Raw genomic sequence first — 54,203 nt, forward strand, 5'->3', positions numbered from 1 at the left:
TTTACCGTTACGCACCACCCCGTCTGTAGCTGAACAGGAGGGACAACTGATAGAAACAGAAGCCACTGGAGCACCTCAAAAACACCATCATACACTAAATCAGTAAGTTGGCAGCATCACCATCGCTGCGTATGAAATAATATTCGAAACGCATTGTGATAAATGCGCAACCTTTGACTTTAGGCGGCAAACAGCCTTCAACGTCTGCATCGGGAATGCGCATTTAGTTTTTAAAATATTTTTCCCGTTTTTTTCTCGCCCAGATAGGGTAGGCGGCTTTAACATCATTGTGAACAGACAAGTTATTTCTTCACAGATATAATCTCGGCTTTCTGACTCTGTTTTTTGTCGGCCATTAACGCTTTTCAGTAATAGCTTGCTAAATGAGGGGGGGATCTGCCTGCATAGGTTTATTCCTGTATGGAATATAAATAAAGTGGTATTTGAGTATGTGACCTTTTTTCAAAAAATGGCGGCTAAAATTTTTATTAAGTTCTTCTTCAGCACTTTTTTAACAGAGGCAAGATTTTCGTATAAGGGGCGGGTGAGTGCCGCCACAAACATACTACATTTGACACTTAATCAAACAACCAATAACCCGCTTTAGCGGAGTCAATCAGCATCTGAATTGTTAGCGGCTTGGGAGACACCGAATGGATCTTCTGGGAATTTGGGCGAAGGAAGTTTGGTAGCATGCCTTTTTCGTAGGGCCAGTATGAAAGGAAATTGAAATTACTATAATCAACGTTAAATCGCTTGAAGTAGTCCTTCATAATTTCATCACCGGTCTCTCTGGACCAGGGATATTTCCCCGTATTTAAACTCGTCTCTGGCGTTAATACAGGTTTAGCTTTGGCAAATAGCGGTTTGCTGTTGTAGCTTCTTTCATACCATTCAGTAACGCATTTACCGATATCATTTACCATATGCGATCGCTCCCTCTTGCAATTCGGTTATAAGTGTTCAGAGCATTAAACCCTATTCGTAAAACATCATTCATTATAAAAATAACCCCAAGGATCGGTATCCAGCGGCCCGCAAAAGCGCCCAGGTTAGTCACATAGCTAAAACGTAAATGCCGAATACTTTGATTTGTTAGCGTAGGCCAGCGATTAACACGGAATTTTAACCAGCGCCGAAGGTTTTCACTAAGAATTGATGTTCCGGGCGTTGCTTGTGCTGGCTTTCCCCTTGTGCTTTGCGTTGGTTGTCCCAGAATGATAAGAGCCAGTGCCGCTATATCATCCGTACCAAGCTGCTTTTGAGCCTCCTCAAGAAAAACAAAGAAGAACAATTCACCGGCGGTGAGGTTGGTTAGTCCCTTGAAAAAGTATGTTCCATTAAATTCTTCAGTTGTGTCCATTTGCAAGACTCCTGTGTTAAGCAATTTTATCCTAACGTCTGTTTTTCACTCAGTCTACACTCAGTCCATGTTGCTAGTACTACTCCGACAGTAGCTCTAACGTCAGGTAAAAAAGGGACATTAAAAAGGCCCTGGTCGGGATGAAAGAAAAGTAGGATTTGGATAATATTTTTATATTTATTTGATTATTATAAACATTTGCCTGTTCAGGCTATCTTATCGGTCAGTTTCGACTCTTCAGGTGAAAACCCCGCGCAAGCGGGGTTTTTGCTTTCTGGAGTAAGCTGCCGCCGGCGTTTGCGCCACGTTCGCCGCCGTTGGGGCTTCCCCGTTGCCTCACGACCTCGCCATGTTAAACTGCGCAGCGGCAACGAAAGGAGCAGCCCGTGGCGAAATACCAGCAACTGACGGATGAGATTCAGCAGCAGATTGAGGCGGGTATCTGGCTGCCAGGCGCGAAGCTGCCGTCGCTTCGTCAGCAGGTGGCGCAGCACGGGCTAAGCCTGATGACGGTGATGCACGCCTACGAGGTGCTGGAAAGCCAGGGCTGGATCGTCTCGCGTCCGCAGTCCGGCTACTACGTCGCGCCGCGCGCGCTGCAAACCGCGCCGGCGCAGGTGGCGCTCAGCGAGCAGGTCGATATTAACGATTTTGTCTTCGACGTGCTGCAGGCGATCCGCGATCCGGATATCGTGCCTTTTGGCTCCGCCTTCCCCGATCCCGAACTCTTTCCTCAGCGTCAGCTGATGCGCTCGCTGACCAACGTCTCACATCAGCTGACGCCGCTCGACGCGCTCAATAATCTTCCGCCCGGTAACGCGGCGCTGCGGCAGATGCTGGCGCAGCGCTATGCACGACAGGGCATTACGCTGTCGCCAGATGAAATCGTGATTACCAACGGCGCGCTGGAAGCGCTCAATCTCAGCCTGCAGGCGCTTACCGAACCAGGCGACTATGTGGTTATCGAGCAGCCGACCTTTTATGGCGCGCTGCAGGCGATCGAGCGCCTGAAGCTGAAAGCGCTGGCGGTGCCGAGCGACGCGCAGCAGGGCATTGATATGCAGCAGCTGGAAGAGACGCTGCAGCGCTGGCCGGTGAAAGCGTGCTGGCTGATGACCACGCTGCAAAATCCGCCTGGCGTTACCCTTTCGCCCGCGCGCAAGGCGCAGCTGGTGGCGCTGCTGGCACGCTATCAGGTGCCGCTGATAGAAGATGATGTCTACGCCGAACTCTGGACAGGCGATGAACCGCCGCATCCGGCGAAATACTGGGATCGCGGCGGCGACGTGCTGCACTGCGGCTCCTTTTCCAAATGTCTGGTCGCCGGGTTCCGCGTCGGCTGGGTCGCGGCGGGACAGCACGCGCAGCGCATCCAGCGCCTGCAGTTGATGAGCACGCTCTCTACCAGCGCGCCGATGCAGCTGGCGCTGGCAGATTTTCTCGCTACGCGCCGCTACGATAGCCATTTGAAAAAACTGCGGCAGACGCTGGCGCGGCGTAAAGAGTGGGTGCGTCAGGCGCTGCGCCGCGTGCTGCCGGACGGCGCCAGCGTGAGCGATTCGCCGGGCGGCTTCTTTTTGTGGGTAACGCTGCCGCGCGGCTATGATACGACACAGCTTTATCAGCAGGCATTACAGCAGGGGATCAGCATCGCGCCGGGGCGGCTGTTTTCAGCGGGCGAGGAGTTTACCCACTGTTTTCGCATTAACGCCGCCTGGCCGTGGGATACACGCGCCGAAGCGGCGGTCGAGACGCTGGGAAGGCTGATTGCCGAACAGCGTAAGGTTTAAACCTGCGCTGCCTGCTGGTGGCCCCAGGTCAGATAGTAGATGTCATAGAAATCGACTTCGCCTTTCTGCTGTAGCAGACGATGAATGCCACTTTTCACCTGCTCCGGCGCATCCGGCAGATTCAAAATCTTCTTCACGCCGCCTTCAGAAACCGGCTGCACGTAGTACCACTCGCCGTTATAGCAGACGCGCAGATCCAGCGCGTCGATATCCTCGAAGCGGTATTTCGGGTTGATATCCAGCAGCATCAGAAAGCTCATTACCAGTACGAAAATGGTAGCGAACCAGAAGGCGGGCCAGCCCAGCATTTCGGTAGAAAAAATCAGCGCCACGCACAGGGCATAGCAGAGATACATGACTGCCCAAAGCCCGGGATGGGTTTTCAGAAAAGAGAAGCTAAAACGCGGCCGGTTGTCGCGGCGCTCCTCACGATTAAGCGTAGCGATCTCATCGATTAAAATTTGTTTAATGGCGTCCATTGTTCACCTCACCGTCACTTTTCTGCTCAGTAGAACAGATAACAGTGAGCCGGAGGAGACACAGAAACGCGCAGAATTTTTATAACAGTTCAGACGCGCGCCGTCCCAATAAGAGGACGGCGCGAACGACTAACCGCGGCCGTGTGGCTCATCCCAGTCAAACGCCGGACCCAGCGAAATAACGCCGTTCGGGTTGATGGTTTTATGGCTGACGTAATAGTGATGGCGGATATGGGGCAGATTCACGGTATCGGCGATGCCCGGCATCTGATAGATATCGCGCAGAAAGCCGCTCAGGTTGAGGTAGTCGCCGATGCGATGACGGTCGCACTTAAAGTGGGTGACGTAAACCGGATCGAAACGCACCAGCGTAGTCCAGAGGCGCAGATCCGCTTCGGTCAGCTGATCGCCGGTCAGGTAGCGATGCTGTCCCAGAATCTGCTCCAGCCGCGACAGCGAGTGAAACAGCGCCGTCACCGACTCGTCATAGGCCGCCTGCGAAGTCGCGAAGCCCGACTTGTAGACGCCGTTGTTAACCGTGTCGTAAATCCAGCCGTTCAGCTCGTCTATCTTCTCGCGCAGGACAGGCGGATAGTAATCGCCCGCGCGGGCGCCAACGGCGTCAAAAGCGCTGTTGAACATGCGGATGATATCCGCCGATTCGTTGCTGACGATGGTGCCCTGCTGCTTATCCCACAGAACTGGTACGGTAACGCGTCCGGTGTAGTGAGGATCGGCATGCAGATAGAGCTGATAGAGAAATTCATTCTGATAGAGCTTGTCGCCGGTGGCGTCAGGAAAATCGTCGTCGAATGTCCAGCCGTTTTCCAGCATCAAAGGATGCACCACGGAGACGTCGATCATCGACTCCAGCCCTTTCAGCTTACGCATCAGCAGCGTGCGGTGCGCCCAGGGGCAGGCGAGAGAAACATACAGATGATAGCGATCGCGTTCAGCTTTAAAGCCCGCCTCGCCCGTGGGGCCGGCGCTGCCATCCGCCGTTACCCAGTTGCGCCAGACTGCTTCAGTACGCTTGAAGCGTCCGCCGGTTGATTTGGTATCGTACCATGTGTCGTGCCAGACACCTTCGATCAGTTGGCCCATATCGCCTCCAGTGCAAACAGGGCGAGGAGTCTCCTCGCCCTGCTAAGTATATGCGGCATTACGCCAGATGTGTGCTTAGCGAAGTGCGCCCACCGGCTGCGCTTTTTTACGCAGCAGACGGTCAAGGCTGTACGCGCCCGGACCCACCAGGCCCAGCACCAGGAAACCGCCCGCGATAGAGAGGTTTTTCATAAACATTATCTGGTTAACGCCTTCCGCGAAGTTGCTGTGAAACAGGAACGCCGTCAGGATGGTGAAAGCCGCGGTAAAGAGCGCGGTAAAGCGGGTCAGGAAGCCGAACAGAATCGCCAGGCCGCCGCCGAACTCCAGCAGGATAACCAGCGGCAGGAAGAAGGCGGGTACGCCCATCGCTTCCATATACTGCTGCGTGCCCGCATAGCCAGTGATCTTGCCCCAGCCGGCAGTGATAAACAGGATCGGCATTAAAATGCGCGCCAGCAGCAGGCCAGTATCTTCGAATTTTTTCATCATTTACTCCAGGCTAATTTTACGGCAGGACAGCAGCGCCTGCGTTGTGTCGTTCCCAGCATAAGGCGCTTTAGCCGTTTGCTGAGCTGATAGCTGGAGATAATAGTCGCGGAGTGAAAAGGTTGTAAGCGAGATATTCTGTAGGTGTTATTCAGGAAATCTGATAAAGAAAAGCCGGCGTTTTCGCACCGGCTACAGAGAGAGAAAGATTAGCGCTGCGGCAGGGCCGCTTTCAGCATGCGCCAGGTGCTCCAGACGCCAAAGCCGCGCTTGAGCAGGCGCATAAATTTATTCGGGCTGCGCACCGACCAGATAGCCAGCGCGCTGCTGCCGATAGCCAGATAGCGCCGCATGCTGAGGAACGTCAGCCAGCCGCGGTCATACTGCGCGGTGCTTTGCAGAAAATCACGGCGGCTTGCGCTCAGGTCGAGCCGCTGCTGTTGTATATCGCTCAACAGCGCATGAATGCGCGCTTCACGTTCCTGTTTGCTGCTCATGCGCGGTTATCCTCCAGCAGCTGACGATCGGTCTCCAGCTCTTTGCGCGTATGGTGCAATAGCGTGGACTGACGCGATTTGCGCAGGCTCCACAGGCCGAAAATAATCGCCAGAAGAAAGAGTACGCCGGTCGTAATGCCGATCGCCATCAGGCGATACTGCGCGTCGACGGCCCAGATAATCAACACCATCAGGCTCATCAGTCCGAAGGCGGTAAACAACATAGTCAGACCAACCATCAGCAGCAGCTGAATCAGGTTGGCCTTTTCCGCTTCCAGCTCGACCACCGCCAGACGTACACGGGTCTCGACCATGCTGACCAGCGTAGTGACGATGCGCTGACCAATATTGATGACCCCTTTGCCGGGGCCGTGGCTCTGCTGAGAATCCGCCATAATTAACGCCGTGAAATCAGGATGCCGATCGCCACGCCAATTGCCGCACCGATACCAACGCCATGCCAGGGGTTTTCACGCACGTAGCCGTCTGCTTTCTGCGCGGCTTCACGCGTGGTTTGCGCCAGATATTCGCCAGAATCGCCCAGCTTCTCACGTGAGCTGTCGAGCGCTACGCGCGCTTTCTGACGCAGCTTATCCAGTTCGCCTTTAGACTTATCCGTGGTGCTGCTCAGCACCTCTTCCAGCGTATCCGCCAGATTTTTTAACTCAGCACGCAAATGTTCTGATGAAGTGTCTTTTGACATGTAATGTTCCTTTTAGCTTCAGTGATTGAGTCCGGATTAATAAGGCTCCGCCTGTAACTTTTTCAGATCCTGGCGGGCTTCTTCCAATTTATGTTCACGTCTGGCAATTTTTTCCCTGTCGTCGCCCTCCTGACGCTCTTCTTTTAGCTCGCGTTCGCGCTCTGCGACTTTTTCTCGCTGCGCCTTGATGCGCGCCTGATGAGAGGCTTTCAGTTTATTGTCGCTACAGCTGGCGCGTACTTCGGTTAAGGCGCGCTCCAGTCCATTGACGCGACGCTGATTGTTATGCTGTTTCGCCATCGCAATTTCATGCTGAATGTCCTGCTCTTTCTGCTGACAAAGCGATTCCGCCGCCATCAGCGAACCCGAGAGAGAAAACAGCGCGAGGCCAAGAAGTAATTGATGTTTCATCAGGCTTGTTACCTTCCATTGTTACTGACCTGCCGTGACCAGACAGCGTCATCTCCTGGCGTGTCAGATAGCTGAGCCATCCACTAAGCATAGACAGCGCCTGTAAAAAGTTCAAAAAAGACGGGGGGATACAGATTATTCTGTTGCCGTCCTGCCAACGCAGGACGGCAACGGTAGGTCAGGAAATATTCAGCATGGTTGAGGAGGCGGAAGCCGAATCGGGGTGCCTGGCGACGACAAAGCCGTCCGGCAGCAAACGACGCAGCACTTTTTGCGCGGCAAGGCTCTGCTCTTCGTTTTCGAAATGAATAATCAGTGCATCACCTGAAGGGGTAATGCTTTTGATGCGAATACCCTGCGCCGTCAGCTGTTGATAGAGATAAAACCCGTCAGGCAGCGGGCCGCCCGCGTGGGATACGCGGATCTGCACCACGCTTTCATGCTGCAGCAGCATCGGCGTCAGGCCGATGGTCAGCAGCAGCAGCGCGGCGATCGCCAGCCAGGGCAGCATGCGGCGGGGAATGGGGCGATGAATTTTCATGACTCGCCCTTACCATTCTGATTCGCCTGGCGCTTGCGCCACAGCACCACCAGCGAGCCAACCAGGCCGACAATCAGCAGCACCAGCGGCAGCAGCATCAGGCAGAACATCATTTCATCTTCATAGCGACGGAAGATTGGCGTTTTGCCCAGCGCAAAGCCGAGTACGGTAAGGATGACTACCCAGAGCAGCGCGCTGACCCAGTTAAAAAACTGAAAGCGGGCGTTATCCAGGCCGGAAAGACCGGCAATGGTCGGCAACAGGGTGCGCACGAAGGCGATAAAGCGGCCAATCAGCAGTGCTGACAGGCCGTGGCGATGAAACAGGCTGTGCGCGCGAGCGTGATACTGCGCGGGAAGGTGAGAGAGCCACTTCTGTACCGTCGGCGTATTGCCGAGCCAGCGGCCCTGGATATAGCTGACCCAGCAGCCGAGGCTGGCGCCGGTCGTCAGCACCAGAATAGTCAGCGGGAAGCTCATGGTGCCTTTGGCGATCAGCACGCCTACCAGAATCAACAGGCTATCGCCCGGTAAAAACGCGGCGGGCAACAGGCCATTCTCCAGAAAGAGGATCATGAACAGCACGCCGTAAATGGCCCATACCAGCGTCGGATCGGAAAGGGTTTCGTAATCCTGTTGCCACAAGGCCTGCAGCAACGCATGCAAAATATCCATCAATCATTCCTGAACATCATTGTTTAACGCGTCTCAAAGGACATAAGCGCAGACCGGCGTTTGGTTATCTGTTTTAGGAGCACAGTCTGGGCAGAGTTTTCCGGATCCTTCCAGAACAGATTGTTTAACCAGCGAATTTTTAAACCCTGTCGCAAAGGGTAAAAAAGGGGCGCTAACTGTAACAAAAACTACAGGGCTGAGACAGGGGGATGTGTCCGTCGCACAGGAGTTTTACCTTTTGACAAGGCCCGTCAAAAGGAGCTTTACACGACCTGACACTATTGCAGATTAACTGACTTTCCTGCGCGAAAACGCAGCAGAATCAATGTGAATGGCTAGAACCATCCGGCAGGATGACGGGATTCTCGGCAAACATATAACGATCCACATTAAATTCAAAATCATCGGCGGTCGCGTTGAACAGCATCTGTTTAGTATTTTCCAGATGTTGCCACATCGCCAGTTTGCTGGCGGCGGGATCTTTGCGCATCAGCGCCTTGAGGATCTGATCGTGGTCGTCGCACCAGCTGAGAATGCTGCGCTGGTCGATATGCTCGTGGAGTTTAAGCCAGTAGGGATTGTGCAGGCGATGCAGCCACATCTTTTCGACAATGGCCGCCAGCGCGCTGTTTTGGGTGGATTGCGCAATGCGCACGTGAAACTGCATGTCCCACTGCGAGTCGCGGAAGTGATCTTCCTGACGCGCTTTTTCCTGAATGGCCATCAGCTCGATAATGTCCTGGCGCGTCACCTGCGTCGCCGCGAACTCGGCGACGTTGCTCTCAATCAGCTGGCGCGCCTGCAGCAGTTCGAAGGGGCCAAAGGTGGCGAATTCGAGCTGGCTTGAGGTCATCACGCGGTTTTGCTGCTGGCTGGCTATAACGTGAATACCGGAACCTTTGCGCACCTCGACGTACCCTTCCACCTCCAGCATGATAATCGCCTCGCGCACCACAGTGCGGCTGACGTTCATCTCTTCCGCGATCAGGCGTTCGGCGGGCAGCTTATCGCCTACAGGATAAATGCCTGTTTCGATACGGCTTTTCAGATCGCTGGCGAGCTGTTGGTAAAGTCGACGAGGTTCGGTCAGTTCCATAGCGTATTCCCGTGTCGCAAATAAAGTTGTTATACCACTTTGCGGCCGCTAAATAAAAGGTCCCGCGCCATTATGACGCGGGACGCTTGTTTTCCCGCCTGGCGGGCGGGTCAGCAACTGGCAGCCTCAGCCGCGTACGGTTGCTCCCTGCGGCGGCACGACCTCGTTCTCCAGCTCAGAGACAGGCTTATTGCGCAATACCGTCCAGATCACCACGGCGCCTAACAGATCGAACACCGCCAGCGCGGCGAACAGCGGGCTGAAGCCCAGCGTATCGGCCAGCGCGCCGACCACCAGCGCAAACATGGTGCTGGCTGTCCATGCCGCCATGCCGGTCAGGCCGTTGGCGGTGGCTACTTCGTTACGGCCGAAGACGTCGGAAGAGAGCGTAATCAGCGCGCCGGAGAGCGCCTGATGGGCAAAGCCGCCGACGCAGAGCAGCGCGATAGCGACATAGGGGCTGGTGAAGAGGCCGATAGTGCCGGGGCCAATCATCAGCACCGCGCCCATGGTCACCACCAGCTTGCGCGAAACGATCAGGTTAACGCCGAACCAGCGCTGAAACAGCGGCGGCAGATAACCGCCAAGGATGCAGCCGAGATCGGCGAACAGCATCGGCATCCAGGCGAACAGCGCAATCTCTTTCAGGTTGAAGCCATACACCTTGAACATAAACAGCGGGATCCAGGCGTTAAAGGTGCCCCAGGCGGGTTCCGCCAGGAAGCGCGGCAGCGCGATGCCCCAGAACTGGCGGTTGCGCAGGATCTGACGCGCCGACATTTTTTTGGTGTTGCCGGTCTGATGCTGCGCTTCCTGGCCGGAAATAATGTACTGACGCTCTTCGTCGCTGAGTTTGGTTTGCTGTTTGGGATGCTTATAGAAAATCAGCCAGCAGAGCGCCCAGACCAGGCTCAGCACGCCAGTGATGATAAACGCCATCTGCCAGCTGTGCGCCACAATCGCCCAGACCACCAGCGGCGGCGCCAGCATAGCGCCAATCGAGGAGCCAACGTTGAAGTAGCCCACGGCGACGGAGCGCTCTTTAGCCGGGAACCACTCGCTGCTCGCTTTCAGGCCCGCCGGGATCATCGCCGCTTCCGCCGCGCCCACTGCGCCGCGCGCCAGCGCAAAACCGCCCCAGCTGCCTGCCATCGCCGTTGCGGCGCAGAAAATCGCCCAGAGTACGGCAAACACGGCGTAGCCGACTTTAGTGCCGAGCAAATCGAGCACGTAGCCCGCGACCGGCTGCATAACGGTATAGCAGGCGGAGTAGGCCGCCACGATGTAGGAGTACTGTTGAGTGGTGATATGTAAATCGGTTTGGAGCGTCGGCGCGGCGACGGCGATGGTATTACGGGTGAGATAACCCAACACGGTGCCCAGCGTCACCAGCCCGATCATATACCAGCGTAGCCCTTTAATCTTACGCATCATTTACCTCTTCCAGTGTTCTGTCTGCGGTCTTGCCGCTGTTGTTATCTGGAGCGGGACAACCGTGATTCGACTGATCTCACGCCCGCAGGCCACGCGAATGCGGCCCTGTGTTTACCTTGCCTTTACGGGTCGAGAGCGTAACTTGTTATACAACTTTAAAAGTTGAGAGCCATCACAAAAGCCCCTTTTGCAATATGGGATACTTTAAATCTGCGTCAGGACAGCCATTTAGCACGCTACAGAGAGCAAAAACGTCCATGAGGGCAGGGCATTGCTGCTATTTATGTGAGCGAGATCTCAAAGAATTCTGTAGCTGACCAAAATTGGTATGATAACTTTGAGCGCATTAAGGCTCTATCAAGAGGAAGCAAGTATGTCGCGTTTTATGACCGAGGATTTTTTGCTGGATACCGAATTTGCTCGTCGCCTTTACCATGACTATGCAAAGGATCAGCCGATTTTCGACTATCACTGCCATCTTCCGCCGCAGCAGATTGCCGAAAATTACCGCTTTGCCAACCTCTATGACATCTGGCTGAAGGGCGATCACTACAAGTGGCGCGCTATGCGCGCTAACGGCGTACCGGAAGCCTTCTGCACCGGCGACGCCAGCGACCGCGAAAAATTCGACGCCTGGGCGCGCACCGTACCGCACACTATCGGCAATCCGCTCTATCACTGGACGCACCTTGAACTGCGTCGTCCTTTCGGCATTACCGATACCTTGCTCTCTGAAAAAACCGCTGACGACATCTGGGAGCGCTGCAACGCGCTGCTGGCGCAGGATGACTTTACCGCGCGCGGCATTATGCAGCAGATGAACGTGAAGATGGTCGGCACCACCGACGATCCGCTGGATGACCTGCAGCACCATCGCGCGCTGGCGCAGGATGACAGCTTCAGCGTCAAGGTGCTGCCGAGCTGGCGTCCCGACAAAGCCTTTAACATTGAGGCGGAAGGCTTCCTGGCATGGATCGAGAAGCTGGAGTCGCTGACCGACATCAGCGTGCGCCGCTTTGACGATCTGCGCAGCGCGCTGAGCAAACGCCTCGACTATTTCGCCGATCACGGCTGTAAGGTTTCAGACCACGCGCTTGACGTCGTGCTCTACGCCGAAGCGGACGACGCGACGCTGGACGCCATTCTGGCCGCTCGTCGTGCGGGCAACGCGCCGGACGCGCAGGCGATCGCGCAGTTTAAAACCGCGGTACTGGTGTGGCTGGGCGGCGAATATGCGCGTCGCGGCTGGGTGCAGCAGTACCATATCGGCGCGCTGCGCAACACCAACCGCCGCCAGTTTGAACTGCTGGGCCCGGACGTCGGCTTCGACTCAATTAACGACCGGCCGCTGGCGGAACCGCTGGCGAAGCTGCTGGGCGCGCAGAACCTGCATAACGCGCTGCCGAAAACCATTCTCTACTGCCTGAACCCGCGCGACAACGAGGTGCTGGCGACCATGGCGGGCAATTTCCAGGGAGAGGGCGAAGCAGGCAAAATGCAGTTCGGCTCCGCCTGGTGGTTCAACGATCAGCTCGACGGCATGCAGCGTCAGATGACGCAGCTGGCGCAGATTGGCCTGCTCAGCCGCTTTGTCGGTATGCTGACCGACAGCCGCAGCTTCCTTTCCTATACCCGTCACGAATATTTCCGCCGCCTGCTGTGCCAGATGATTGGTCGCTGGGTAGAAAACGGCGAAGCGCCGGGCGACGAGGCGCTGCTGGGCCAGATGGTGCAAAACATCTGCTTTAACAACGCGCGCGACTACTTTGGCATAGAGCTGGGAGCCTGATAATGCAGCGGCTAAATCGCCACGATTTTCCCGGCGCGATCTACAGCGAGCGCGTCATCCAGTTCGGCGAGGGCAACTTTCTGCGCGCCTTTATCGACTGGCAGCTCGACTGGCTGAACCAGCATCAGGGCACCGATGCGGGCGTCGTGGTGGTACGGCCGCGCAACCGCGCCGTCAGCGACAGCCTGAACCAGCAGGATGGCCTTTATACCACGCTGATCCGCGGTCTGAACGAGCAGGGCGAGCGCGTCAGCGAAACGCGCCTGATCCGCAGTCTGAATCGCGAGATCCAGCCTTATCTCCAGCATGACGACTTTCTGGCGCTGGCGCGCGCGCCGCAGATGCGGTTCGTCTTCTCTAACACCACCGAAGCGGGCATCGCCTTTGCCGAGAGCGATCGCCTGACGGATGCGCCCGCCTCCAGCTTTCCCGGCAAGCTGACGCAGCTGCTATGGGCGCGCTTCGAGCACTTCAGTGGGGCCAGTGACAAAGGCTGGCTGATTGTACCCTGCGAGCTAATCGACCATAACGGCGATGCCCTGCGCGAACTGGTGCTGCGCTATGCGCGACACTGGCAGCTGCCGGAAAGTTTTACCGCCTGGGTAACGCAGCACTGCATGTTCTACAACACGCTGGTGGACCGCATCGTGACCGGTTTCCCGCAGGAGAGCGAGGCGCTCGCCGCTCAGCTGGGCTACGAGGATCGTTTTCTGGTGGCGGGCGAGGTGTATTACCAGTTCATTCTGCAGGGGCCGCGCGCGCTGTTCGACGAGTTGAAGCTGGATGCGCTGGCGCCGCAGGTGCGACTGGTCGAGGATATCGCGCCGTGGAAGGCGCAGAAAGTAGCGATCCTCAACGGCGCACATACCGCCATGGTGCCGGTGGCTTTCCAGGCTGGACTGGAGAGCGTTGGCGAAGCAATGGCGGATCCGGCTATCTCAGGTTTTGTCGATCGTCTGCTGCGTGAGGAGATCATTCCTACGCTGGATCTGCCGCGCAGCGAGCTGCTCGCCTTCGCCGATGCGGTAGAGCGGCGCTTCCGCAATCCCTTTATCCGTCATGCGCTGCTCTCCATCGCGCTGAACGGCATGACCAAGTTCCGCACCCGGCTGCTGACGCCGCTGCTGGCGTCACACGCGCAAAGCGGCGTCTGGCCGACGCGTCTGACCTTTGCGCTGGCGGCGCTGATCGCCTTTTATCGCGGCGCGTCGGCGGAGAAAAGCTGGCCGCTACAGGATGACGCGCACTGGCTGGCGCGCTTTGAAAAAAACTGGCAGGCACTCAATAACGACCAGATTTCCCCGGAACAGCTGGTGCGCGAGGTGTTAAGCGACGCGCAGCACTGGGGCGAAGATTTGACCCGGCAGCCACAGCTGGCGGCCGAGGTCAGCCGACACCTGCAAAATATCATCGTCCACGGCATGCGTGAGGCGTTGAGCACACTGGGATAATGCTATGCAAGACGCGATTAAGATTCACTCTCAGGATAACGTCGCGGTAGCGCTGCGCGACTTAGAGGCGGGGCAGACTATCGACCTGCATCAGACGGCAGTGCAGCTACAGCAGGCCGTTACGCGCGGCCATAAGTTCGCGCTGCGGCCCATCGCCGAGGGCGAACTGGTGGTTAAGTACGGGTTGCCGATTGCCCACGCCACGCAGCCGATCGCCGCCGGCGAGGTGATCCACTCCAGTAACGCGCGCACTAACCTGAGCGATCTGGATGAGTACGACTATCAGCCGGAGTTTGTTGAGGTGCCGCCGCAGCCTGGGGATCGCGAGGTGCAGATCTATCGCCGCGCCAACGGCGACGTCGGGATCCGCAATGAGCTGTGGATCCTGCCGACCGTCGGCTGCGTCAACGGCATTGCGCGTCAGATCCTGCAGCGCTTTCTTAAAGAGACCGACAACGCGGCGGGTACCGACGGCGCGTTTCTGTTTAGCCACACCTTCGGCTGCTCGCAGCTGGGGCAGGACCATGAGAATACCCGCACCATGCTGCAAAATATGGTGCGCCATCCTAACGCTGGCGCGGTGCTGGTTATCGGCCTCGGCTGTGAGAACAACCAGGTCGATGCCTTCCGCGAGACGCTGGGCCTGCCGGAGAGCGACCGCATTCAGTTTATGGTGTGCCAGCAGCACGATGATGAAGTAGAGGCGGGTCTGGAGCGTCTGCATGCCCTGTATGAGGTGATGTGTCACGACATACGCCAGCCGGGCAAGCTAAGCGAGCTGAAGTTCGGCCTGGAGTGCGGCGGCTCCGACGGTTTTTCCGGCATTACCGCCAATCCGCTGCTGGGGCGCTTCTCCGATCAGATGATCGCTAACGGCGGCACCACGGTGCTGACCGAGGTGCCGGAGATGTTCGGTGCGGAGCGTATTCTGATGAGCCGCTGTCGCGACGAATCGACCTTCGAGAAAACCGTGGCGATGATTAACGATTTCAAGCGCTATTTTATCGACCACCAGCAGCCGATTTACGAGAATCCCTCGCCGGGCAACAAGGCGGGCGGTATTACCACGCTGGAGGAGAAATCGCTGGGCTGCACCCAGAAAGCGGGCTCCAGCCAGGTGGTGGACGTGCTGAAGTATGGCGAGCGGCTGAAAACGCCCGGGCTGAATCTGCTGAGCGCCCCTGGCAACGATGCGGTCGCCACCAGCGCGCTGGCGGGGGCGGGCTGTCATATGGTGCTGTTCAGCACCGGACGCGGCACCCCTTACGGCGGCTTTGTGCCGACGGTGAAGCTGGCGACCAACTCGCCGCTGGCGGAGAAGAAGCCGCACTGGATCGACTTTAACGCTGGCCGTTTGCTGGAAGGGATGAGCATGGATGCGCTGCTGGAGGATTTCGTCGATACCATCGTGGCGATCGCCAGCGGCAAGCTGACCAACAACGAGAAGAACGATTTTCGCGAGCTGGCGATTTTTAAAAGCGGCGTGACGCTGTAAATCGGCTAATCGACAGAGAGGCTAATGTCGCTGTTTCAGACGGCGCGAAAGTACGGGGAGCGGGTGGCATGGAACGCTTTGCTCCTCGTACCCTGCCACCCGCTCTTCAAGCTACTGAGCTATCTGCAAGATCAAGCCCGGCTGGCTTCGCGCTCGGCTTCAGCCTGACAAACCGCGGCGGTAAACAGAATATCGGTAGAGGAGTTCAGCGCCGTTTCGGCGGAGTCCTGCAGTACGCTGATAATAAAACCGGCTGCCACCACCTGCATCGCCAGCTCATTGGGGATGCCGAACATATTACAGGCTACCGGGATCAGCAGCAGCGAACCGCCCGCTACGCCCGACGCGCCGCAGGCGCACAGCGATGCCACCAGGCTCAGCAGAATCGCGGTCGACACGTCAACCTGAATACCCAGCGTATGCACCGCCGCCAGCGTCAACACGGTAATGGTGATGGATGCGCCCGCCATACTGATAGTCGCCCCCAGCGGAATAGAGACCGAATAGGTATCCTCATCCAGATTCAGGCGTTTCGCCAGCGCCATATTCACCGGAATATTGGCTGCCGAACTGCGGGTAAAGAAGGCGGTCACGCCGCTTTCGCGCAGGCAGGTAAAGACCAGCGGATAGGGGTTGCGGCGGATCTTGCTGTAGACCAGCAGCGGGTTGACCACCAGCGCCATTAACGCCATACAGCCCAGCAGCAGCCCCAGCAGATGTGCATACTGCCACAGCGCGCCAAAGCCGGTAGAGGCCAGAATCGACGCCACCAGACCGAAAATGCCGACCGGCGCGCAGCGAATTACGCAGCGCACCAGCCAGGTCACTGCATGTGAGACATCGTTAAGCAGGGCGCGGGTGCCGGGCGAGCTGTGACGGAACGCCAGGCCAAGGCCGATCGCCCACACCAGAATACCGATGTAGTTTGCTTCCATCAGCGCGGTAATCGGGTTTGCCACCATATTCATCAGCAGGCCGCGCAGCACCTCGGTTATGCCCGACGGCGGCGTAATTTCAGTTTTGCCGACCGCCAGCGTCAGCGTCTGCGGCATCAGATGGCTCAACATCACCGCGATCGCCGCGGCGAAAAAGGTGCTTAACAGATAGAGCGCGATAATAGGTTTGATATTGGTCTTCTGGCCCTGTTGATGGCTGGCGATAGAAGCGATCACCAGCACCAGTACCAGCAGCGGCGCAACGGCTTTCAGCCCGCTGACGAAGAGTTCGCCCAGCAGGCCGACGGCCAGCGCGGCATCCTTCGAGACCCAGGCCAGCGCCACGCCGGCCACCAGCCCTACCATGATTTGTTTTACCAGGCTTCCTGCGAGTAACGCGCCCAGACGACCGGAAAGAGAGTTCTGCATAATTGTTCTTTAGGTTGTAGCGGGATGTGGCTTCAGAGGGCGTCGATTAACGCGCCTGAAGCGGTTTGCCCGGCGGAGTATAAGGAAAAGAGCGGGCGAGGAAAGAGATAATTCTGTCTGTGCGAGGGGGATCGGATTTCTATTATGCTGGATGAAGGAAGTGTGACAGAGCGATGAAATGTCGCACCAGTGACTGGCAAAATAAAACAGGGGCATTACCTGCCCCTGTAGCGGATTATTGCGAGCGCTGTTTTTGGTCGCTTTTGCGATTCACCCAGGCGTTAATCAACAGGGTTGAACCGAGGATGGCGCCGACCACGCCCAGCGAGATCGCCACCGGAATATGGTAGAACTCGACGATGAGCATCTTGATACCGATAAAGACCAGCACGATCGCCAGGCCATACTTAAGCATGGAGAAGCGCTCGGCGACGTTAGCCAGCAGAAAGTACATGGCGCGCAGGCCGAGAATGGCGAACAGGTTAGAGGTCAGCACGATAAAGGGATCGGTGGTTACGGCGAAAATCGCCGGAATGCTGTCGACCGCGAAGATTACGTCGCTCAGCTCCACCATAATCAGCACCAGCAGCAGCGGCGTCGCAAACAGCACGCCATTCTTACGGGTAAAAAATTTCTCCCCCTCCAGCGCGTCAGTCATGCGCAGATGTTTACGCAGCCAGCGTACCACCGGCTTGTCGCCCACCGCGTTTTCATCTTCTTCTCTGGAGAAGGCCATCTTCAGTCCGGTCAGCAGCAGGAAGGCGCCGAACAGATAGAGGATCCAGCTAAACTGCGTTACCAGCCAGCTGCCCGCAAAGATCATAATCGTGCGCAGCACAATCGCGCCCAGCACGCCGTAAATCAGCACGCGGCGCTGCAGCGCGGCGGGGATCGAGAAGTAGCTGAAGAGCATCAGCCAGACAAAGACATTATCGACCGCCAGCGCCTTCTCCAGCACATAGCCGGTTAAAAACGCCAGCGTCTGCGTCGTGGCGACTTCCCGACCGGCGCTGCCCTCGAGATACCACCAGAAGGCGGCGCTGAACAGCAGCGACACCGATACCCAAATCAGCGACCAGACCGCCGCCTGTTTAAAACTCATGGTCTGCGCGCCGCGCCGTCCCTGTAAAAAGAGATCGATCGCCAGCATGATGAGCACCACCACCGCAAAGCTGCCCCAGAGAAGAGGCGTTCCTACCGTCTGCATAACTTTTCCTGCCCTGAAATAAAAAACGGCTGAGGTCAGAAGACATCAGCCGCTTTACAGGGATGTAAGCAAACCTTGCCTTCCGGCAAGGTCTCACTTACAACGCAGAATCAGATTCCGGGTTGCCTGACGACCGGATGCTTGCGCATCGTAATGACGATCGTTCAGCTTACAAGTTACTCCCCTTTGCTGGCAGTTAAGATAGGCGCTGACCCTGCAAGAGGCAATAGCGAGCCATTAATATTTAGACATATTTACACAGCGTGGTCGTCAGCGGGAAAAACCACGCCGGTCTGGCGGCGTATCTCGGTCAGCAGCGCGGCGGTGATGCGCGATGTTTCCAGCCCAGGATGATCGACGCGGCGCTGCCGCACCAGCTGCACAAAGGTCTGGGCTTCATAGAGCATGGTATTGATATGCTGCGGCTGGCTCAGATCCTGCGGCTGCGCGGCGGTCTGGCGCGGCACCAGGCTAACCGACTGCATCTCCGATAGCTTTTCGATCAGCAGCGAGCCCGCTTCGCCCTGAATTTCACTGGGAATACGCGAGTCGCTGACTTTGGAGTGCAGCAGCGTGACGTCAAAGTCGCCATAGTCGAGCAGCACGCTGCCGTGGCCGTCAACGCCGCTGGCCAGCAGCGCGGCGCTGGCTTTTACCGCCTGCGGCGCGCCCCACAGCGCCACCGCTGTCGCCAGGCAGTAGTAGCCGATATCCATTATCGAGCCGTTCGACCAGCGCGGATTAAAGGTATTGGGATTTTCACCGTCGAGGTAGCGCTGATAGCGCGACGAGTACTGGCAGTAGCTGAACAGCGCCTTGCGCAGCGGGCCGATAGCGGGCAGCGCCTGCTGTAGCTGCGCGAAATTGGGCAGGCTGGCGGTTTTAAACGCTTCAAACAAAACCACCTGATGCTGCCGGGCGCAGGCGATCATCTGCTCCGCTTCGCGCAGGTTAGAGGCGAGCGGCTTTTCGCAGATAACATGTTTGCCATGAGCCATAAACAGCAGCGCCTGCTCGCAGTGCAGGGCGTTCGGGCTAGCCAGGTAAACCGCGTCGATAAGATCGCTGGCGGCCAGCGCCTCCAGCGAGGTAAAGAGATGCGAGCAGGGACAGGCTTCGGCGAAGCGTTCCGCCTGCTGCTGCGTACGCGAAAAGATGGCGTTCAGGCGCATCTGGCCGGTTTCGTGCGCGGCATCGATAAACTGGCGCGTTATCCAGTTGGTTCCCACAATAGCAAAACGGATCACGTTGGCTCTCCTGCGGCAAATAGCGGCAGAGTAGCACGCCGCAGACCGGGCGCAAGCGCCGGAAAGAAAGGGAATTTGATCCTGCGATCCGCCTTCCAATATAGTGATGACGCAACGGCGACGGGCTGAAAAAAGTGGAGAAAGCGCTTGAAAGGAAGTAAACACGCACTGAACTGGACCACGCTGATGGTCGCGATCCCGGTAGGCCTGGCGGCGTCGCTGGTGACGCTGGCGTTTCGCGGCATCATTGAACTGATTAACCGTCTGCTGTTCGGCAGCAGCAATGAGATCACCGTGGCGATGCACGTCTGGCCGTGGATCTTCTGGCCGCTGCTGGTGGGGGCGGGCGGCGTGCTGGCGGGGTTTTTCCTGCGTTATGCGGTGAGCATCGAACAGCAGCAGACGGTAAAGACTGACTACCTTGAGGTGATTAACGCGCGGCTCGACGCGGTGCCGACCCGCACCTCGCTGTTCCGCGCGCTCTCTTCGATAGCCAGCATCGGCTCAGGCGCCTCGATCGGTAAAGAGGGGCCGATGGTGCAGCTCTCCGCGCTGTGCGGCAGCGTGCTGGGGCGCTGGATGCCCGCCTCGCTGAATCTGAAAAACAGCGATGTGGTGGCGATGGCCGCCGCCGCCGGACTCTCGTCGGTCTACCATGCGCCGCTGGCGTCGGCAATCTTCGTCGCCGAGATCGCCTTCGGCATTTCGGCGCTGCAGCGCCTGATCCCGCTGGTGATCGCCTCGTCTGTTGCCGTAATGACCATGTGGTCGCTGGGATTCCGCAACGCGCTCTATCCGCTAGCGGACGCCAGCTTTCAGATGGACGTCAGCAGCCTGATGGTAACAGTGGTGATTGGCCTGATCGCCGGGCTGGCGGGCTGGCTGCTGATTAAGCTTATCGCACGCAGCAAGGCGCTGTTCAGCCATATTCGTTCGCTGCCGCTACGGCTGGGCGCGGGCGGGCTGGCGGTGGGCGTGCTGGCGCTTATCTCTACCGATATTCTCGGCAACGGCTACGAAGTGATCGTTAAAATTATGGCGGGCGACTATCTGCTGCCGGGGTTGCTGCTGCTGCTGGTGCTGAAGACGCTGGCGACTACGCTGTCGGTCGGCTCCAATGCAGTGGGCGGGCTCTTTACGCCATCGCTGTTGATCGGCGCGCTGCTCGGCGTGGCGCTGGCGACGCTGGGCGCAGCGCTCCATCTGCCGCTCGGTAACGTGCTGCTCTATGCCGCCATCGGCATGGCCGCGGTGCTGGCTGCCGTCAGCCAGGCACCGCTGATGGCGATCCTGATGGTGCTGGAAATGACCCTTAACAGCACGCTGCTCTTTCCAGTGATGATAGCCGCCGTACTCGCCTCGATGGTGGTTTATCGCCTGCAGTCCACCAGCACCTATCCGGTGGTCGGCAACCACTTTAACCGCTCAGAAGCCAAATATGACTTCGACAATATGCGCGTGGCGGAGCTGATTATTCCCGGCGCGGCGCTGCAGCCGCAGGAGTCGGTCGGCCAGGCGCTGGCGGTCAGCTCGCTGAAGCGCGAGCGCTACGTCTACGTCATCAACGCGGCGGGCGCTTTTCTCGGCGTGGTCTCGATTCACGACATCGCGCGTAAGGTGCTGGCGCAGGAGATCACGCTGAATTCGCCGGTCGCCACGGTTATGGACGATAACTTTCCCGTCGTCTACCAGAATCAAAGCATGCGCGAGGGATGGGAAGCGTTTGCCCGCGTAACGCTGGAGCGACTGCCGGTGCTCAACAATCCGCAGGAGAGGCGCTTTCTCGGCGCGCTGACCAAAACCAGTCTGATCCAGAAAGCGCAGGAGTTTCTCTAGGCTGCGTTGCCGCGCATCGCCTGATCCGTCATCCAGAGCCGGGCGTCGAACTCCAGCTGATGGTAGTTCGGCTCCATATGGCAACAGAGCTGATAGAAAGCCTTGTCGTGATCCTTCTCTTTCAGGTGCGCCAGCTCGTGCACCACGATCATGCGCAAAAAAGGCTCCGGCGCGAGGCGGAAAAAGGTGGAGACGCGGATCTCCGCCTTGGCTTTGAGGTTGCCGCCCTGGACGCGCGACACCGCCGTATGCAGGCCCAGCGCATGTTTCATGACCTTGATTTTATTATCCCAGATCACTTTACTGATCGGCGGAGCGTTACGCATAAAGCGATTCTTCAGCGCCTGGGTATAGTCATATAACGCTTTATCGCTGACGATATCGTGCGTGTCGGGATAGCGCTGCTGCAAAAAAGCGCCAAGCTTTTCATGGTCGATCAGCGTCTGAACCTGCTGAAGGATGTTCTCAGGATAACCCTGCAGATAGATAAGTGAGGACATTAGGGATTCCCGGCGAAAGACAGTATACTGCGCCCCCCTTTTGGGGCGTAAAACAGCCAGATTGTACCAGCCGGAGAATTCATGAGCCAACTTGAACTAGTCGATCGCACCCTGATCCTGCATCGTTTCCCGCAAATGCGTGAAGAGAGTCCGCTTCAGGCGTGGGACGCGGCGGATGAATATCTGCTGCAGCAGTCGCTGCCGGAAGGGCCGATCCTGGTGTTCAATGACAGCTTCGGCGCGCTCACCTGCGCGCTTAACCCGCGTCCGGTCTGGCACGTCAGCGACTCCTGGCTCAGCCAGCAGGCGACGCGGCAAAACCTGCGCCTTAACGCGCTTGACGACGGCGAGGTGCATTTTCTCAGCAGCCTCGATGCGCTGCCCGCTGCGCCTGCCGCTGTGCTGATTAAGGTGCCGAAAACCCTGGCGCTGCTGGAGCAGCAGCTGCGCGCTCTGCGAGAGGTGGTGACCGCCGATACGGTGATCCTGGCGGCGGCGCGCGCTAAAGAGATCCATAACTCCACGCTGCAGCTGTTCGAGAAGATCCTCGGCGAAACCCGCACCTCGCTGGCGTGGAAAAAGGCGCGTCTGATCTATACCCACTTCAGCGCGCCCGCGCTGGCACCGCAGGCGGCGACCACCGTCTGGCCGCTGGATGAGACGCCCTATCAGATCCACAACCACGCCAACGTCTTCTCCCGCACGTCGCTGGATATCGGCGCGCGCTTCTTTATGCAGCACCTGCCGGAAAATATCGAGGGCGAGATTGTCGATCTCGGCTGCGGCAACGGCGTGATCGGCCTGATGGCGCTGGAAAGCAATCCGCAGGCTGAAGTGCATTTTCTCGACGAGTCCTATATGGCGGTGGCGTCGAGCCAGCTTAACGTTGAGGTGAACCGTCCGCAGGACCTGACGCGCTGCGTGTTTCGCGTCAACAACGTGCTGAGCGGCTACCCTTCAGACCGCCTGCACGCGGTGCTCTGCAATCCGCCTTTCCACCAGCAGCACGCCGTAACCGATCATCTGGCATGGCAGATGTTCCGCGACGCCAAACGCTGCCTGCAGTATGGCGGCGAGCTGCGCATCGTCGGCAACCGCCACCTCGACTATCATCACAAGCTGAAAAAGCTGTTTGGCAACTGCACGCTGGTGGCGTCGAACCAGAAGTTTGTGGTGCTGCGCGCGGTAAAGATGCGCTGATCAGATAGTCAGCGCCAGCTGTACGGCCTGGGCGATTGCCCGGCGCGCGTCCAGCTCCAGCGCCACGTCGGCGCCGCCGATAAGGTGAACGGCTTTGCCGCGCGCGCGCAGCGCGGCTTCCAGCTCGCGCTGCGGCTCCTGCCCAGCGCAGATAACGACGTTATCCACCGGCACGCACGTCACCGCGCCGTCGCGGCGCAGGTGTAATCCCTCATCATCAATCGCCAGATACTCTACGCCGCCCCACATGTGCACACCGCGCGCCTGCAGCGTGGCGCGATGGATCCAGCCAGTGGTTTTACCCAGCCCCGCGCCCGGTTTGCCCGGTTTGCGCTGCAGCAGCCAGATAGCGCGCGCAGCGGGCAGGGGCTGCGCAGGCTGCAGGCCGCCGCGCTGCGTCAGCGTCAGGTCGATGCCCCATTCGCGGCAAAAGCTTTCAGTCGTCTGCTGCTCCGCCGGCTGAGAGAGATACATGGCGGTATCGAAGCCGATGCCGCCCGCGCCAATAATGGCGACGCGTTGGCCTACCGGTTTTTTGTCGCGCAGCACCTCAAGGTAGCTGAGTACGCTGGAATGATCGATACCCGGAATGTCAGGCGTGCGCGGCTGGATGCCGGTCGCCAGCACTATTTCATCGGCATCCTGCAGGCTCTCCGCCGTCGCGCGATAGCCGGTACGCACCTCGACGCCAGCGGCGGCGAGCTGGTGGGCGAAATAGCGCAGGGTTTCGCTGAACTCAGCTTTGCCGGGGATCTGGCGCGCGATATTAAACTGGCCGCCAATCTCTGCTGCGGCCTCATAGAGACGCACGCGATGACCGCGCTGCGCCGCCTGCAGCGCGAAGGCCATCCCCGCAGGGCCCGCACCCACCACGGCGATCTGCTTCGCCGTGGCGCAGGGCGTAACCGGCATCAGCGTTTCATGGCAGGCGCGCGGGTTCACCAGGCAGGAGGTAATCTTGCCGACAAAAATCTGGTCGAGACAGGCCTGGTTGCAGGCGATACAGGTATTGATGCTCTCCGCCGCGCCGCGCGCGGACTTACTGACGAAGGCGGCATCGGCGAGAAACGGACGCGCCAGCGACACCATATCGGCACAGCCGCTCTGCAACAGCTGCTCGGCGACCTGCGGGTGGTTGATGCGGTTGGTGGCGATTACTGGCGTTGAGACATGCTGGCGCAAACGCTGTGCCGCCGAGGCGAAGGCCGCGCGCGGCACCGAGGTGGCAATAGTGGGAACGCGCGCTTCGTGCCAGCCGATGCCGGTATTGAACAGGGTAACGCCGCACTTCTCCAGCTCCTCGGCTAGCGCCAGCGTCTCTGCCAGCGAGCTGCCATCTTCAACCAGATCCAGCATCGACAGGCGAAAAATGACAATAAAGTCGCGGCCCACGGCGTCGCGTATCGCCCGGGTAACGGAGAGGGCAAAGGCCTGACGGCGCTGTGCGTCGCCGCCCCAGCGGTCGCTACGCTGGTTGGTGCGCGGCGCTAAAAACTGGTTAATCAGATAGCCTTCAGAGCCCATGATCTCCACGCCGTCATAGCCTGAGAGCTGGGCCAGCTGCGCGCAGCGGGCGAAGTCGCTGATGGTTTGCAGGATCGCCTGCTCATCCATCTCCTGCGGCAGAAAAGGGTTAATAGGCGCCTGGATCCCTGAGGGCGCGACCAGATCTTTTTGATAGCTGTAGCGGCCGGTATGCAGGATCTGCAGGGCGATTTTGCCGCCTTGCGCATGTACGGCGTCAGTAATCTGGCGGTGCCAGCCGCACTGGTCAGGCGAGGTGAGCATCGCGCCATGCTTCATGGTAACGCCCTGCGCATTGGGCGCTACGCCGCCAGTGACGATCAGCGCAACCCCTTCACGCGCGCGTTCGCCATAAAAAGCGGCGAGACGCTGCGCGCCGTCGGGATGCTCTTCCAGCCCGGTATGCATCGATCCCATCAGGAAGCGGTTGCGCAGCTGGGTAAATCCCAAATCGAGCGGGGCGAACAGGGCAGGACAGGCGTGACTCTTCACGGCGGCATCACTCAGGTAAGTGGTCGGATGAGTGTAATGTAGCTGCCGTGATGTTAAAAAAAAGTGAAAGTTTACTGCGCTGTGAGGCGCATCAAAAAAGCGGGCCTTAGCTGCCCCGACGGCGTATCCATGAAAAGCGCGACTGATAGCCGCTGTTAAAGTGGGTGTTGCGGCGATAGCTGGAGCCGTTTTCCGCCATGCAGTAGGTGCAAAAACCGACGTTTTCGATATTTTCCGCAGGTACGCCAGTTTTCAGGAGGATCTCCGTCGCCAGCTGCGGCAGATCGAACCAGACGCCATTTTGCGTAGCCTTCGCCTGCGGCCTGACGGCGAACGGATTATGTGGCTGCTCGCGGTGCCAGCAGTGCGACAGCGAGCCAGAGAAGCGTTGCGCGATCGATGACAGCATCTCCTCGCCCAGTTCGTAGCAGCAGGGCGCAATGGCCGGGCCGATGGCGATATACAGGCCATCCGGCGAGGCGCCATCTTCGCACAGCCGCGCCACGGCACGATCCAGTACGCCCGCCAGCGTGCCTTTCAGGCCAGCGTGCACCGCCGCCACGCGCCGTTGCTGCGTATCAGCGATGAGCACCGGCAGGCAGTCGGCGGTGTAGACCGCCACCGGCCGCTCGCCAAAGCCGATAATGCCATCCGATTCGCAGCTTTTCGGCGGCACGTTGTCCGCGTCATCTACCACCGTCGCGCTGTGGCGCTGATGGCCGTAAGCGACATCGTCAGGCGGCGCTTCGCCTGCGGGCTGGAAGGCATATTCAACCCACTCCAGCGCATCAAGAAGGGTAGAGCGTACGCGGATTCCCATATGAATCTCCTGTGAGGCGTTTGGCTGCATTCAGCTTAGGTTAACTGCTACATTTTGAAAGCGTTACCTACTTCTACTTTTCCGGCTTAAGGATAACAAGATGAAAATGACCGCAACGCTGCTGACCAGCGGCCTGATGGCGCTGATGCTGTCGGGCTGCGCCTCGCAGTCGGCGCAAAATGCGCAGCAACAGCTCGGCCAGCAGTCAGTAATGGCGCTTAACTGGTTTCAGCAGTCCGGCGAGTACCAGGCCCTGACGTGGCAGGCCTTCAACGGCGCGCGTCTCGCCTTTGACGCCGCGCCTTCGCTGACCGGCAAGCCTAAGGCGGTGATTGTCGATCTGGATGAGACCATGATCGACAACAGCGCCTACAGCGCCTGGCAGGCGAAAAACGGGCAGCCGTTCAGCGCGCAAAGCTGGTCGGAATGGACCCGAGCGAAGCAGGCGCTGGCAGTGCCTGGCGCGGTCGATTTCGCCCACTACGTTACTTCACACGGCGGCACGCTATTCTACGTGTCGAACCGCGACCAGAAGGATTATGACGCCACGGTCGCTAACCTGACGAAGCTCGGATTTCCGCAGGTTAACCCGCAGACCGTACGTCTCAGCACCGGCAGTTCAAACAAGCAGGCGCGTTTTGACGCTATCAAAGCGGCGGGCTATAACGTGGTGCTCTACGTCGGCGATAACCTGAATGATTTCGGCGAGGCGACATGGCACCAGGGCAACGCGCAGCGTCGCGCCTTTGTCAGCCAGAATCACCCGCTTTTCGGCACCCGATTTATCGTATTGCCGAATCCACTCTATGGCGACTGGGAGAGCGGCATGGCGGATAATTACAATAAGCTGACGCCGCAACAGCAGCTCTCAACGCGCGATGCGCGGCTGAGGGCGTGGAACGGTAAATAATTCGTCAAGCGAAAGAGCCTGCGATAACAGGCTCTTTATTTTTGTCGCTGATATTTACGTTCAGGGGGAATTATTTCACTGCAAACTAATTTAATTATCTCTTACTTTTAAAGCGGCAGTTATTAAGCGTATTGCACTGCTTTTTTCGCTCATCGCCAGTTTTAATCACTATTGATTAGCGAATTAATTCGGAATTTTCTGCATTAAAGTGCCGTCACTAATTGAGTGTGAGCAACAGGCCAGCAAAGCTAAGTGTAATTATTTGTCATTGTAAAAGGCATTCTAATTATGTGCCTATTTTAATAGTATGATATTATTGTATTTTATTGATGCCTGTTTTTCTTCCGGAATTGATTCTGCTTAATTAGCTTTACCTTTAATTTACCTCGGCTGAATTAATATTTACAAAACTCGCGCCGCTCTGGCTTATAAAAAATTACGCATGCATCCTTAATCATAAACGGCTATAAACAATTTCTGTGATGAACTGCGTTGTTTTTCTGACTGCCAGTAGTTAACTGTGAGCCGGTTCACTCCCTTGTTCGCCTGTATATTTCCTTCCCGGTTGTTGAGAGAGACGAATGTGACGACACTGAAACCCTTATTAGCGAAAAATCGCAGCTGGGCGCTCCAGCGCCGCGAACGTAACCCTGACTATTTTGAAAAATACCTCCATCAACAGAAACCGCACTCACTCTGGATTGGCTGCTCAGACAGTCGCGTACCGGCCGAGGTTTTGACCGGCTCGCATCCCGGCGAACTCTTTGTCCATCGCAATATCGCCAATATGGTGGTCGACGGCGACGACAACCTGATGAGCGTGCTGCAGTACGCCATCATTTATCTCGGCGTAGAACGCATCGTGCTGTGTGGCCATTACGGCTGCGGCGGTGTTCAGGCGGCGCTTAACCTGCCGCAAAGCCCGCTGGCGCAGGAAACATCAGCGCTGGCGCGACGTATCGCCGCGCTGCGACAGGCGCTGGGCGCCAGTTTGCCCGATGAGCAGGAAGCAACAGCCGAGACGCTGAACCAGTTGGTTGAGGTAAACGTGTTGGCGCAGTTCTCCCGTCTGGCCGCCACCGCGCCGGTGCGCGACGCGTGGCGAGCGGGCCAGACATTAGATCTCTTCGGCTGCGTTTACGATCTGCAGTCGGGCCATCTTAAAGAGTTAATCCAGCAATCAGCAGAGGAATCTTCGCCATGAATGTAAGTACGCTTCGTCAGGATATTCCTGCCGGTCTGGTGGTTTTTCTGGTGGCGCTGCCGCTCTGTCTTGGCATCGCGCAGGCGAGCGGACTGCCGCCGTTTGCCGGCTTGCTGACCGGGGTTATCGGCGGGCTGCTGGTTACCGCGTTAAGTCCTTCACGCTTTGCCGTCAGCGGCCCGGCAGCGGGGCTGGTCACTATCGTCGTCGCCTCAATTGAAACGCTCGGCAGCTTCAGCGCTTTTCTTACCGCGCTGGTGCTGGCGGGCCTGATGCAGTGCGGTCTGGGCCTGCTGCGCGCCGGCCGGTTTATCTCGCTGGTGCCGGGCAGCGTGATCAAGGGAATGCTGGCGGCCATCGGCATTCTGCTGATTATCCAGCAGATCCCGGTAGCGTTCGGCATTGAGGGCGATGCGGGGCTGGCAGGGTTCGCCAGCGGCGCTGCGGCTTTCTCCGTTCCTGCGATGCTGGTTGCTGGCGGCAGCCTGGCGATCCTGTGGTTATGGACCACGCCGCTGATAAAGAAGGCTGGCGCGCTGGGCTGGATACCTGGGCCGCTGGTCGCGGTGCTGTTTGGCTGCGCCGCAACGCTATTTGGCGGACGGCTGATGCCGGAGATGGCGAACGAGCTGTCGCGCATCGCGCTGCCGTCGTTCGACAGCCTTTCAGCGCTGACGGCGCAGCTGGAGAGCCCAGCCTGGACGGCGTGGCAAAACCCGTCGGTCTGGGTGGTGGCGGTAACGCTGGCGCTGGTCGCCAGCCTGGAGACGCTGCTGAGCCAGGAGGCGCTGAAGAAGCTACGCCCGAAGAACCCGCCGCCGTCGCCTAATCGGGAGATGTTCGCGCAGGGCATCGGCAACCTCAGTGCCGGTCTGCTGGGCGCAATGCCGATTACGGCGGTGATTGTGCGCAGCTCGGTGAACGTCAGCACCGGCGCGCAGACCAAACTCTCTATTCTTATTCACGGCGTGCTGCTGTTGATCTGCGGATTGTGGTTCAGCGATCTGCTGAATGCCATTCCGCTGGCCAGCCTGGCGGCGGTGTTGCTCTATACCGGCTATAAGCTGGCGACGCCGCGCCTGTTCATTGAGCAGTTCCGCATGGGCGCGCAGCAGTACGTGCCGTTCCTCGCCACCATTGGCGGCATTATTCTGTTTGGCATGCTGTCGGGCATTGGCATCGGTCTGGCGACGCAGATGCTTATTAGCCTGTATAAGAGCCACCGCAATGCGCTACAGCTGACCCGCTATGACGATCACTATGTGCTGCGCTTCCAGCAGAATCTGACCTTTCTGCATAACCCGAAGCTACAGGGGCTGCTGGCTGAGATCCCGGAAAACAGCGTGGTGATTGTGGATCACGATAACGCCGAGTATCTGGATCCAGACGTAAAAGCGGTGCTGAAAGATTTCGGCGACAGCGCGAATAAGCGCGGCATTCGCCTCAGCCAGTGGCCGGTAGCGGTGAAGTAACGCCGTTGTACTTTTTCAGGCCGTGGCAGGACACGGAGAGCAAAGCGTCCCGCGACAGGGAGGTCGCGGGCCGAGCTGGCAGGGGTGCCGTTTTGCGTCTTTGCGATTGGGCCCTGCCACCCGCCGCGGCTCCCTTACTGACAACGCTTAAAAATCAGATATCCCGGAGGGTCGATTTTATTAATTTAGGGCATAATTGGCGCGCCGAAAGCCAGACGGCGCAACCCAGATGATGAGTAGCGTCAATCCCTGCCGTTTATTCGCTGAATTGCCCGGACGGCGAATGCGGTTTAATGGCATTCTGCGATCGTCCGGGACGGGCAGGGAGCGAAGAATTTACAGGCTACAGGGTTCAGACCTATGCGCGTTAAGCTGTTTGCAGAGCACAAGACTACAAAGAATGTCTTTTCGCTGTTTCTGATCACCCTGCTGTTTTGTTTTTTAGGCAGTCATCTGCGTATTCCCGCCGAGCTATCGCTATTCTGGCCAGTGAACGCCATCGTCGCTGCCGTTATCGTTCGTCATCCTTTTCTGCATCGCTTTCGCTACTACCTTGCCAGCTTCGCCGCCATGGTGGTGAACGACACGGTATTTTCCGGCTGGGCATGGCCCGCCGTCACGCTGAACGCCGCTAACCTGCTGTTTATCGTTATTTCCGTCTCTATGCTGGTAAAACACTACCTGCGCGACTCCGACCGCAGGCAGATCAGCAACGCGCTGCGCATCTTTCCCGCCTGTCTGCTCGCCGCCTTCGCATGTGCTACCTGGGGCGGCCTGGCGCAGAATATGAGCTTCGATGCCCGCTTCGCCACCGCCTGGGGCGACTGGTTCAGCGAACAGTTCTCAACCGGCCTGATGCTGCTGCCGTTTTTACTCGCGCGCAACTGGCGCAGCCTGTCGTTCGCCACGCTGCTCTCTCCGGGTAAATGGCTGCCGCTGCTGAGCGTGCTGCTGTCGTTGGTGGTCGGTGCCATGATTGGCGGCGCGGGCAGTTTGACGTTTCCGGTTCCGGCGCTCATCTGGTGCGCCATCGTGCTGCCGATCCCGGTAACCAGCCTAGTGATACTCCTGACCGGCATCAGCGAAATCGTGCTGGTCTCACACGGCGTAATGAACATTCAGGGCAACGACAACCTGCTGCCTTTAAGCCATCTGACTTCGGCGCGCCTCGGCGTGGCGACGGTCGCCATCAGTCCGCTGATTGTCGCCGTCAGTATGGATGCGGTGCGCCAGCTTAACCAGCGGCTCGCTTTGCGCGCCAACTACGATTTTCTGACCCAGCTGCTGTCGCGCTCCGGGCTTTACGAGAGCCTGAAAGAGGAGCCGTTCTCCGCCGAGCGTAACGTTGGCGTCATCCTGCTGGATATCGACTATTTCAAAACCATCAACGACAACTTCGGCCATGACGCTGGCGATGGCGTACTGGAGGAGATCGCGCTGCGGATGCAGAAAGTGGTGGGTAAACAGGGTTTCATCTGCCGGTTCGGCGGCGAAGAGTTCGCTATCGTGCTGTTCGACGCCCGGCCTGAGCAGCTCTACCGGCTGGCAGAGGCAGTGCGGCAGGCGATAGGCAAAGAGAAGTTCTGGCTGCAGGGCAATACGGTTACCGTAACCGCCAGCCTGGGGCTGGCGCAGGGAAGGGCGGGTGAAGATCGCAGCTGGCACAGCGTGGTGAATAAGCTCATTTCCGCCGCGGATAAAAACCTCTATCTTTCCAAACGCAACGGGCGCAACCAGACTTCGCCTGCCTGGCGCACCCTGACGCTGGCCAGCGACGTGGCGTAAATCACCCCGTCGCGCTCGCTCTTATACGCTGCTTTTTAGCTGGCTGGTCTGCTGATGACGCTCCAGCGCCAGCTCGATCAGGCGAGTGATAAGCTCGCGATATTCGACTCCCGCCGCCTGCCACAGCTTGGGATACATGCTGATGTTGGTAAAGCCAGGCAGGGTATTCACCTCGTTAACGATAATCTCGCCTGCGTCCGTCAGAAAGACGTCGACGCGCGCCATACCGCTGCACTCCAGCGCCTGAAACGCCTTGATCGCCACGGCGCGGATCGCCTCGCTGCGCTCAGCGTCGATGGCTGCGGGCACCTGCGTCCGCGCGCCGGTTTCGCTGATATATTTGGTCTCGTAGGAGTAAAAGGCGTCGTGCACCACTATTTCGCCACACGGGCTTGCCTGCGGCTCATCATTACCCAGCACTGCGCACTCGATTTCACGGCCTTTGATCCCTTTTTCAATCAGCACTTTGCGATCAAAGGTGAAGGCGAGATCCAGCGCGCTATCGAACGCTTCGACAGTGTCTACTTTGCTGACGCCGACCGATGAACCCTGATTGGCCGGTTTGATAAACAGCGGCAGGCCCAGCTGCGCGACTACCTCAGACGCCTGGATGCGCGACCGCTGCGCCTGCGTCACGCTAATCCAGGGCGCAACCTGCAGCCCGGCGTCACGCAGAAGACGTTTGGTGACGTCTTTGTCCATGCTGACCGCCGAACCCAGCACGCCAGAGCCAACAAAGGGCAGCGACGCCATACGCAGCAATCCCTGCAGCGAACCATCTTCGCCGAGCGTGCCGTGTACGATAGGGAAAATAACATCGATCTGCGACAACGCGTGGCCGCTCTGACGGGCGATCACCTGCTGCTTTGACTCGCCCGGCACCAGCGCCACGCTTTCGCCGCCGCGGTTGAGCGCGATAAGCGCCGGATCCTGCGCGTTGATCAGAAAGTTCGAGGCGTCATTCAGATGCCACTGACCCTGTTTATCAATGCCTAACAGCACCGGCTCGAAACGCGTTTTATCAATCGCATCAAGGATATTTTTAGCCGACTGTAACGATACTTCGTGCTCGGCCGATTTGCCGCCGAACACAATGCCTACCCGCAGTTTTGTCATTAGAGCTTGCCTGAAAGATGTTGCGAAACCCACAAGATAACACGCGGATTTCGCCCTGTAACGGCATCGCGCGGGGCGCTTACTTTAATGCATCAGCGAGCAGGTTGCGGCACTGAGTGGCGTCGGTGCTGGCCTGTGCCTTTTGCTCTGCGTTCAGGCTCTGCCAGGCTTTGACCACCTGTTCGCCGAGGCGCGGCTGGAAATGAATTTTCTGCAGGGCGTAGTCAGAGTTGCCGCCTTCAATAACGGTGCGCATATCTGCCATAAAGCGACTGCTCTCTTCATGGTGGATGGCGCAGAACACCGAGACGTAGTAGGCCTCGTCCTCTTTGCTGTAGTGAGGCGTAAGCCAGTACCAGGCGGCGGCTACGAAGATAATAAGAAGCGGAAGAATGATTTTAAGTCTGGAAGTCATGGCTATGAATTATGCTCGCTGGTGCAAAGGGGGGTATCACGTGGATCGCGGGGCCTGAGATCGGTACGGTAAAGGGCTGCGCTTATCGACTGGGAAAGCGCACCGCTTTTAAATCAACGTCATCACGACAATTCCCGTCGCGGAGATCTCATTCAGCGCGCATTCGAACTCTGCATCGCCGCCGCTAATCCTGACGCGACCGCCGGGCAGACGAGAGAGATTACGCAGGCTGGCCATGCCTTCAATATCCAGCAGCCATTTCCCGTCCACGACCGTCTTATAGCTGCGGTTAATGATGTACTGCTGCTCGCCTTCGATGACCGCCAGCAGATCGCTGTTGGCCGCCACCTTATCCAGAAAAAGTTTGTTTTCCAGAGTCACAAAATCAACAGGCTTGAGTTCACCATTTGTTAATTTTACCCGCTCAATGTCCGTCAGACTTTTTAACGGGCGATTTTCATTGCCCTTTTCCGCTGCCAGCGATTGTACTGCGCTGGGCGGGTTTCCCTGACCATAGAGGATCCAGTTCAGCTCGGCATCTGTGTCAATCAGGCATTGCACCACCAGATCGGCGGGGAAAGCGTCTCTTTTATAACGCATTGCCAGGTTGCTTGAGGAGAGGCCAACATGCTCAGCGTACTGTGATTTTTGTTTAAACCCATAGGCCTGAATCAGTCTGTCGAGGATAGCCCCGCCGCTCCCGTTAAAATTAGTGACTAACATTTTTGAGCTTCCTCTTGTGTTACTAACATATTTGAATTAGCATCACTGCGTTGTGAATGTTATCGCATATGAGTGACATTACGTTAACTGGAGATGATGCCCTATGAGGCCTGACATTACAAATGCCATAGCTGTCCTCCTTTTATTACGGACTGGCGTAAAACGTCCTGTTTCAGCGCTTTTTATTAAGGCATACCGCGCGTTAACAGCGATTTTCGCCGCCGCATACAGCCGCGCTGCGGCGAAAAAAAGCGTGCTGAAAGGATCTTACCGGGCAATGAAAGGGAGATATTCTTTTTCTGTTAATTTTCAGCCGGTCTGACTCACTTATGATGAATAGCCAGCCTGAACCTGTTGCAGCAATGAGCTTTGACGAGTTTCGTAAAAGCTGGCGTCAGATGCGCAACAACAGCCGTAACCCGGCGCTGGTCGCCTTCAACCGGCAAAACGATGATTTTAAGTTCTGCGTGCTGACGCTGGCGAACCGGGAAAGACCCGGCAGCTTCCGGCTTCAGGAGGTCGGCAACCCCTTTGAATCCTTCGATGAGGCCCGGCGTGAGCTGATCATTGCCGCAATGAACAAAATGGTGCGCTGGGGCAGGCTGTTGCCTCGCTCTTTTTCTGACGCAGACCAGTATCTGTCTGAATAACTGACCTTAACCGCACATTGATGACGTCAACCCGTCGGGCTTCGCTTTGCCCAAATTCAGGAGAGATGAAATGAGACACCCTAACCCTGACCTTGAAACCGATGCACTGAGCGCTCTGTTAACCGCTGCGCGTTACGACGAACGCAGAGGCCGCGCGCAGGCCGTCGCCAGTCGTCTGGCCGCGATGGCGACGCATATTAGCCGCCAGGGACTAAGCGGTATTGAGGCCGCCGAGCTGATCCGCCATGAAGCGCAGCGCTACCGCGATGAATCACAGGAGCTGCACTGATGGTCGATACCATGGATATAGAGCAGCAGCGTCAGGCGGAGCAGCTGGCGCTGGATATCGCTGCCGTTACCCAACGGCCCAAAGGCGTAAGCGCCTTCTTCTGCGAGGAGTGCGACAGCGCCATTCCCGAAGCGCGTCGACGCGCAGTCACCGGCGTTTCCCGCTGCGTCGCCTGTCAGGAGATTGCCGAACTGCGCGGGCGGCACTATCAGGGCGGCATATAATGCAGCGCTACAGCTGGCCCTGGAACGCGCCGCGTAAGGCTATCGCCTCGCCTTATCCCACTCACGCCGAGATGCAACAGCGCAGCCGCCAGATGGCTGCGCTATCGCAGGCATGGATCGCGCTGGAGCAACAGCCGGCGCTGGTGCAGCGCGCCATCAGGCTGCGTCACGCTCAGATGGAGAGTGGACGAGGCGCAGCCTCTGCCGCGAGCTATCTGACGACGACCTTCGCCGATCGCCTGCTGCCGCGTATTGAACAGGTCAGCGCGCAGTATCGGCTGGGCGAGATGCGTCGTGGCACCGTCACCTTGCTGAGCGGCCACGCCGCACAGGAAAAAGGCGCCGCCGCTGCGGCAGGTGCGCTGTGGGAACTGATGCGACGTTTTAACCGGCTGCCCGATATGTCGCGCGCCGATGTCGATTTGCTGGCGGGCGATATCGCCAGCTTTATCTTTGCCGAGCTGGTACAGCTGCATGCGCAGAACGGTGAGGAGTCGGACTGGCGCTACAGCCACCGCCTTTACCTTACCGCCGCAACCATCACCCGTGAATTCCGCCAGACGCCGCCCCTGTGGCAGAAAGTCACGACGCGCCTCTTCGCGCCGGAAGAGGTTACGCCAGCCATTATGCGGATGCAGGGAGAGACCTGGTGGAAAGGGCGTCTGCGCCGTATCGCCGCCGCCTGGCGCGAGCATCTGCAGATCGCGCTGGCGCACGTCAGTAAAAAAAGTTCGCCTTACGCCAGCCGCATGACCATCGCTGAATGGCGTGAGCAGAAGCGCCGTACCCGCGATTTTTTACAGGGCATGGAGCTGGAGGACGAAGAGGGCAACCGCATCAGCCTGATCGACAAGCATGACGGCAGCGTCGCCAACCCTGCGATCCGTCGCTGCGAGCTGATGACCCGTATCCGCGGCTTTGAAAACATCTGCAATGCTATGGGCTACGTCGGCGAGTTCTGCACCCTGACCGCTCCGGCGCGCTATCACGCTACGCTCAGCAGCGGCCAGCACAATCCGAAATGGCGCGGCGCCAGCCCGGCTGAAACGCAGCGCTACCTTTGCCAGCTCTGGCAGAAGGTGCGCGCCAGACTGCATAGAGAGCAGATCCGCCTGTTCGGCATCCGCGTCGCTGAACCACACCATGACGGCACGCCGCACTGGCATCTGCTGCTGTTTATGCGCCCCCAGCAGTCCGCGCAGGTACGCCAGATCCTGACGGAATACGCCTGCCAGCAAGACCACGAAGAGCTGACCAGCGAAAAAGCGCGCAAGGCTCGTTTCCACACGACGGCGATCGACCCGCAAAAGGGCAGCGCTACCGGCTATATCGCCAAATATATCGCCAAAAATATCGACGGCTACGCGCTGGACGGCGAGCGAGATAACGAGAGCGGCGAGAGCCTGCGCGACTGCGCGGCAGCGGTTTCCGCCTGGGCGGGACGCTGGCATATCCGCCAGTTTCAATTTGTCGGCGGCGCACCGGTAACCGTCTGGCGCGAGCTGCGTCGCCTGACGGAGGGAGAGAGCCTGCGCAGTCTGAGCGAGGATCTGGCCGAGGCGCGCGAGGCGGCGGACAGCGGCGACTGGGCCGCCTACGTTAACGCGCAGGGAGGGCCGTTTGTGCGCCGCGACGAGCTGGCGGTGCGCGTCTGGTATCAAAACGCCGAACAACCTAATAGCTGGGGCGAAGAGATCTCGCGCATTAAAGGCGTATACAGCACCGAAGCGGGCGAAGAAAAACCGCTGCTGACCCGACTGGTGAGCTGGAAGCTGGTGCCGAAGCGTCAGCCAGAGGTTGAGAACGTGGAGCCGAAAGCGTCAGCTTGGAGTTCTGTCATTAACTGTACGCGGACGCTAAGTCGGGCAGGCGTATTAGCGCGGTTAAATCATTATGCCGAACCGGCGTCTCAAAAGCGGACAAAACCGCTCCGCAAGGGGGCGTTATGCGGACAAAATGCGCCGCCATAAGGCGCTTTTTCTGCTTTTTTTACCCATTTGACTTAGTGGCGCTCTCGCTAAAAAAGTCGCTATATCAATAGCCTAAGCAGGCGGTATTCAGAACTTAATTTTCTTTATATCAGATTGCATGCTGTGCTACTGTATAGATATACAGTTATAAATTGGGGGAGGGAAAGTGGATACTGATTTACAAGAACAGGTAATGCTTGAGCGTGTTGAGCTCATTGCACGTCTGACCACTGAAGGAGTTTGCAGGGAGCGCGACCGGGAAGTGGCCCTCGCTTTAATCGCCGAGATAGCTGGCGATATGATGATAAAAAACAAGGAATTTGCCGTTTCGTTTGCCGCTATCTCCACCAATAAATAACAATGCAGGTATGGCAATGAGATGCGATCGTTTGACTCATAAAAAGCAGCAGATCCCGAACCTTTCCCCTTGATGCTTGCGCCGTCCGGCGACGGCTGACCAGAAGCAATAACGGCACCCTGTGGGTGCCGTTTTTTTTGCGCTGCGATCTCCCTGTTTACCCATATTCCAGCAGGCGGGCTGGCGTTGAGCCATCGCCCCGCAGCGGAGAGACTGGCTCTGCCGGATGACGAATTCAACGGCGGAGCAGGCTCGAGCCTGCGTTTGCCAACATCACCTTCAACGGGGAAAAGCACAGTGACGCACCATTTTTGCGTACCCGTCAGCGGGCCTGACGGGGAGTTATCGCTATGAACATCTATGCGCTCCAGGGCGATACGGTCGATGAGATCTGCTATCGCTACTACGGCCGTACGCAGCAGGCGGTCGAGCAGGTCTACGCGGCCAATCCCGGCCTTGCCGATCGCGGCGTCGTTCTGCCACACGGCTATGCGGTAACGCTGCCGGAGCTGCCGGAGGCCGCTACAGGCGAAACCGTGAATCTGTGGGACTAACGATGGAGAAAACCAGCTCGCTGATTAACTACCTGGTCAGCCTGTTTTTGATGTGGCTGGGCCGTCACACCATCCAGGATATCGCTTTTCTGGTCGGTTCCGGCGTGGCGGTGATCACCCTGATCGTTAACGTGGCGACCTTTTTCATCAACTGGCACTACCGCCGCAAAACCTATGAGCTACAGCGCCAGCGCGCAGGGAGGCACTCTTGAGCCAGACCGCTAAACGTTGCGCCGTGGTCGCCGTGGTGGCGATCGCCGCGCTGCTGCCGCAGTTTTCTACCCTGAAAATCTCCTCTGGCGGGCTACAGCTGCTGGCGGATGCAGAAGGCTGCCGCACCTCGCCCTACCAGTGCAGCGCTGGCGTCTGGACCAACGGTATCGGCCATACCGCCGGCGTCACGCCGCAGAGCGTAGTCAGCGAGCGCCAGGCCGCGGTTAACCTGGTGGATGACCTGATACGGGTCGAACGCCAGCTCTCCCTCTGCGTGCCGGTGAAGATGCCGCAGCCGGTCTGGGATGCGCTGGCGAGCTTCGCCTTTAACGTCGGCGCCGGCGCCGCCTGCCGTTCGACGCTGGCGAGCTACCTCAACCAGCAGCGCTGGCGCGCGGCCTGCGATCAGCTGCCGCGCTGGATCTACGTTAACGGCGTGAAGAGCGCCGGACTGGCGGAGCGGCGCATGCGGGAGCGCGCCTGGTGTCTGCGAGGCGCTGCATGATGCGCCTTTGCGCCGCGCTGCTGGCGCTACTGCTGCTGCTGTTCGCCTTCGCCAGCTGGCGCGGCGCAAAGGCTGGTGACCAGCTGCGCGAGGCAAGGCGCGCCAACGCCGCGCTCTCCGCCGATCTCACCAGCCGCGACCAGATTATCGCCCGCCTGACGACCCAGGCGCAGGCGAACAGTAAACGCGAAGCGGCGCTGCGCCTGCAGCAGGATCGCGCCAGCCGCATCGCCCTCAGCCGCGAAGTGCACATAGCGAGAGAAACCGATGCCAGTCAAGCGTTACGCGAGTGGTCTGCTGCCGCTCTGCCTGATGACCTTATCCGGCTGCACAGCCGTCCCGCCTTCGACAACGCCCGCGATTATCTGGGCTGGCTGTCCGCGCGTGAACAGCTGCCCGCTGCCGGGCAACAACCTGCAAACGCAGGGCGATCTGGCGGCAGATAACCGTCAGTTAGAGGCTGCGCTCGTCTCTTGCGGGCTGCAGATTGAAATCATTAAAGAGTGTCAGGAGCAACAGGATGCAGAAACCTCAACAGCTACGCGCGGCGCTCAACCGCAGCGTGCCGCTGCTACAGCAAAACCCTGAGCGGCTGAGCATGGCGATTGCCGCCGGAACGGTGGTATCGACCAGCGCGCCGTCGCTCTCTTTCGAGTATCGCTATCAGCTTGCGTTAACGATTGCTGACTACCAGCAGGACGTCGAGGCCGTCATTGTGCCGCTGCTCGTCTGGCTGCGGGATAACCAGCCGGAAATGATGGGCAACGCCGATAAGCGGCGCAGCGATTTTACCTTCACGCTCGACGCGTCCGGCGCCCTCAACATCGGGCTGACGCTGAGCGAGCGGGCGCGGGTAGTGCAGACGGATGACGCGCTGCAGGTCACCTTTCCTGGCGAACCGACGCCGCCGGCTAACGACTATGCGCCGCTGCAGCTCTGGGTGCATGGCGAGCTGGTCAGCGAGTGGCAGCGCTAAAGCTGCTCTGTCATCTCTCAGCGGTCGGCGTCGCGTTGCTGGCCGCATGCACCAGAGGTAACACTAGCGACATGAACGAACATCTCAGCGAAATCCTGCGCCTGCTGCGCAACCTTATCCGTATCGGCACCGTCTCGGCGGTTGATCCTCAGAGCGGGCGCTGTCGCGTACGCAGCGGCGACAACGAAACCGGCTGGCTGCCGTGGCTCAGCGCCCGCGCCGGACGATCGCGCGCCTGGAGCGCGCCGTCGGTCGGCGAACAGGTGCTGGTACTGAGCCTGGGCGGCGAGCTGAACACCGGCTTTATTCTGCCGGGCATCTTTTCTGACAGCCATCCCGCGCCTTCCGCCTCGGCTGACGCGCTGCACTGGTCGTTTCCCGACGGCGCGGCTATCGAGTACGAACCGCAGAACGGCGCGCTGAAGGCGAGCGGCATTCAGAGCGCCAGAATTCAGGCGGCGACCAGCATCGTGTTTGATGCGCCGCTGGTGGAGTGCACGACAAAGCTGAAAACCGCCACGCTGGAGGTCACCGGCGGTGGGACGTTGCAGGGCACTGTTACGCACAGCGGCGGCAGCCTTAGCTCTAACGGCATCGTGGTCGATGCCCATCAGCATGGCGGCGTGAAGTCGGGCGGCGATCTGTCGGGAGGGCCTCAGTAATGAGTGAAAAATATATCGGTATGAGCCGCGACAGCGGGGTGGCGCTGGCGGACCTTGAGCATATCCGGCAGTCGGTGCGCGATATTTTGACCACGCCGCTCGGCTCCCGCGTGATGCGTCGTCGCTATGGCTCGCTGCTTTCGGCGCTGATTGACCAGCCGCAAAACCCGGCGCTGCGTCTGCAAATTATGTCTGCCTGTTATATGGCGATTTTGCAGTGGGAACCGCGCATCCAGCTGAGCGCTATCAGCTATGAAGCGTCCTGTGACGGCGGCATGACGGTAGAGCTTACCGGCAGCCGCAGCGATACGACGCAAGAATTTTCCCTGACTATTCCCGTGAGCTGAACCTATGGCAACCATTGACCTGAGCCAGCTGCCTGCGCCCGACGTGGTGGAGACGCTGGATTATGAAACCTTGCTGGCCGAGCGCAAGGCGACGCTGATTTCTCTTTACCCGGCCGAGCAGCAGCAGGCGATAACCCGCACGCTGGCGCTGGAGTCGGAGCCGCTGGTTAAGCTGTTGCAGGAGAACGCCTATCGCGAGCTGATTCTGCGTCAGCGCATCAACGAGGCGGCGAAAGCCAATATGGTGGCGTGGGCGACCGGCAGCGATCTCGACCAGCTGGGCGCCAACAACGGCGTGACCCGACTGACGCTGAGGGCTGCGGATAACAGCACCATTCCGCCGACCGCGGCGGTGATGGAGAGCGACGATAACTTCCGCATGCGCATCGCCGCCGCCTTCGAAGGGCTGAGCGTGGCGGGGCCGAGCGGCGCCTATGAGTATCATGCCAAAAGCGCCGACGGGCGCGTGGCGGACGTTTCCGCCACCAGCCCGGCGCCGGCGGAGGTCGTGATTACCGTCCTGAGCCGCGAGGGCGACGGTACGGCACCTGCCGATCTGCTGACGATCGTAGCGAACGCGCTGAACGATGAAGATGTGCGCCCGGTCGCCGATCGCGTCAGGGTGCAGGCGGCCACCATTGTCGATTACCGCGTCGACGCGACGCTCTATCTCTATCCCGGCCCGGAAGCGGAGCCTGTCCGCGCCGCCGCCGAGGCGAAGCTGCTCGCCTTTATCAACGCGCAGTCGCGCCTGGGACGCGATATTCGCCAGTCTGCGCTCTATGCCGCGCTGCATGTAGAAGGCGTGCAGCGCGTTGAGCTGGCGCAGCCGACCGAAGATGTGGTGCTGGATAAAACTCAGGCCGCGTACTGCAGCGGCTACAGCATCGCGGTGGGAGGCTCCGATGAGTGATCGGCTGCTGCCGACCGGCTCCTCGCCGCTTGAGGTCGCCGCCGCCGAGGCGTGTGCGGATATCGAAAAGATGCCGGTGCCGCTGCGCCAGCTGTGGAACGCGCAGACCTGTCCGGTCGCGCTGCTGCCTTATCTCGCCTGGGCCTGGTCGGTTGACCGCTGGGATTCCAACTGGAATGAGGCAACGAAACGCAGCGTTGTTGCCGCCTCGGAGTATGTGCACCGGCATAAAGGCACCATCGGTTCACTTCGGCGCATCGTCGAGCCGCTCGGCTATCTGATCCGCATTACCGAGTGGTGGAAAACTGGCGAAGCGCCCGGCACCTTTCGCCTCGACGTCGGCGTACTCGATACCGGCATTACCGAGGCGATGTACAACGAGCTGGAGCGGCTGATCGCCGATGCGAAGCCGTGTAGTCGGCATCTGACTGGCCTCTCAGTCAATCTCGACTCCAGCGGAACGCTGCCGGTGGCTGCTGCCAGCTACAGCGGCGACGAGCTGACGGTTTATCCCTACACCCCTGAAATCATCACCGTGAGCGGGCCGGGCTATACCGGCACAGCGGTACATTTAATTGACCTGACGGAAGTGCGCACATGACAACGAAATATTATGCCCTGCTGACTAATCAGGGCGCGGCAAAGCTGGCGAACGCTACGGCGCTCGGCACTAAGCTGCAGATCACGGAAATGGCGGTAGGCGACGGCGGCGGCGTGCTGCCGACGCCGGATGCCTCGCAGACGAAGCTTATCGGCGAAAAACGCCGCGCGGCGCTTAACTCGTTAAGCATCGATGCGGCCAACAGCAGCCAGATTATCGCCGAGCAGATTATTCCCGAGAACGAAGGCGGCTTCTGGATCCGCGAGATCGGCCTGTTCGACGCTGATGGCGTAATGATTGCTGTCGCCAACTGCGCGGAAACCTATAAGCCGCAGCTGCAGGAGGGCAGCGGCCGCACGCAGACCGTTCGCATGATTATCATCGTCAACAGCGCCTCGGCCGTGACGCTGAAGATCGATCCGTCTGTGGTGCTGGCGACGCGTCAGTATGTGGATGACGGGGTAATTGAGGCGAAACAGTACGCCGATAAGGGGCTGGCTGACCACGTTGCGGCGGCGAATCCGCATAAGCAGTATTTGCAGATTGCGAATGCGCTGGCGGAAATTAAGAGTGCGGGGAAGGTGGCGGATGTTCTACAAAACCTTGGTATTAGCGAAAACTTTTCCGGGCGATTTCTCAACCGTCAGATTTTCACTACTCCAGGGGCTGTCAGCTATAAACCCACACCCGGCACGAAACGAATCAAAATAATCCTGACTGGCGGAGGTGGGCGCGGTTATGGCTTTCTTGGATGGGGCTCTGGATTCCATTCACGCGGTGCAGGCGGCGGGGCTGGCGGCACCGTCATTGCCTGGGTGGCAGTTGATGAGAATAAAACTTATGCAGGCGTTGTTGGCCAAGGTGCAGATGACACGCTGAACTCATCAAGCAGTTCCTTTAATGGTCAGTTAACGGCAGGAAATGGTAGTTCGGCGAGTGGCGATGCGGGCGGAAGCGGCGGTAGCGCTGTCGGCGGTGATTTAAATATGCGTGGTGGTGATGGCAGCGATGCGCCCGGCATTGTCAGCGATTCAGGCAACCCTTACTTCGGTGGTTCTGGCGATGGCGGAGCGAGTTACTGGGGAGGCGGCGCACGCAGCGGTGAAGGCTCAACATCAGGGCGCGCACTAAGATTTGGCGCTGGTGGCGGTGGCAATACTCGCACCGAACCCTATATCGGCTCTTTTGGTGCGCACGGCATTATGTATATTGAGGAATTTAGCTAATGAAAACTTATGCTCGAATTGAGGAGCAGCGCGTTGTTGAGATTGTTTCACTCAGCGTTGAGCCTTCTGTGATTTATCATCCCTCTCTGGAGTGGATTGATATCACATCTTTACCTGCACCGCCTGAAATTGATTATGATTATAGCAACGGTCAATTCGCTGTGCCTGCTATCACGCCTGAAAATGCTGCCGTAATGGCTAGTATGACGCTCAATATATTAATGGAAGAAGCAAAAAAAAACATCGTGCCATTACAAGATGCCGTCGATATCAACATTGCAACTGATGAAGAAATTATGCGCCTTGCTGAATGGAAGAAATATAGAGTAATTCTTAGCCGTATTGATACAAAAAAGGCTCCTGATATATACTGGCCAGTCAAACCTTCGTCATAATAAAAGGTTCAACCGCCCCAAATGATGAATTTTTAGGGGCGGTTATTATTACAATTTCTTTATAGAAAAAGGTTTAACTAAGCCGTTTAAAGGTCAGGCGGGTAGAACGGGCCATTCAACTACTGGCGCAGCGCTAATATCGGTTTTCTGCAACGCTTTAATGTAAGATAACCAGCTTATAAGTCGGGTTTTATCTTCATTTTCGATTACATCCAGCTGTAATTCAGTCTGCCATAGACTGATCCTTGCCTGCGCTTCGGCCAGCAACGATGATCTTTTAAGCTCTGCTGACTCAACTTGCGCTGCATGCAGCGCTTCAATATTTGTAACCCACTCTTTACCATTCCACTCATCAAATATAGTAGAAGGCTTGAGTGTTGTTATCCCAGCCGGATAATCGCCTGGCTCAGTAATCTCTGTCGCTTCGCCATTTGCAACGGCATATACCATTTCACCACGATGGTCAGCAATGACTTGCCAATGGTCTCCACGAAAAACAGTAGCACTGCCTGCCTTAGCAGTTGGTGGTGCAACGATAGTGGTATTTGCCGGAACGCCAACGCCTTGCTGCAAATACTCTTCAGTCGTACCGAGATACTCACCACTTTGCGGATGATAGTTATAAACGGTTATCATACCGGCCTCGTTTGCCAGTCCATTTTTGTCCAGATTAATTTTTGTCATTAAATGGCTCTCACAATAAAATTAAAGGCTATATTTCGTGGGCGAGTTTCAATCCCCCCTGTCTTTTCCATAAAAATATATGTATGGCACCTGTTACCCGTCATATTAGTAACATCTACGCTTTCGCTATTTTGATCGGAATAAGCAATGATATTTTCTGAAGGAGTACCATATTCATTAACAAAACGATGGTTATGCGATCTTAGCTCGTCAGCCTGAAAAGAGGAAAGATTTCTTCCACTGTCAACTCCACGCCCATCATCCCAGCCACGTATAAACTCGCCGCGCAGATCGGGAAGCTTCAGTGAAGGATACGCTTTTGCCAAAGCGGGGTAAGTCGCAGCATTAAACGCAGCGCCATTGCATTTTAGCCACCCGTTCGGAGGCGTCGCTGATGGCCAGGGAACCGGTACGCCGACCGGTAGCGCCGAGCCTTCTCCTAAACCAAGGTTTTTGATAAAGCCGTCTCGCATGGCAAAATCCGCCAAAATCCGTCCTCGGGAAGCTAAAGAGAAAAATTTATGGCCGTAATTGGTTATATTCGCGTATCAACAATTGACCAGAACTGCGACTTACAGCGAAACGCGCTGCTAAGCGCAAACTGTGACCATATTTTTGAAGATCGTATCAGCGGAAAAGTGGCCAGCCGTCCTGGACTTAAACAGGCCCTCAAACGCATCAGAAAAGGCGACACGCTGGTTGTATGGAAACTCGACAGGCTTGGGCGCAGCGTAAAAAACCTGATAGCGCTGATTTCAGAACTGCACGAGCGCGGCGCGCATTTCCGTTCGCTAACAGACAGTATTGATACCAGCAGCGCAATGGGACGCTTCTTCTTTCACGTTATGTCCGCGCTCGCTGAAATGGAGCGTGAGTTAATTGTCGAACGTACTCTGGCCGGACTGGCTGCAGCCAGAGCGAAAGGGCGAATGGGCGGAAGACCCAGGGTTTTAACGCCGGATGAAGTTGAGCAGATTAGCCGGCTGCTGTTAAAGGGACATACCCGTCAGCAGTTGGCCATCATCTATAACGTCGCGCTATCGACCCTCTATAAATACTTCCCTGCGAAGGCGTCAAAAAGCCGCAAGCCTGACCTGATGACCGAGGCGGAAAAAAGCGCGCATAACCACCTGTGAAAAGCCGATGTCCACTCATCCCTCAGCAAACCGCAACCGCATGATTTCCCTCACCTGACCTGACAATCTGAGCGCACCCTCAACACGGAGTGCATCAGATGTCTGATTATCATCACGGTGTACGCGTTGTCGAAATTAATGACGGCACGCGCACCATTTCTACCGTATCCACCGCCGTAGTCGGCCTGGTCTGCACCGCAGACGACGCAGACGCAACGGCTTTCCCGCTCAACACCCCGGTGCTGCTGACTAACGTGCAGGCCGCTATCGCTAAGGCTGGCAGCAAAGGCACGCTGGCCGCGTCGCTGCAGGCGATCGCCGATCAGGCGAAACCGGTCACCGTCGTGGTACGCGTCGCGAAAGGCGCAACCGACGCGGAGACTATCTCCAATATCATCGGCACCACTGATGAAAAAGGTCAGTACACCGGCATGAAGGCGCTGCTGACCGCGCAGACGCAGCTCGGCGTGAAGCCGCGTATTCTCGGCGTGCCGGGGCTCGACTCGCAGGAAGTGGCGACCGCGCTGGCGAGCATCGCTCAGCAGCTACGCGCCTTCGCCTATGTGTCAGCCTGGAACTGCAAAACCATCAGCGATGCGATGAACTACCGCAAAAACTTTAGCCAGCGCGAGCTGATGGTGATCTGGCCCGACTTTATTGCCTGGAATAGCGCGACCAGCGTTGCCGATACCGCCTGGGCGACGGCGCGCGCGCTCGGCCTGCGCGCCAAAATCGACAACGACACCGGCTGGCATAAAACCCTGTCGAACGTTGGCGTCAACGGCGTCACCGGCATCTCCTCATCAGTATTCTGGGATTTGCAGCAGAGCGGCACCGACGCCGACTTGCTGAACGAAGCCTGCGTGACCACGCTGATCCGCAAAGATGGCTTCCGCTTCTGGGGCAACCGCACCTGCAGCGACGATCCGCTCTTTGCATTTGAAAACTACACCCGTACCGCGCAGGTACTGGCCGACACCATGGCCGAAGCGCATATGTGGGCCAACGACAAACCGCTGACGCCGGTGCTGGTACGTGAAATCGTGGCGGGCATCAACGCTAAATTCCGCGAGCTGGTCAACGCCGGTTACCTGCTGGGCGCCTCCTGCTGGTATGACGAAAGCGCTAACGACGTCGCCAGTCTGAAAGCGGGCAAGCTCGCTATCGACTACGACTATACGCCGGTGCCGCCGCTGGAAGACCTGACGCTGCGCCAGCGCATCACCGACACCTATCTGGCGAACTTCGCCGCATCCGTTAACAGCTGAGGAGCCGGATAAATGGCACTACCCCGCAAACTGAAAGGGCTGAACCTTTTCAATGATTCAAACAGCTATCAGGGCGTTGTCTCTTCCGTCACCCTGCCGAAGCTCTCCCGCAAGCTGGACGCCTACCGTGGCGGCGGCATGAACGGCGCCGCCTTTATCGACAACGGTCTGGACGACGACGCGCTCGATATGGAGTGGACCATCGCCGGCATGGACGATCTGGCGCTGTCGCAGTGGGGCGGTTCCGCCGTACCGCTGCGCTTTACCGGCTCCTACCAGCGTGACGACACCGGCGAAGAGATCGCGGTAGAGATTGAGGTGCGCGGCCGTCACCAGGCGTTCGACTTTGGCGATGCCAAACAGGGCGAGGACACCGAAACCAAAATCACCACCAAAAACACCTATTTCAAGCTCACCTGGAACGGTAAAGAGCTGATTGAGATCGATACCGTCAACATGGTCGAGAAGGTAAACGGCACCGATCGCCTTGCACAGCGCCGTAAAAACCTCGGCCTGGCTTAACCCTGACGCCAGCGCCTGGCGCTGGCCTTTTATCCTGTCAGAACGCGGAGAGAAGCATGGAACAGAAAGAGAATATCGTTGAATTTGAAACCCCGCTGAAGCGCGGCGATGCGGAGATCGCACAGGTTGAGCTGATTAAGCCAAACGCGGGTTCGCTGCGCGGCGTGCGTCTCGCCGATCTGGCCTCTTCCGACGTCGATGCGCTGCTGACGGTGCTGCCGCGTATTACGCTGCCTGCGCTGACCAGGGCGGAATGCCACAGCCTCGACCCGGTGGATCTGATTGCGTTAGGCGGCAAGGTGATCGGTTTTTTGCAGTCGAAGTCGGCGCCGTCGAATGGCCTGACGGACTGACGGTCAATGACCTGATGGCCGACATCGCCGCCATTTTTCACTGGCCCCTTTCCGAACTGAACGACCTGCCGCTGGCCGAGCTTCTCGACTGGCGGCATAAAGCCCTGATCCGCAGCGGAGCAAATACGGATGAGTGAAGACCTCAAACTGCAGGCGCTGCTGAAGGCGGTTAATCAGGCGCTGCGCCCGCTACAGAGCCTCCAGAACGAAACGCGAAAAGTCACCGACACCATTACCGAAACGCGCCAGAGCCTGGCGGCGTTACAGGCGCAGTCGGCGAAAATCGATAGCTTTCGCGCCACCAGCCGCCAGCTGAGCGACACGCAGCAGAAGCTGAAAGAGGCGAAGGCTGAAACGGCTTCGCTGGCGCTGGCGATGCGCAGCAGCAGCCAGCCCGCCGACGAACAGAGCCGCGCGCTGGAGAAGGCGCGTCGGCAAAGCGCTGCGCTGCAAAGCCAGGCGCAGAGCCTGCGTCTTTCCGTCCAGCAGCAGCGTGAGAGCCTCAACAGCGCGGGCATCGCTACGCGAAGCCTGAGCAGCGAACAGCTGCGTCTAAAAGCGGCGACGGCGCAGACCAGCCTGAATCTTAATGGTCAGCAGCAGCGGTTACAGCAGCTGAACCAGCAGCAGGCGCGCCATAATCAGGTAACGGAGCGCTATCGCGCAGGGCAGGCGCTGGCGGGCAAGATCCGCAGCGCTGGCGCAGCTGGCCTCGGTATGGCGAAAACTGGCTTTACCGCCGGCGCCGCGCTGTTGCGCCCCGGCTACGAGCTGGCGCGCACCGAAGCCGCGCTGCAGGCTAAAACCGGCCTGCAGAAGGGTTCGCCGCAGGCGGCGGCGCTGGATAAACAGGCACGCAGCGTCAGCGTGCAGACGGGCATCCCGGCGCAGGACGTTGCGCAGACCCAGCTCGATATCGCCCGGGCGGGCGGGGCGGTTGAGGACATTACCGCCGCGACGCCGGTCGCGCTGAATATGGCGCAGGTAAACAGCCACTCAGCGGAGGATAACGCCGGTCTGCTGATGGAAACGAAAGCCGCTTTTGGCCTCGACAGCGGCGATATCGCCCATCTTGGTGATGTGCTGAATGCTACCCTCGACCAGACCGGCATGAAGTTTGAAGAGCTGAGCAGCGCCCTGAGCAGCGTCGCGCCAGTGGCGAAAAGCGCAGGCGTCGGCGTTGAGCAGACCTCCGCCATCCTGGGACTGCTGGCGAAGAACCACATTACCGGCGCGGCGGCGGGTGAAGAGGCTGGCGCGGTCATGACGCGGCTGCAGATGCCTGGCGCCCAGCGCACTATCGCCGCGCTCGGCGTACAAACCCGTGATGAAAACGGCGACACGCGGCAGATATTACCGCTGCTGAAAGATATTCAGGCCGCCTTCGCCAGGAAGGGCATGGGCGCGGCACAGCAGGCTGACGTGCTGAAAAATATTTTTGGTGAGAAGGCGGCTTCGTCAGCGTCGCTGCTGGCGCAGGGCGCGTCCAGCGGTGAGCTGGAGACGCTCACCACCTCGGTGCAACAGTCAGATGGCAGTACGGCGCGCATGGCGCAGGCGCAGCAGGATAACCTCGGCGGAGATGTGCAAAAGCTGGACGCCTCAAAAGCGGCTATTGGCGTCGATCTCTACGCGCCGCTCGACGGCACGCTGCGGACGCTGACTCAGGATGCGACGCAGTTCCTGCAGACGGTCGACCAGTGGCTGCAGGATAACCCGACGCTGGCCAGCGGCATCGCCACGGCGGCGGCCGTGGCGCTCACCTTTGTCGGCGCGCTGGGCGCCATCGGTATGGCGGTCTGGCCGGTAGTGAGCGGCGTCGGCGCCATTATGGCTGGCATTGAAATACTCGGCGGGCTTTTCACCGGGGTGGGCGGCGCCATCGTGACCGCCATCGGCGCGATTAGCCTGCCAGTGGTGGGCGTCGTCGCGGCTATCGTTGGCGGCGCGCTGCTGATCCGACGCTACTGGGAGCCAATCAGCACCTTTATCAGCGGCGTCGCGCAGGGGTTTTCTGATGCGATGGGGCCGATTAGCGCTGCCTTCACGCCGCTGCAGCCGGTCTTTAACTGGATCACGGATAAGGTCAAATCTGTATGGAGCGCGTTTACGCAGCTGCTGGAGCCGGTTAAATCGACCCAGGAACAGCTGACCGCGGCAGGCAATATGGGGAAAAGCTTCGGCAATATGCTCGCCGAGGCGCTGAAGGTCCCCGGCCATGCGCTGGATCAACTGATGAGCGGCATCGACTGGGTGCTGAATAAGCTCGGTATCGCCAGCAGCAAAGGCAAAGAGCTGAAAGCGGAGCTGCCGCCAGGCGAGACGGTCGCGCCGGACGGCACTGCGATCGCAGCCGACGGGCTGCAAAAGAGCCTGCCCGTCAGCGGCGTGCCTTATCGACCGGTGGTGACGCCTGCTGCTGGCGGCGGCGCGGTGCAGCAGAACAGCTACACCAGCAATATCACGGTCAATACGCAGTCCAGCATGGATGGCAACGAGATTGGACGAATAGTGCAGCAGCAGATGGATCAGCATCGTATTGAACAACAAAACCGGCAGCGCAGCGCCATGACAGGAGGATTGTACTCATGATGATGATCTACGGCATGCTGCCCTTTATGCGGCAGACGCTGCCCTACAATCAGATGTCACATGACAGCGGCTGGAACTGGCCCAGCAACAACCGCGTCGGCAAACGTGCCGCAGTGCAGTTCACCGGCAAAAGCAACGAAAAGATTTCCCTGAGCGGCGAACTGCGCCCGGAGATTACCGGCGGCCCGGTTAAGGCGCTGGCGTTTCAGCTGCTGGCTGACGAAGGGCGCGCCTGGCCGCTGATCGGCGGCGACGGCACTATCTATGGCATGTATGTCATCGAAAGTTTTAAGACGACGCACAGCGACTTCTACGCCGACGGCAGCGCGCGGGTTATCATTTTTACTCTGGGGCTGCTGCGCGTCGATGATTCGCTGGTCTCGATGTTCGGCGACCTGCAAAAGCAGGGCAGCGAGCTCTGGACGAAGGCGGAAGCGGCGGCGGGCAAGCTCTCTTCTGGCATCAGCAGCGCTGTTGCAACGGTGGGGGGCTTATCTCTGTGAGTGAACTCAGCACGATGGCGATTAAGGCGGGCGGCCAGCTGGCACCCGATTTTATGTTGTGGATCGGCAGCAAAGACGTGACCCCTAACCTGCGCGAGCGTATGGTCTCGCTGTCGCTAACCGACAACCGCGGCTTTGAAGCGGATACATTGAGTATTACGCTGGACGACAGCGACGGCCTGCTTCAGCTGCCACAGCGCGGCACAGTGGTGTCGCTGTTCCTGGGCTGGGTTGGCCAGTTGCATAACAAGGGCGACTATACGGTCGATCAGGTGAGCCATAGCGGCGCGCCCGACGTGCTGACCATCACCGCGCGCAGCGTCGATTTTCGCGGGGAGCTGAACAAGGCGCGTGACGTCTCCTACCATGACGCCACGCTGGGCAGCATCCTGACGCAAATAGCGCAGCGCTGCGGCCTGATTTTGCAGATGGCGGAAGGGTTCGCCGGGATCAAAATCGATCATATCGATCAGACCCACGAAACCGATCCGAGCTTTGTTACCCGGCTGGCGAAACGCTATGGCGCGGCAGCGATTATCAAAGCGGGGCGCCTGCTTTTTTTGCGGCCCGGCAGCGGGGAATTAGCCAGCGGCAAAGCGATCCCAACGGTATTACTGACGCGCCAGCAGGGCGACAAGCACAACTTTATGGTTGCCGACCGCACCAGCTATAAAGGCGTTCAGGCGAAATGGCTTTCTACTCAGGAGGCGAAAACGCATATTTTCCAGATGCAGCGTAAGGCAAAGGCCCCGAACGCCGCCGCTGTCACCCATCCAGATGCGAAAAGCCCGCCAAAGCAAGCGTATGATAACGAAGGCGAATATACCGCAGGTCAAAAAGAGAGCCTGCTGGTGCTGCCGGAGGTCTTTGACAGCAAAGAGGCGGCGAAGCAGGCGGCGGAGGCTAAGTGGAGCGAGATACAGCGCGGCGTGGTTCACTTTACCTTTCAGCTGGCGACAGGACGCGCGGATCTTTATCCTGAAACGCCGGTGCAGGTCAGCGGCTTTAAAACCGTGATTGACGCCAGCGCCTGGATCATTAGCAAGGTGACGCATAACCTGAGCGTTAAAGACGGCTTTACCACCACGCTGGAGCTGGAAATAGACATCTCAGATGTTGAGTATGAAGAAATTAACTAACTAATAGTTAATTAATTTGCTTTTTGTGAGTAATTGAGGCGATAATTGCCTCGTTAACCATCGAGGAACTCACAAATGATGCATTGCCCGCTGTGTCAGAGCGCTGCCCATACCCGCAGCAGCCGTTACATCTCTAACGAGACCAAAGAGCGCTATAACCAGTGCCAGAACATTAACTGCAGCTGCACTTTTAAAACACACGAGAGCGTGACAGGGATGATCGTGACGCCCGGTAAAATCGAGAAGGTCGCGACTGGCAAAAAGCAGGCCGAAGCCCGCGTCTGAGCGCCTGATGAGCAAAGCCCGCGTAAGCGGGTTTTTTTATGGCGGCAGCGCCGCCTCTTGGAGTTCTGTCAATAAGTGTACTGGCGGGAAAGGTGTGGCTTGCCGCGTTGGCAATAACTGTACCCGCTGGCTTTGCGCATAAAAAAACCACCTGTAAAAGGTGGTTTGCTTTAGCTACCAGCTTAGTTCTTGCTTGGTGGCTTTAACGTTCTGTTTATACATTATTTCGAGCGTGGTATAGGTGCACATATCCAGCGCGCCCTGACAATAATCTTTAATGACGCGATCCAGTATCTTCCTGTCGCTCACTTTTGTTAATTTCTTGAATGCTGACAGGTTTTGTTTTTCCATTATACGCAAGGTGGTCGGCTGGCACATATCAAGCTGACCGTCACAGTAATCCGCTTTTACTCGCGCTTGAATGTAGCTGATCACTTCCTGCTTCTGGCTTTCAGAGCCATCAAAGTCCAGCGGATGAATAAAGCCTGCGTTTGCAGTGGCGGAAACGAGTAAAACGGCAGCCCCAAAAAGTAACTTCATGAAGAAATCCTTATCAAAAAAGTAAGCGCTAAGATTAATCCGAATCGATTTAGAAGTGAACTGTTGAAGCGACACAAGCTATGGGTATTGAGAAATTATTGAGCCAGGCCCTGCCTGATGCAGGAGAAAGCCTGTGCAGGCACGCTGAATGGAGGGAAGCGTCTGAAGAAAGATTGAAGTTTTATATTCAGTGCGGCGATGCGGTGAGATAAACGGGGACGGTATAAATAATATCGCCAACGCGGCAGGCGGGCGCATTGGTAAAGCGGTACAGGGTTCCTTTTGTCGAAAGATAAATCGCGCCATTTTCAACTTTCTGGAAGGCGTTACGATCGCTAGTAATCATAAAGGGTTCGTTGTCATGCTGTAGAGCCGCCATAACGGCGCGCTCGTCTTTACTGGCATCGTATAAATAGAAGCGGTAAGAGAAGTCTGTTGTAGCGCCTGCGCTGGCTTCTGTAATGTAGAGGCTTACCTGCCGGGTAACGGGGATCTTTTGCAGTAAGGTTTGTTCTAGCGGGGAGAACTGAATGATTTTAAAAGCTATCCAGATAAAAACAGGCAAAAGTATTAAAAGCAGATAGCGTTTCTTAAAAACCTGCACGTTTCGCATATTCGATACCCATTCTTATCCAGGCCTGATCGTCTGAATCATCGCCATAAGGGGCTGATTTATACCAGTCGCCCAAGGCTGGCGAACTTGTGCCCGCTCGGTTTTGCGCCCATCCCGCAGCCCTGAGCAGAACTTCTGTGGTAATGCCGGCAGCATGTCCAACCGCCCCATAATGAAAGTTACCGAAGTTAGCATATTGCTTGCCGCATATTAATGAGTCAGATTTTATTACTCATCTCGTGAAGTGGAGACTGATAGTTAAAGAGACATACCAGTTCCTGGATAAAAGCTAAAACAAAAAAGCCACCCTGAAAGGTGGCTTTATTATGCTGATTTCACAGCTTAAATTTGGTGGCCCCTGCTGGGTTTGAACCAGCGACCAAGCGATTATGAGTCGCCTGCTCTAACCACTGAGCTAAGGGGCCAGCGGAGCGGGGATTATAATGTATCTGTTTAGAGCGATCCAGCACTCATCCGCCAGATGCTGAAAAATTCTCCAGCGCATGAGTGCTTGATAAAGCTAAACATTTCCAGAACATGCGGCCCGTTTTTATTCAGGCCTGCAAGCGAGCCAGGCAATCAAACCCGCTGTTACCCACAACCGCACCGGCAAATAGCCATCCTCAACTGCGGTAGCGTGACGCTGGCTGGCTCAGCGATAAAAAGGGTACCATCGCGCCGCGCGCCCGATCGTAATCCTGCCACAGCGCGACCTCTTCCAGCGCCGGAATGGTCACCGCTTCGCCCGCCTCCAGGCCCGCCAGCGCGGCATCTACCATATCCTCAACTTCCATAATCATCTGCGGTGGAAGCTCATCGATTGACTTGCCGGAGCGGTCAAAGATCTCGGTACGCGTTGCGCCAGGCAATACCGCCTGCACCTGCACGCCGCTGTTTTCCAGTTCGCGCTGCATAGAGCGGGTCAGCGTCAGCACAAAAGATTTGCTGCCGTTATAGGCGCCGTTGAACATCTCATGCATCAGCGAGAGCACCGAGGCGACGTTAATAATCACGCCGCGTCCGCGCGCGCGAAACGCATTGGCCGCCGCATGCGCCAGACGGGTTGGAGCGATAACGTTCAGCATGAGCATGCTCTGAATGCGCTCGATGTCGGCATCAATAAACTCGCCGTCTACGCTCATGCCAGCGTTATTGGCCAGCAGCGTAATCGCCGTGTTGCTTTGCAGTTCATGTTCGACGCGTTGCAGATCCTCCGCGTTGGTCAGATCGGCGCGCAAAATACGCACCTCAATCTTATGCTGCTGTCGCAGCGTCTGCGCCAGCGTCTCCAGCCTCGCCTGGTCGCGCGCCACCAGTATCAGGTCATAATCGCGCGCCGCCAGGCGTCTTGCATAGGTAGCGCCGATACCGCTTGATGCGCCAGTGATTAAAGCAAAACCTTTTGATGCTGACATAGTAAGCCTCTTTTGTATGATGGTTGTCATATGTGTTGTTAATATGACGATCATCATATTCATCGTCAAGGTAGAATATGATGGTCATAATAATTACTATGAATGGCAGAACGTATCAGCAGGAAAAGAGCGATGGATA

General features: G+C 57.9%; 65 protein-coding genes, 1 tRNA gene and 2 pseudogenes (1 of these 68 running past the window's edge). 38 read left to right on the top strand and 30 right to left on the bottom strand.

From position 1 onward, the window contains the following. The 3 genes from MHZ89_RS15195 to MHZ89_RS15205 form a co-directional block, all read right to left on the bottom strand. Window positions 1-66 (bottom strand): IS1 family transposase (locus MHZ89_RS15195; RefSeq protein ID WP_096257578.1); only part of this gene is annotated, 66 nt, incomplete at its 3' end. Between the two features lie 512 nt (window positions 67-578). Beyond that, on the bottom strand, window positions 579-926 hold the full coding sequence (locus MHZ89_RS15200; protein ID WP_311783725.1) for a DUF1493 family protein: 348 nt from the start codon (window positions 924-926) through the stop codon (window positions 579-581). Next, on the bottom strand, window positions 920-1,363 hold the full coding sequence (locus MHZ89_RS15205; protein WP_311783726.1) for an STM2901 family protein: 444 nt from the start codon (window positions 1,361-1,363) through the stop codon (window positions 920-922). The genes MHZ89_RS15200 and MHZ89_RS15205 overlap by 7 nt, the downstream gene beginning before the upstream one ends. 386 nt (window positions 1,364-1,749) lie before the next feature. On the opposite strand from MHZ89_RS15205, the gene MHZ89_RS15210 reads away from it, so the two are divergent. Then, a complete protein-coding gene (locus MHZ89_RS15210; RefSeq protein WP_311783727.1) occupies window positions 1,750-3,153 on the top strand; it encodes a PLP-dependent aminotransferase family protein in 1,404 nt (467 codons plus the stop codon). Here the strand turns inward: MHZ89_RS15210 and MHZ89_RS15215 are convergent. From MHZ89_RS15215 to MHZ89_RS15265, 11 genes are all read right to left on the bottom strand, one after another. Next, a complete protein-coding gene (locus MHZ89_RS15215) occupies window positions 3,150-3,632 on the bottom strand; it encodes a YlaC family protein (protein WP_120454943.1) in 483 nt (160 codons plus the stop codon). The genes MHZ89_RS15210 and MHZ89_RS15215 overlap by 4 nt on opposite strands. A 129-nt stretch (window positions 3,633-3,761) precedes the next feature. Next, entirely contained in the window at window positions 3,762-4,736 is a 975-nt protein-coding gene (locus tag MHZ89_RS15220; protein WP_311783728.1) for a glutathione S-transferase family protein, read from the bottom strand. 75 nt (window positions 4,737-4,811) lie between these two features. Then, window positions 4,812-5,225 (bottom strand): DoxX family protein, encoded by a 414-nt coding sequence (locus MHZ89_RS15225; RefSeq protein WP_311783729.1) that lies wholly within the window; start codon window positions 5,223-5,225, stop codon window positions 4,812-4,814. A 209-nt stretch (window positions 5,226-5,434) separates the two neighbouring features. Beyond that, entirely contained in the window at window positions 5,435-5,722 is a 288-nt protein-coding gene (locus MHZ89_RS15230) for a YqjK-like family protein (RefSeq protein ID WP_311783730.1), read from the bottom strand. Next, entirely contained in the window at window positions 5,719-6,117 is a 399-nt protein-coding gene (locus MHZ89_RS15235; protein WP_311783731.1) for a phage holin family protein, read from the bottom strand. Before MHZ89_RS15235 ends, MHZ89_RS15230 begins: the two co-directional genes overlap by 4 nt. Before the next feature lie 2 nt (window positions 6,118-6,119). After that, on the bottom strand, window positions 6,120-6,425 hold the full coding sequence (locus MHZ89_RS15240) for a YqjD family protein (protein ID WP_048784365.1): 306 nt from the start codon (window positions 6,423-6,425) through the stop codon (window positions 6,120-6,122). A gap of 36 nt (window positions 6,426-6,461) precedes the next feature. Beyond that, window positions 6,462-6,836 (bottom strand): DUF1090 domain-containing protein, encoded by a 375-nt coding sequence (locus MHZ89_RS15245; protein ID WP_120454933.1) that lies wholly within the window; start codon window positions 6,834-6,836, stop codon window positions 6,462-6,464. A 178-nt stretch (window positions 6,837-7,014) separates the two neighbouring features. Next, window positions 7,015-7,377: an EnvZ/OmpR regulon moderator MzrA gene (mzrA, locus tag MHZ89_RS15250; protein WP_311783732.1), complete on the bottom strand. Its 363-nt coding sequence runs from the start codon at window positions 7,375-7,377 to the stop codon at window positions 7,015-7,017. Continuing rightward, on the bottom strand, window positions 7,374-8,051 hold the full coding sequence (locus MHZ89_RS15255) for a DedA family protein (protein ID WP_311783733.1): 678 nt from the start codon (window positions 8,049-8,051) through the stop codon (window positions 7,374-7,376). The genes mzrA and MHZ89_RS15255 overlap by 4 nt, the downstream gene beginning before the upstream one ends. 322 nt (window positions 8,052-8,373) lie before the next feature. Continuing rightward, window positions 8,374-9,147, bottom strand: coding sequence for a transcriptional regulator ExuR (gene exuR, locus MHZ89_RS15260; RefSeq protein ID WP_311783734.1), 774 nt, complete (start codon window positions 9,145-9,147; stop codon window positions 8,374-8,376). A gap of 126 nt (window positions 9,148-9,273) precedes the next feature. Then, on the bottom strand, window positions 9,274-10,578 hold the full coding sequence (locus MHZ89_RS15265; protein ID WP_311783954.1) for an MFS transporter: 1,305 nt from the start codon (window positions 10,576-10,578) through the stop codon (window positions 9,274-9,276). 376 nt (window positions 10,579-10,954) lie between these two features. On the opposite strand from MHZ89_RS15265, the gene uxaC reads away from it, so the two are divergent. Genes uxaC through MHZ89_RS15280 form a run of 3 tightly spaced genes read left to right on the top strand, consistent with a single transcriptional unit; the run spans window position 10,955 to window position 15,316 of the window. Beyond that, window positions 10,955-12,370, top strand: coding sequence for a glucuronate isomerase (gene uxaC, locus MHZ89_RS15270; protein ID WP_311783735.1), 1,416 nt, complete (start codon window positions 10,955-10,957; stop codon window positions 12,368-12,370). Between the two features lie 2 nt (window positions 12,371-12,372). Further along, a complete protein-coding gene (locus MHZ89_RS15275) occupies window positions 12,373-13,821 on the top strand; it encodes a tagaturonate reductase (protein ID WP_311783736.1) in 1,449 nt (482 codons plus the stop codon). Window positions 13,822-13,825: 4 nt separating this feature from the next. Further along, window positions 13,826-15,316: an altronate dehydratase family protein gene (locus tag MHZ89_RS15280; protein ID WP_311783737.1), complete on the top strand. Its 1,491-nt coding sequence runs from the start codon at window positions 13,826-13,828 to the stop codon at window positions 15,314-15,316. 131 nt (window positions 15,317-15,447) lie between these two features. Here the strand turns inward: MHZ89_RS15280 and sstT are convergent, their stop codons facing one another. The 3 genes from sstT to MHZ89_RS15295 form a co-directional block, all read right to left on the bottom strand. Beyond that, on the bottom strand, window positions 15,448-16,680 hold the full coding sequence (gene sstT, locus MHZ89_RS15285) for a serine/threonine transporter SstT (protein WP_311783738.1): 1,233 nt from the start codon (window positions 16,678-16,680) through the stop codon (window positions 15,448-15,450). Between the two features lie 235 nt (window positions 16,681-16,915). Then, entirely contained in the window at window positions 16,916-17,887 is a 972-nt protein-coding gene (locus tag MHZ89_RS15290; protein WP_311783739.1) for a TerC family protein, read from the bottom strand. A 254-nt stretch (window positions 17,888-18,141) separates the two neighbouring features. Next, entirely contained in the window at window positions 18,142-19,134 is a 993-nt protein-coding gene (locus MHZ89_RS15295) for a Gfo/Idh/MocA family oxidoreductase (protein WP_311783740.1), read from the bottom strand. 147 nt (window positions 19,135-19,281) lie between these two features. Between MHZ89_RS15295 and MHZ89_RS15300 the strand changes: the two genes are divergently transcribed. Next, window positions 19,282-20,970, top strand: a complete 1,689-nt coding sequence (locus tag MHZ89_RS15300) for a chloride channel protein (protein ID WP_311783741.1) — start codon at window positions 19,282-19,284, stop codon at window positions 20,968-20,970. On the opposite strand, the gene MHZ89_RS15305 is transcribed toward MHZ89_RS15300, so the two are convergent. Beyond that, window positions 20,967-21,470, bottom strand: coding sequence for a M48 family metallopeptidase (locus tag MHZ89_RS15305; protein ID WP_120454911.1), 504 nt, complete (start codon window positions 21,468-21,470; stop codon window positions 20,967-20,969). The two genes, MHZ89_RS15300 and MHZ89_RS15305, sit on opposite strands and share 4 nt — an antisense overlap. An 81-nt stretch (window positions 21,471-21,551) precedes the next feature. Here MHZ89_RS15305 and rlmG point away from each other — a divergent pair, with 81 nt between their 5' ends. Next, window positions 21,552-22,670 carry a 23S rRNA (guanine(1835)-N(2))-methyltransferase RlmG gene (rlmG, locus tag MHZ89_RS15310; protein ID WP_311783742.1) on the top strand — a complete coding sequence of 373 codons (1,119 nt, stop codon included), beginning with the start codon at window positions 21,552-21,554 and terminating at the stop codon, window positions 22,668-22,670. On the opposite strand, the gene MHZ89_RS15315 is transcribed toward rlmG, so the two are convergent. Both MHZ89_RS15315 and MHZ89_RS15320 read right to left on the bottom strand, forming a co-directional pair. Further along, a complete protein-coding gene (locus tag MHZ89_RS15315; RefSeq protein ID WP_409373291.1) occupies window positions 22,671-24,686 on the bottom strand; it encodes an FAD-dependent oxidoreductase in 2,016 nt (671 codons plus the stop codon). Between the two features lie 106 nt (window positions 24,687-24,792). Further along, entirely contained in the window at window positions 24,793-25,506 is a 714-nt protein-coding gene (locus MHZ89_RS15320) for a polyphenol oxidase family protein (protein WP_311783743.1), read from the bottom strand. A 100-nt stretch (window positions 25,507-25,606) separates the two neighbouring features. Between MHZ89_RS15320 and MHZ89_RS15325 the strand changes: the two genes are divergently transcribed. The 4 genes from MHZ89_RS15325 to MHZ89_RS15340 all read left to right on the top strand — a co-directional run bounded on the left by MHZ89_RS15325 (window position 25,607) and on the right by MHZ89_RS15340 (window position 30,877). Next, a complete protein-coding gene (locus MHZ89_RS15325; protein WP_311783744.1) occupies window positions 25,607-26,416 on the top strand; it encodes a 5'-nucleotidase, lipoprotein e(P4) family in 810 nt (269 codons plus the stop codon). Between the two features lie 583 nt (window positions 26,417-26,999). Then, window positions 27,000-27,620, top strand: coding sequence for a carbonic anhydrase (locus MHZ89_RS15330; RefSeq protein WP_311783745.1), 621 nt, complete (start codon window positions 27,000-27,002; stop codon window positions 27,618-27,620). After that, window positions 27,617-29,092, top strand: a complete 1,476-nt coding sequence (locus MHZ89_RS15335; RefSeq protein ID WP_311783746.1) for a SulP family inorganic anion transporter — start codon at window positions 27,617-27,619, stop codon at window positions 29,090-29,092. Before MHZ89_RS15330 ends, MHZ89_RS15335 begins: the two co-directional genes overlap by 4 nt. A gap of 360 nt (window positions 29,093-29,452) precedes the next feature. Then, entirely contained in the window at window positions 29,453-30,877 is a 1,425-nt protein-coding gene (locus MHZ89_RS15340; protein WP_311783747.1) for a diguanylate cyclase, read from the top strand. 21 nt (window positions 30,878-30,898) lie between these two features. On the opposite strand, the gene ddlA is transcribed toward MHZ89_RS15340, so the two are convergent. From ddlA to MHZ89_RS15355, 3 genes are all read right to left on the bottom strand, one after another. After that, window positions 30,899-31,993, bottom strand: a complete 1,095-nt coding sequence (gene ddlA / locus MHZ89_RS15345) for a D-alanine--D-alanine ligase (protein ID WP_311783748.1) — start codon at window positions 31,991-31,993, stop codon at window positions 30,899-30,901. Between the two features lie 79 nt (window positions 31,994-32,072). After that, a complete protein-coding gene (locus MHZ89_RS15350) occupies window positions 32,073-32,408 on the bottom strand; it encodes a hypothetical protein (RefSeq protein WP_311783749.1) in 336 nt (111 codons plus the stop codon). Between the two features lie 108 nt (window positions 32,409-32,516). Continuing rightward, on the bottom strand, window positions 32,517-33,131 hold the full coding sequence (locus MHZ89_RS15355; RefSeq protein WP_311783750.1) for a phage repressor protein CI: 615 nt from the start codon (window positions 33,129-33,131) through the stop codon (window positions 32,517-32,519). 103 nt (window positions 33,132-33,234) lie between these two features. Here MHZ89_RS15355 and MHZ89_RS15360 point away from each other — a divergent pair, with 103 nt between their 5' ends. The 18 genes and pseudogenes from MHZ89_RS15360 (at window position 33,235) to MHZ89_RS15445 (ending at window position 43,014) form a co-directional block, all read left to right on the top strand. Then, window positions 33,235-33,453, top strand: a complete 219-nt coding sequence (locus MHZ89_RS15360; protein WP_311783751.1) for a hypothetical protein — start codon at window positions 33,235-33,237, stop codon at window positions 33,451-33,453. A 7-nt stretch (window positions 33,454-33,460) separates the two neighbouring features. Next, complete coding sequence (locus tag MHZ89_RS15365) at window positions 33,461-33,781, top strand: hypothetical protein (protein WP_269949823.1); 321 nt, start codon at window positions 33,461-33,463, stop codon at window positions 33,779-33,781. A gap of 70 nt (window positions 33,782-33,851) precedes the next feature. Then, window positions 33,852-34,070, top strand: a complete 219-nt coding sequence (locus MHZ89_RS15370; protein WP_311783752.1) for a DUF2732 family protein — start codon at window positions 33,852-33,854, stop codon at window positions 34,068-34,070. Then, window positions 34,070-34,294 (top strand): TraR/DksA C4-type zinc finger protein, encoded by a 225-nt coding sequence (locus MHZ89_RS15375; protein WP_126690381.1) that lies wholly within the window; start codon window positions 34,070-34,072, stop codon window positions 34,292-34,294. The genes MHZ89_RS15370 and MHZ89_RS15375 overlap by 1 nt, the downstream gene beginning before the upstream one ends. Further along, window positions 34,294-36,264 (top strand): replication endonuclease, encoded by a 1,971-nt coding sequence (locus MHZ89_RS15380; RefSeq protein WP_311783753.1) that lies wholly within the window; start codon window positions 34,294-34,296, stop codon window positions 36,262-36,264. The genes MHZ89_RS15375 and MHZ89_RS15380 overlap by 1 nt, the downstream gene beginning before the upstream one ends. A 166-nt stretch (window positions 36,265-36,430) precedes the next feature. After that, a complete protein-coding gene (locus MHZ89_RS15385; RefSeq protein WP_240629454.1) occupies window positions 36,431-36,622 on the top strand; it encodes a hypothetical protein in 192 nt (63 codons plus the stop codon). 350 nt (window positions 36,623-36,972) lie between these two features. Beyond that, window positions 36,973-37,176, top strand: coding sequence for a tail protein X (locus tag MHZ89_RS15390; RefSeq protein ID WP_126690379.1), 204 nt, complete (start codon window positions 36,973-36,975; stop codon window positions 37,174-37,176). A 2-nt stretch (window positions 37,177-37,178) separates the two neighbouring features. Then, a complete protein-coding gene (locus tag MHZ89_RS15395; RefSeq protein WP_120454878.1) occupies window positions 37,179-37,388 on the top strand; it encodes an HP1 family phage holin in 210 nt (69 codons plus the stop codon). Further along, window positions 37,385-37,894, top strand: a complete 510-nt coding sequence (locus tag MHZ89_RS15400) for a lysozyme (RefSeq protein ID WP_311783754.1) — start codon at window positions 37,385-37,387, stop codon at window positions 37,892-37,894. The genes MHZ89_RS15395 and MHZ89_RS15400 overlap by 4 nt, the downstream gene beginning before the upstream one ends. After that, window positions 37,894-38,241 (top strand): annotated as a pseudogene (locus tag MHZ89_RS15405) (LysB family phage lysis regulatory protein); the annotation flags it as partial. The gene MHZ89_RS15400 and the pseudogene MHZ89_RS15405, both read left to right, overlap by 1 nt. After that, on the top strand, window positions 38,162-38,482 hold the full coding sequence (gene lysC / locus MHZ89_RS15410; protein WP_311783755.1) for an Rz1-like lysis system protein LysC: 321 nt from the start codon (window positions 38,162-38,164) through the stop codon (window positions 38,480-38,482). The pseudogene MHZ89_RS15405 and the gene lysC, both read left to right, overlap by 80 nt. Beyond that, window positions 38,415-38,870: a phage tail protein gene (locus MHZ89_RS15415; RefSeq protein ID WP_311783756.1), complete on the top strand. Its 456-nt coding sequence runs from the start codon at window positions 38,415-38,417 to the stop codon at window positions 38,868-38,870. Before lysC ends, MHZ89_RS15415 begins: the two co-directional genes overlap by 68 nt. Before the next feature lie 71 nt (window positions 38,871-38,941). Next, window positions 38,942-39,532 carry a phage baseplate assembly protein V gene (locus MHZ89_RS15420; RefSeq protein WP_311783757.1) on the top strand — a complete coding sequence of 197 codons (591 nt, stop codon included), beginning with the start codon at window positions 38,942-38,944 and terminating at the stop codon, window positions 39,530-39,532. Then, window positions 39,532-39,879 (top strand): GPW/gp25 family protein, encoded by a 348-nt coding sequence (locus MHZ89_RS15425; RefSeq protein ID WP_311783758.1) that lies wholly within the window; start codon window positions 39,532-39,534, stop codon window positions 39,877-39,879. The genes MHZ89_RS15420 and MHZ89_RS15425 overlap by 1 nt, the downstream gene beginning before the upstream one ends. A 4-nt stretch (window positions 39,880-39,883) precedes the next feature. Then, complete coding sequence (locus MHZ89_RS15430; protein WP_311783759.1) at window positions 39,884-40,792, top strand: baseplate assembly protein; 909 nt, start codon at window positions 39,884-39,886, stop codon at window positions 40,790-40,792. Next, window positions 40,785-41,393 (top strand): phage tail protein I, encoded by a 609-nt coding sequence (locus MHZ89_RS15435; RefSeq protein ID WP_126690374.1) that lies wholly within the window; start codon window positions 40,785-40,787, stop codon window positions 41,391-41,393. Before MHZ89_RS15430 ends, MHZ89_RS15435 begins: the two co-directional genes overlap by 8 nt. Beyond that, the gene (locus MHZ89_RS15440; RefSeq protein WP_311783760.1) at window positions 41,390-42,619 is read left to right on the top strand and encodes a phage tail protein; all 1,230 of its coding nucleotides are present in this window, start codon (window positions 41,390-41,392) and stop codon (window positions 42,617-42,619) included. Before MHZ89_RS15435 ends, MHZ89_RS15440 begins: the two co-directional genes overlap by 4 nt. Then, window positions 42,619-43,014: a tail fiber assembly protein gene (locus MHZ89_RS15445; RefSeq protein WP_311783761.1), complete on the top strand. Its 396-nt coding sequence runs from the start codon at window positions 42,619-42,621 to the stop codon at window positions 43,012-43,014. The genes MHZ89_RS15440 and MHZ89_RS15445 overlap by 1 nt, the downstream gene beginning before the upstream one ends. A 93-nt stretch (window positions 43,015-43,107) precedes the next feature. Here the strand turns inward: MHZ89_RS15445 and MHZ89_RS15450 are convergent, their stop codons facing one another. Then, window positions 43,108-43,698, bottom strand: coding sequence for a tail fiber assembly protein (locus MHZ89_RS15450; RefSeq protein WP_311783762.1), 591 nt, complete (start codon window positions 43,696-43,698; stop codon window positions 43,108-43,110). Then, window positions 43,698-44,156: pseudogene (locus MHZ89_RS15455) on the bottom strand (phage tail protein); the annotation flags it as partial. The gene MHZ89_RS15450 and the pseudogene MHZ89_RS15455, both read right to left, overlap by 1 nt. Before the next feature lie 63 nt (window positions 44,157-44,219). Between MHZ89_RS15455 and MHZ89_RS15460 the strand changes: the two are divergent. The 9 genes from MHZ89_RS15460 to MHZ89_RS15500 all read left to right on the top strand — a co-directional run bounded on the left by MHZ89_RS15460 (window position 44,220) and on the right by MHZ89_RS15500 (window position 51,496). Beyond that, the gene (locus tag MHZ89_RS15460) at window positions 44,220-44,834 is read left to right on the top strand and encodes a recombinase family protein (RefSeq protein WP_311783764.1); all 615 of its coding nucleotides are present in this window, start codon (window positions 44,220-44,222) and stop codon (window positions 44,832-44,834) included. 98 nt (window positions 44,835-44,932) lie between these two features. Beyond that, the gene (locus MHZ89_RS15465; RefSeq protein WP_269949834.1) at window positions 44,933-46,102 is read left to right on the top strand and encodes a phage tail sheath protein; all 1,170 of its coding nucleotides are present in this window, start codon (window positions 44,933-44,935) and stop codon (window positions 46,100-46,102) included. Between the two features lie 12 nt (window positions 46,103-46,114). Continuing rightward, window positions 46,115-46,624 (top strand): phage major tail tube protein, encoded by a 510-nt coding sequence (locus MHZ89_RS15470; RefSeq protein ID WP_120454851.1) that lies wholly within the window; start codon window positions 46,115-46,117, stop codon window positions 46,622-46,624. A gap of 56 nt (window positions 46,625-46,680) precedes the next feature. After that, window positions 46,681-46,977 (top strand): phage tail assembly protein, encoded by a 297-nt coding sequence (locus MHZ89_RS15475; protein ID WP_120454849.1) that lies wholly within the window; start codon window positions 46,681-46,683, stop codon window positions 46,975-46,977. A 14-nt stretch (window positions 46,978-46,991) separates the two neighbouring features. Next, complete coding sequence (locus MHZ89_RS15480; RefSeq protein WP_120454847.1) at window positions 46,992-47,114, top strand: GpE family phage tail protein; 123 nt, start codon at window positions 46,992-46,994, stop codon at window positions 47,112-47,114. Next, the gene (locus tag MHZ89_RS15485; RefSeq protein WP_311783765.1) at window positions 47,107-49,569 is read left to right on the top strand and encodes a phage tail tape measure protein; all 2,463 of its coding nucleotides are present in this window, start codon (window positions 47,107-47,109) and stop codon (window positions 49,567-49,569) included. Before MHZ89_RS15480 ends, MHZ89_RS15485 begins: the two co-directional genes overlap by 8 nt. Continuing rightward, window positions 49,566-50,072 (top strand): phage tail protein, encoded by a 507-nt coding sequence (locus MHZ89_RS15490; RefSeq protein ID WP_311783766.1) that lies wholly within the window; start codon window positions 49,566-49,568, stop codon window positions 50,070-50,072. Before MHZ89_RS15485 ends, MHZ89_RS15490 begins: the two co-directional genes overlap by 4 nt. Before the next feature lie 14 nt (window positions 50,073-50,086). Continuing rightward, window positions 50,087-51,211, top strand: a complete 1,125-nt coding sequence (locus MHZ89_RS15495) for a contractile injection system protein, VgrG/Pvc8 family (RefSeq protein WP_311783956.1) — start codon at window positions 50,087-50,089, stop codon at window positions 51,209-51,211. 75 nt (window positions 51,212-51,286) lie between these two features. Next, the gene (locus tag MHZ89_RS15500) at window positions 51,287-51,496 is read left to right on the top strand and encodes an ogr/Delta-like zinc finger family protein (protein ID WP_311783767.1); all 210 of its coding nucleotides are present in this window, start codon (window positions 51,287-51,289) and stop codon (window positions 51,494-51,496) included. A gap of 174 nt (window positions 51,497-51,670) precedes the next feature. Here MHZ89_RS15500 and MHZ89_RS15505 read toward each other — a convergent pair whose 3' ends face one another. The 5 genes from MHZ89_RS15505 to MHZ89_RS15525 all read right to left on the bottom strand — a co-directional run bounded on the left by MHZ89_RS15505 (window position 51,671) and on the right by MHZ89_RS15525 (window position 54,064). Continuing rightward, the gene (locus tag MHZ89_RS15505; RefSeq protein WP_311783768.1) at window positions 51,671-52,036 is read right to left on the bottom strand and encodes a hypothetical protein; all 366 of its coding nucleotides are present in this window, start codon (window positions 52,034-52,036) and stop codon (window positions 51,671-51,673) included. A 187-nt stretch (window positions 52,037-52,223) separates the two neighbouring features. After that, complete coding sequence (locus MHZ89_RS15510) at window positions 52,224-52,649, bottom strand: hypothetical protein (protein ID WP_311783769.1); 426 nt, start codon at window positions 52,647-52,649, stop codon at window positions 52,224-52,226. Continuing rightward, on the bottom strand, window positions 52,627-52,878 hold the full coding sequence (locus tag MHZ89_RS15515) for a polymorphic toxin type 44 domain-containing protein (RefSeq protein WP_311783957.1): 252 nt from the start codon (window positions 52,876-52,878) through the stop codon (window positions 52,627-52,629). Before MHZ89_RS15515 ends, MHZ89_RS15510 begins: the two co-directional genes overlap by 23 nt. A 120-nt stretch (window positions 52,879-52,998) precedes the next feature. Beyond that, window positions 52,999-53,074 (bottom strand) — tRNA-Ile (locus tag MHZ89_RS15520). A 198-nt stretch (window positions 53,075-53,272) separates the two neighbouring features. Beyond that, window positions 53,273-54,064 (bottom strand): SDR family oxidoreductase, encoded by a 792-nt coding sequence (locus MHZ89_RS15525; protein ID WP_311783770.1) that lies wholly within the window; start codon window positions 54,062-54,064, stop codon window positions 53,273-53,275. 132 nt (window positions 54,065-54,196) lie between these two features. On the opposite strand from MHZ89_RS15525, the gene MHZ89_RS15530 reads away from it, so the two are divergent. Beyond that, window positions 54,197-54,203, top strand: partial view of a TetR/AcrR family transcriptional regulator gene (locus MHZ89_RS15530; RefSeq protein ID WP_311783771.1) — the start only. 584 nt of this gene lie beyond the right edge of the window; only the first 7 of its 591 coding nucleotides appear in the window; its start codon is at window positions 54,197-54,199; its stop codon lies off the right edge, out of view.

This window comes from Pantoea sp. ACRSB (assembly GCF_022346905.1).
GTDB lineage: Bacteria > Pseudomonadota > Gammaproteobacteria > Enterobacterales > Enterobacteriaceae > Pantoea > Pantoea piersonii.

Coding starts and splice junctions, on each gene's coding strand:
- MHZ89_RS15325 (WP_311783744.1), top strand. CDS start 25,607: ATGAAAATGACCGCAACGCTGCTGACCAGCGGCCTGATGGCGCTGATG.
- MHZ89_RS15475 (WP_120454849.1), top strand. CDS start 46,681: ATGGAACAGAAAGAGAATATCGTTGAATTTGAAACCCCGCTGAAGCGC.
- MHZ89_RS15375 (WP_126690381.1), top strand. CDS start 34,070: ATGGTCGATACCATGGATATAGAGCAGCAGCGTCAGGCGGAGCAGCTG.
- MHZ89_RS15525 (WP_311783770.1), bottom strand. CDS start 54,064: ATGTCAGCATCAAAAGGTTTTGCTTTAATCACTGGCGCATCAAGCGGT.
- MHZ89_RS15490 (WP_311783766.1), top strand. CDS start 49,566: ATGATGATGATCTACGGCATGCTGCCCTTTATGCGGCAGACGCTGCCC.
- MHZ89_RS15395 (WP_120454878.1), top strand. CDS start 37,179: ATGGAGAAAACCAGCTCGCTGATTAACTACCTGGTCAGCCTGTTTTTG.
- MHZ89_RS15435 (WP_126690374.1), top strand. CDS start 40,785: ATGAGTGATCGGCTGCTGCCGACCGGCTCCTCGCCGCTTGAGGTCGCC.
- MHZ89_RS15450 (WP_311783762.1), bottom strand. CDS start 43,698: ATGACAAAAATTAATCTGGACAAAAATGGACTGGCAAACGAGGCCGGT.
- MHZ89_RS15240 (WP_048784365.1), bottom strand. CDS start 6,425: ATGTCAAAAGACACTTCATCAGAACATTTGCGTGCTGAGTTAAAAAAT.
- MHZ89_RS15235 (WP_311783731.1), bottom strand. CDS start 6,117: ATGGCGGATTCTCAGCAGAGCCACGGCCCCGGCAAAGGGGTCATCAAT.
- MHZ89_RS15350 (WP_311783749.1), bottom strand. CDS start 32,408: ATGACTTCCAGACTTAAAATCATTCTTCCGCTTCTTATTATCTTCGTA.
- MHZ89_RS15500 (WP_311783767.1), top strand. CDS start 51,287: ATGATGCATTGCCCGCTGTGTCAGAGCGCTGCCCATACCCGCAGCAGC.
- MHZ89_RS15505 (WP_311783768.1), bottom strand. CDS start 52,036: ATGAAGTTACTTTTTGGGGCTGCCGTTTTACTCGTTTCCGCCACTGCA.
- ddlA (WP_311783748.1), bottom strand. CDS start 31,993: ATGACAAAACTGCGGGTAGGCATTGTGTTCGGCGGCAAATCGGCCGAG.
- MHZ89_RS15370 (WP_311783752.1), top strand. CDS start 33,852: ATGAGACACCCTAACCCTGACCTTGAAACCGATGCACTGAGCGCTCTG.
- MHZ89_RS15265 (WP_311783954.1), bottom strand. CDS start 10,578: ATGCGTAAGATTAAAGGGCTACGCTGGTATATGATCGGGCTGGTGACG.
- exuR (WP_311783734.1), bottom strand. CDS start 9,147: ATGGAACTGACCGAACCTCGTCGACTTTACCAACAGCTCGCCAGCGAT.
- MHZ89_RS15480 (WP_120454847.1), top strand. CDS start 46,992: ATGGCCGACATCGCCGCCATTTTTCACTGGCCCCTTTCCGAACTGAAC.
- MHZ89_RS15430 (WP_311783759.1), top strand. CDS start 39,884: ATGGCAACCATTGACCTGAGCCAGCTGCCTGCGCCCGACGTGGTGGAG.
- MHZ89_RS15465 (WP_269949834.1), top strand. CDS start 44,933: ATGTCTGATTATCATCACGGTGTACGCGTTGTCGAAATTAATGACGGC.
- MHZ89_RS15445 (WP_311783761.1), top strand. CDS start 42,619: ATGAAAACTTATGCTCGAATTGAGGAGCAGCGCGTTGTTGAGATTGTT.
- MHZ89_RS15510 (WP_311783769.1), bottom strand. CDS start 52,649: ATGCGAAACGTGCAGGTTTTTAAGAAACGCTATCTGCTTTTAATACTT.
- MHZ89_RS15305 (WP_120454911.1), bottom strand. CDS start 21,470: ATGTCCTCACTTATCTATCTGCAGGGTTATCCTGAGAACATCCTTCAG.
- sstT (WP_311783738.1), bottom strand. CDS start 16,680: ATGCAGAACTCTCTTTCCGGTCGTCTGGGCGCGTTACTCGCAGGAAGC.
- MHZ89_RS15380 (WP_311783753.1), top strand. CDS start 34,294: ATGCAGCGCTACAGCTGGCCCTGGAACGCGCCGCGTAAGGCTATCGCC.
- lysC (WP_311783755.1), top strand. CDS start 38,162: ATGCCAGTCAAGCGTTACGCGAGTGGTCTGCTGCCGCTCTGCCTGATG.
- MHZ89_RS15365 (WP_269949823.1), top strand. CDS start 33,461: ATGATGAATAGCCAGCCTGAACCTGTTGCAGCAATGAGCTTTGACGAG.
- MHZ89_RS15485 (WP_311783765.1), top strand. CDS start 47,107: ATGAGTGAAGACCTCAAACTGCAGGCGCTGCTGAAGGCGGTTAATCAG.
- mzrA (WP_311783732.1), bottom strand. CDS start 7,377: ATGAAAATTCATCGCCCCATTCCCCGCCGCATGCTGCCCTGGCTGGCG.
- uxaC (WP_311783735.1), top strand. CDS start 10,955: ATGTCGCGTTTTATGACCGAGGATTTTTTGCTGGATACCGAATTTGCT.
- MHZ89_RS15205 (WP_311783726.1), bottom strand. CDS start 1,363: ATGGACACAACTGAAGAATTTAATGGAACATACTTTTTCAAGGGACTA.
- MHZ89_RS15340 (WP_311783747.1), top strand. CDS start 29,453: ATGCGCGTTAAGCTGTTTGCAGAGCACAAGACTACAAAGAATGTCTTT.
- MHZ89_RS15390 (WP_126690379.1), top strand. CDS start 36,973: ATGAACATCTATGCGCTCCAGGGCGATACGGTCGATGAGATCTGCTAT.
- MHZ89_RS15225 (WP_311783729.1), bottom strand. CDS start 5,225: ATGAAAAAATTCGAAGATACTGGCCTGCTGCTGGCGCGCATTTTAATG.
- MHZ89_RS15425 (WP_311783758.1), top strand. CDS start 39,532: ATGAGTGAAAAATATATCGGTATGAGCCGCGACAGCGGGGTGGCGCTG.
- MHZ89_RS15245 (WP_120454933.1), bottom strand. CDS start 6,836: ATGAAACATCAATTACTTCTTGGCCTCGCGCTGTTTTCTCTCTCGGGT.
- MHZ89_RS15495 (WP_311783956.1), top strand. CDS start 50,087: ATGGCGATTAAGGCGGGCGGCCAGCTGGCACCCGATTTTATGTTGTGG.
- MHZ89_RS15470 (WP_120454851.1), top strand. CDS start 46,115: ATGGCACTACCCCGCAAACTGAAAGGGCTGAACCTTTTCAATGATTCA.
- MHZ89_RS15220 (WP_311783728.1), bottom strand. CDS start 4,736: ATGGGCCAACTGATCGAAGGTGTCTGGCACGACACATGGTACGATACC.
- MHZ89_RS15320 (WP_311783743.1), bottom strand. CDS start 25,506: ATGGGAATCCGCGTACGCTCTACCCTTCTTGATGCGCTGGAGTGGGTT.
- MHZ89_RS15275 (WP_311783736.1), top strand. CDS start 12,373: ATGCAGCGGCTAAATCGCCACGATTTTCCCGGCGCGATCTACAGCGAG.
- MHZ89_RS15280 (WP_311783737.1), top strand. CDS start 13,826: ATGCAAGACGCGATTAAGATTCACTCTCAGGATAACGTCGCGGTAGCG.
- MHZ89_RS15290 (WP_311783739.1), bottom strand. CDS start 17,887: ATGCAGACGGTAGGAACGCCTCTTCTCTGGGGCAGCTTTGCGGTGGTG.
- MHZ89_RS15460 (WP_311783764.1), top strand. CDS start 44,220: ATGGCCGTAATTGGTTATATTCGCGTATCAACAATTGACCAGAACTGC.
- MHZ89_RS15255 (WP_311783733.1), bottom strand. CDS start 8,051: ATGGATATTTTGCATGCGTTGCTGCAGGCCTTGTGGCAACAGGATTAC.
- MHZ89_RS15440 (WP_311783760.1), top strand. CDS start 41,390: ATGACAACGAAATATTATGCCCTGCTGACTAATCAGGGCGCGGCAAAG.
- MHZ89_RS15200 (WP_311783725.1), bottom strand. CDS start 926: ATGGTAAATGATATCGGTAAATGCGTTACTGAATGGTATGAAAGAAGC.
- MHZ89_RS15230 (WP_311783730.1), bottom strand. CDS start 5,722: ATGAGCAGCAAACAGGAACGTGAAGCGCGCATTCATGCGCTGTTGAGC.
- rlmG (WP_311783742.1), top strand. CDS start 21,552: ATGAGCCAACTTGAACTAGTCGATCGCACCCTGATCCTGCATCGTTTC.
- MHZ89_RS15360 (WP_311783751.1), top strand. CDS start 33,235: ATGAGGCCTGACATTACAAATGCCATAGCTGTCCTCCTTTTATTACGG.
- MHZ89_RS15415 (WP_311783756.1), top strand. CDS start 38,415: ATGCAGAAACCTCAACAGCTACGCGCGGCGCTCAACCGCAGCGTGCCG.
- MHZ89_RS15420 (WP_311783757.1), top strand. CDS start 38,942: ATGAACGAACATCTCAGCGAAATCCTGCGCCTGCTGCGCAACCTTATC.
- MHZ89_RS15355 (WP_311783750.1), bottom strand. CDS start 33,131: ATGTTAGTCACTAATTTTAACGGGAGCGGCGGGGCTATCCTCGACAGA.
- MHZ89_RS15335 (WP_311783746.1), top strand. CDS start 27,617: ATGAATGTAAGTACGCTTCGTCAGGATATTCCTGCCGGTCTGGTGGTT.
- MHZ89_RS15215 (WP_120454943.1), bottom strand. CDS start 3,632: ATGGACGCCATTAAACAAATTTTAATCGATGAGATCGCTACGCTTAAT.